Raw genomic sequence first — 54,575 nt, 5'->3', positions numbered from 1 at the left:
AAATAAGAGTTTATTAGTATACTAATAAACTCTTATTTTAATGGCTTTTACGTTACTTATTTAATTTATAATTTAAACTGTCTTTTGAATATTACACTTTATGCTAAAAAATTAATTTTTGTCCGAAAGTATAATATTCAATAGCTGAATAAAATGATAAATAGGCGCTTAAAAATCAATCAATTTCTGGTTTATACTAATACTAGTTTATATTTTAATAAGTCCAATTTTTCAGCATCCATACTAAGCCTATTTAAATCCAAAGCATTAATAATTGCTATTATCTCTTCATGAGAAAATCAAACTATTCTTGAGAGTTCTTTTGGAATATCAGAATTGATCATATCTTGATAAAGCTCATAGAATATTTTTGATAATGCTTTATTTTGTTTGATAATTTTTCAAAAAAATTAAACTCACCTTTTGGATATATTGTTAGAAATTTGACACTTTAGGTTTTCCTCTCAAGGGATGTTTAAATTCCTCTCTTGTTAAGCTTTAGCATCCACAAACTTTTCATTAATCCTTTTCGGATCCATGCTCATTATCCATTGCCTTGCAACAAATATTGGGGCTTTAATGTGAAACTACAAAAACTACCTGATCCAATAAATCTATGTGCTCATTGCTTATTAAATAAATTAATAAGTTTCTCATCTTTTCTTTTAACACTCTCTCCTCGATAAGAAATCCTTGCTATCTTAACCATATCTCCCACCATCTTCCCATAAAATCAATAAGCTTTAAAACTCGTTATCCAAAATTTATATTCTTTATTCAGAAATTAATTCTCTTTACTTAAGATAAATTTATTAGTTAAGAATGTAAATATTCAAAATGTAAAAATTCAAAACGAAAATATTATATCTAAGAGCAACCTTAATAGAGAGATTAATATTGGCCTTATCAAAATAAAAAAGGCAGAAACTAATATAATTAGCTTCAAACCTTTTTACTTTAACCTCTAATTATTTATAAATCTGTATATCTAACTATCTCATATATAAAGAAATAGTCATTACTTTTGTAAGATCTCTTGCACCTTGAGCTACCTTCACAACATTAGAAATAGCCTTTGCAACATCTTTTTTTGCTACTACTTGATCCTTATTTGATGGAGTTAAACCATTAACCATATTGAGAACTTTTTGAGCCTCTTGAACTGTTTCATCTAAAGCTCTTTCAGAAGCCATTAAAGTTTCTTTAACTTGCTCCACTTTAGCAAATTCTTCTTTTGTCAATTCCAATTCCTTATTATTTGGAGATTTATTTGACATTATTTGCTTCTCTATTAAAAATGTTGCTTCACCGGCAACAGAAACAGCTTTTTGGGTTTCTTGAACAGCCTTTTTAGACATTTCAACAACCTTGTTTGCATCCTCAGCAACCATTCCTGAACACTTTGCCACAACAGTTGCTTCTTGTGATGCAACAACGGTCTCTTTAGCAACATCTGATATTAAAGACATTGAACCTACAAACTTTTTAACTACCCCTGCATCATTTGATTCTACCAATTCAAGAGATGATTCTCTAACTTCCTCTAATTTACTAGAAACATCTGCTGTTACCTTGTTAATAGTATCTAAAGCTTGATTAACCTGATCTTTTTGGGCCAAGCTTTTGTCATCTTTTTGCTCTAATTTTTTGTCATCTTTTTGCTCTGGTTGTTCTAAAACATTGGATTGAGACTTGAGAATATTTACATTGTTAGAATCTGCAAACACATTTAAACTTACAAATCCGAACAATAATCCGTTAATTATTAAATTACTAAATATTTTAGTCATTGTTAATTCTCCTTATTTAAACATTTATTTTTAATATTTTAAAACATAACTAAATTAGAATCAATACAAATTTATATAAAAACAAATAATTAACTTTTTTAATTAAAAATAACCTTAAAAACAAAAGGCTTTTAATAAATATTAAATGCTTAGATTTTGCATTAAAATGGGGAGAACGGTGTTATTTCATAATAGTTAGATTTATTATTATAAAATAACACATGAAAAGTATAACTCAATTGAAAGCAAAAACAAGGCTACTGGCAAAAATTTTCAAAATTAATACTCTAATTACATTGCTAACAAATTCAAAAAACCAAACGAAATATTTTAAATAATTAACTTAAGCTTTTTTTAAAAAAGAAAATATTTTAAATAATTAATTTATTAATTTGTATTTTAAAAAGATAAAATAAACATTGAAAATTAAACAAATTGAAATACATTTATATTAGAAATCAAAAATATTGAGCTTGCCAAATAAAACTAATGATTAATTTTTTTAAAGGATTACGTTTTGAAGAAAAACAGAATTTGGAAAATATTGAGCCTGTTTCAAATAACTTTACTGTTCTCATGCTCTTTTTATTCTAAATCAAACAACACAGAATCAACAAGTGAATTACAACCAAACCATATTGAAGTTAAAAAATATGAAGTTAAAAAAAATATTCAAAACTTACAACAAAGCCAGTTCTTTACAAATGAAAAAGAAAAGATAATTCAAAAAATTGCACAAGAGTTTGATGAAAATGAAAAATTGATTAACAAAATAGGACCAAATATTGCAACGTTTACTCAAACAATAAACATAGATATTCAAAAAATCGAACCTACTGATCAATTTGGAATAAACAAAACCACATTCCCAGAAAAAAAAGACATGAATATTGATTTCATGTTAAAAGAAAATCGGATTAGAAGATTATTTTATTCATCTTTAAATTATGATGAAAATAAAATCAAAAAATTAGCCACAATACTTGCACAAACATCAAGCTCAACTGGCTACCATTACCAACTTATTGGTTCAATTTTTTGGACAGGATTTAAAATCCAAGAAGCATTTGAAAGTGCTGTTAATCTTTTAACTAAAGACGAGCAAAGACGCTTAATGTTTAATTTTAGAACAAAAACAGTAAAAGAGATTCAAGAAAATTTTGAAAAACTAATACAAGAGAGAAATTCATGGATAAAAACCGTAGACAACATTATTGACGAATATGACAAAAATACAGGAGGATGTAGAACTAATGGAAAAATTCTGGGAGAAGTAATAAGGATTGGATACGAATATAAATTAGATTCGGATAAAAGTATGCAAATTTTAAACAATATTAGAACACCGCTAAAAACCTGTTGTGATCACATACACTACTAATTGGTGGTGTATGTGTAGTGGTGGAGTCGTACTAAAGGAAGGTTGATATTGAAAAAAACTTTTAATATTAAATAATAATATTGTTATTCGGCAAATCTTGCAATGCAGTTTATTATTTTGTATTAAAATCAATAAAAATCAATTTTAACTTATGAATAATAGAGGGATTGTTTTGCCAAAAAATAAACTAAATAAAATTAAGCTTAACATAATTACAGCAATATTGACTTTATTTTTCATCTTATATGCTGTTAATCCACCTGATTCAAAAGTAAAAAGCTACACCGATCTAAAAGAAGGCTCTGAAAATTTTGAAAATGAATCTGGAGAATTAAGGTCTTTAAATCAAAAATCTCCAAAAGAAGCTATAAGTATAAAATTAAAAGCACTCGCCAAAAAACTGAAAGACCAAAAAAATGAAAAACTACAAATAGAAAAAATAATTCAAACATCTTTAAATTACGATACAGAAAAAATAAAGAAATTAAAAAAAATTCTCGAAACACCAAAAGAAGAGCTCAAAATGCTTAATTTAAACAAAACAATTTAAACAAATTAAACCAATAATATACGCAACAAATACTGTTGCACTTGATATTTTTTCTAAAAAGAGAAGTTTTAACTTCTCTTTTTTTTTAGACCTGCAATATAAATACAATTGTCAAATAAAAATAAAATTTAATCTTAAAATATTAAATAATAATATTACTATTTGACAATTGCTATAATATAGTTATAATATTATTTGATAATATAATTAATTAATATTTGTTTTAATTAATAAGGAGAACATTTTGAAAAAAGTCAAACTAAATATAACCAATATTAATATCATTACAATGATATTAACTTTCATTTGCATTTCATGTGCACCTGCACCTTTTAGCAAAATCGATCCCAAAGTAAGCGGAAAATTCAAGCTAAAAAAAAATTCTAAAACAAAAAAAAATAATAAGCTTAAAAAAAACACTAATTTGGAAGAAAACACTCAAAATTTTGAAGATGAATCTGGTGACCTTATACTTTATAATCAAAAATTTATTAAAACTACAGACTCAGAATTAAAAGAAATTGCTACGAAACTGGAAACTCAAAAAAAAGAAGAAAATACACAAATAGATAAAATTAATAAGGAAGAATATGGGCTCTTGGATGCTTATATTGATGCTTATCCTACAATGGCTAACGAAGATGAAAAAATGATTTTAAAAAGAATGCTTTATTCATCCTTAGATTATAAAAAAGAAAATATAGAGACTTTAAAAGAAATTCTTGAAAAACTTATGTATAATCTGGGCAACGACCCTAAAATTGCTGCAGTTTTCCTTTATCGAGTAGCACTAGGCATTCAATTACGACTAGAAAATCACTTAACATCAATAAATAAAATACTAAAAACTAAAAGCAAAGAAGATTCAAAAATGCTACTAGAACAGGCAAAATCTGCCTTACAGCTAAAAGAGATGTTTAAAAAAAGGTTAAAAGAAACTATTGAAGATTATCGTCAAAACACTAACAACATTAAAGAAAATAAAATACTAGTAGAACACTTTAATAAATATTACCAAGATCCCAATTCTTTCCAATATGTCTCTTAATAATCTTTAAGAAAAAAAATAATATATTGCACTTGATATTTTAAAAAGAGAAGTTAATTCTTCTCTTTTTTTTAGACTTGCAATCTAAATCCAAATAAATACAATTGTCAAATAAAAATACTATTTAATCTTAAAATATTAAATAGTAATATTGTTATTTGACAATTATTGCAATATAGTTATAATATTATTTTATAATAGTTTTAATTAAAATTAGTTTTAATTAATAAGGAGAACATTTTGAAAAAAGAAAAACTAAATAGAATCAAGCTTAATATTATTGGAATGACATTAACTTTAATTTGCATTTCATGTGCACCTGCACCTTTTAGCAAAATCGATCCCAAAGCAAATGAAAACACCAATCCAGAGAAAAATACCAATCCAGAGAAAAACACTAATTCAGAGAAAAACACCGAACCAGAGAAAAACACTCAAAATTATGAAGATGAATCTGATGACTTTAAGCCTTATGATCAAAAATTGATGGGAACTACAAGCTCAAAATTAAAAGAAATTGGCAAGGAACTGGAAGCTCAACAAAAAGAAGAAAATATACAAATAGATAAAATTGCCAAGGGACAATTTGATTTCCTAAGTACTTTTAAAATCGATACTTATGCTCCACCTAGCGAAGATGAAAGAATGCTTTTAAAAAGAATAATTTATTCATCTTTGGGTTATAGAAAAGAAAATATAGAGACATTTAAAAAAATTCTTGAAACACTTCAAAATAATCCCGAAAACAAAGAGATAATTGCAAGATCACTTTATTACATAGCAATGGGCATTCAATTACAACTAGAAAATCACTTAACATCAATAAATGAAAACTTAGACAATCAAAGCAAAGAAGATTTAGAAATGCTGCTAAAAATCGTAGAATTTGACTTAAATCTAAAAGCGAAGTTTAAGAAAACATTAAACGAAATCATTAAAGTTTACAATCAAAATACTCAAGATAATGAGGAAAGACTAGTAGAACACTTTAATAAATATTACAAAAGCTTTGATACTTTACAATCTGTCTCTTAATAATCTTTAAGAAAAGATAATATGTTGCACTTGATATTTTAAAAAGAGAAGTTTTAACTTCTCTTTTTTTTTAGATCTGCAATCTAAATCCAAATAAATACAATTGTCAAATAAAAATAAAATTTAATCTTAAAATATTAAACAATAATATTACTATTTGACAATTATTGCAATATAATTATAATATTATTTTATAATACAATTAATTAATAATATTTTAATTTATGGGGAGAGTATTTTGAAAAAAGAAAAACTAAATATAATCAAGCTTAATACCATTGTAATGATATTAACTTTAATTTGTATTTCGTGTGCACCTGCACCTTTTAGTAAAATCGATCCCAAAGTAAATGAAAACACCAATCCGAAGAAAAACACCAATCCAGAGAAAAACACCAATCCAGAGAAAAACACCAATCCAGAGAAAAACACCAATCCAGAGAAAAACACCAATCCAGAGAAAAACATCGATCCAGAGAAAAACATCGAGCCAGAGAAAAACATCGATCCAGAGAAAAACATCGATTCAGAGCAAAACACCGAACCAGAGAAAAATACTCAAAATTATGAAGATGAATCTGATAACTTTAAGCCTTATGATCAAAAATTGATGGAAACTATAAGATCAAAATTAAAAGAAATTGGCAAGGAACTGGAAGCTCAACAAAAAGAAGAAAATATACAAATAGATAAAATTGCCAAGGGACAATTTGATTTCCTAAGTACTTTTAAAATCGATACTTATGATCCACCTAGCGAAGATGAAAGAATGCTTTTAAAAAGAATAATTTATTCATCTTTAGATTATAAAAAAGAAAATATAGAGACATTTAAAAAAATTCTTGAAAAAATTAAAAATAATCTGGAAAACCATGATGATATACTTTCAATACCACTTTATTACAGGGCAATGTTCATTCAATCTAATCTAGAAGATCACTTAACATCAATAAATGAAAACCTGGACAATCAAAGCAAAGAAGATTTAGAAAAGCTGCTAAAAAAAGCAGAATTTGACTTAAATCTAAAAGCAAAGTTTAAGAAAACATTAAACGAAGTCATTAAACTTTACAATCAAAATGCTCTAGGCAATGAAATAATGCTGGTATGGCACTTAAATGAAAATTGCAAATTCGTTAATACTTAACAATATGTCTCTTAATAATCTTTAAGAAAAAAATAATATGTTGCACTTGATATTTTAAAAAGAGAAGTTAATTCTTCTCTTTTTTTTTTTAGACTTGCAATCTAAATCTAAATAAATACATTCCAAAAATAATAATAAAATTTAATCTTAAAATATTAAATAATAATATTGTTATTTGACAATTATTGCAATATAGTTATAATATTATTTTATATTAGTTTTAATTAAAATTAGTTTTAATTAATAAGGAGAACATTTTGAAAAAAGAAAAACTAAATATAATCAAGCTTAATATTATTGCAATGACATTAACTTTAATTTGCATTTCATGTGCACCTGCACCTTTTAGCAAAATCTATCCCAAAGCAAATGAAAACACCAATCCAGAGAAAAACACCAATCCAGAGAAAAACACTCAAAATTATGAAGATGGATCTGATAACTTTACGCCTTATGATCAAAAATTGATGGGAACTACGGACTTAAAATTAAAAAAAATTAGCGAGGAACTGGAAGCTCAAATAAAAGAAGAAAATATACAAATAGATAAAATTGCCAAGGAAAAATTTGATTTCCTAAGTACTTTTAAAATCGATTCTGATGATGACCTTGACGAAGATGAAAGAATGCTTTTAAAAAGAATACTTTATTCATCTTTAGATTATAAAAAAGAAAATATAGAGACATTAGAAAAAATTCTTGGAATACTTAAAAATAAGTCCGAAAACAAAGTGATAATTGCAAGATCAATTTATTACATAGCAATGGGCATTCAATTTCATCTAGAAAGGCAATTAATATTAATAAATGAAAAACTAAACAATCAAAGCAAAGAAGATTCAGAAAAGCTGCTAGAAAAAGCAAAATTTGAATTAGAGCTAAAAGCAAGATTTAAGAAAACATTAAACGAAACCATTAAAGTTTACAATCAAAATGCTCAAGACAATGAGGAAAGACTAGTAGAACACTTTAATAAATATTACAAAGACATTGATACTTTACAATCTGTCTCTTAATAAAGAAAAAAATAATATGTTGCACTTGATATTTTAAAAAGAGAAGTTAATTCTTCTCTTTTTTTTTTATACTTGCAATATAAATCCAAACTAAAACACAATAATGTCTTTCTATTTTTATAAGAGTTTAAATTTAAACTTTAAATAATTTGATATACATTAGCAATATGTAAAATAATAAGACCGGCAGTAGACAAACAAAAAAAGGGCAAAGACTTTATTCTTTTTTGTTTATCTTATTGATTATTTCTTAATTTGAACTAAGTTTTTATTAATTAATAATTAATTTTAAATTTTAATTAATTTTGATTATTAAAATTCATTAAAAAGAAATCGAGGAATAGTATTTTGAAAATCAAACCATTAATACACTTAAAGCTTTTGGGATTGTTTTTACTTTCTTGCACAATTGATGCCAAACTGGATGAAGACTATACAAACAAAGTAAAAGGAATGCTCGATAGCACAACAGATGATCAAGAAAAAACCAATGTTAATACAAGCTCAGATGATAAAAAAAATATATCGATCGCTGATAAAGTAGCAGCCAAGCTGCAAAAACAATCGCAAACACAACAAGCAGCAAAAACACAACAAGCAGCACAAGCAGCACAAGCAGTACAAAATAAAGGAGTGCAAAATCAATCACAATCAACACCAAATCTGAAATTGCAAACTTTAGGTTTTGGCGCAGATTTATCAAATCTAACAAAACCAACAATGCCAAAACAAAGAATACCTATTCAAGCGGTTACAGCCGTGCCTGGAAATACAAGAACTTTTAACAACAAAAGTAACATTATGCCAACATTTGCCTTAAGTTACAGCCAACCAACAAACCAGCCAACAAATTCAAGCTTTACTGTACAAACAACAACAACATCTTCTAGGAGCAAATTACAAACATTAAAAAATGAACTTATTAGAGCAATTTCTGAAGAAAAAAATAAAACACAAAACAACTTTGGATTTATAGAAACTTACGATCAATTTAAAATGAAAGATTCTGCATTTGATCTACTAGATGTTATTTCGGGTGCTAAAGTTTATGACAGAAGCTACGCACCACAGCTTAACTCCAACACACCAGAAGCAGAAAATGAAAGAAATAAATTCTATGCACTTATGGATTTTGATCAAAACAAAATCGAACAATTTGGATCAATAATGAAAACTCTTTACAATGAGAATCAAAATCACGAATTAATAAGAGAATTAATAATATCAGGAATTGGAATACAAATTTCTTTCGAACTTGCGCTAGAAGAAATAAATAAAAAAATTGAAATCTTTAACCAGGATTACTTAAACGCTAAAATCAACAGTTTTGATTTCACCAATAAGCTAAAAGAGCTTAAATCCAAGCTAAATCAAATATTAGAAGAAAGAAAAGAATGGTCAAGACAAGCTGATGCACTTATTGCCAATACTAGCTCTAATTCAAACTTAAGCGATTCTAAATCTTTAGCAGAGTACATTAAAAACAGATACTTAGATAACATGCAAAATGCTCGCCAGTCTGTTCTTGAGGCATACATTAGTATAACATAGCTCAAATAGTTTATTTAAAAAACGAAAATAAACTATTTTGCAACTATTTAATCAAAAGAAGAGCACTGGACTCTTCTTTTTTTATATTGTTCTATTTCAAATTTGCACTAAATTTAAGTCATTAAGTATTAATTTTAAATAATTAAAATTACTTAAAACTTTTATTAAAGGAGTGAATTTTGAATAAAAGAAAATTATCTATATTTATAACATTGGGAATAATGACATTTTTCTCTTGCGATCTAAACAACAAAGACAATAAAAACAAAGTAGCAAGTTTTACAGAAACAAAATACAATGAATTAAATCCTCAAAAAGACACAAAAAAAGATACACAAACAGACACAAAAACACAAGAACATCAAAGATCAACAAAAAACTTAAAAGTTTCAAACAAAAAGGAAGAGGATCTAATTGACAAACTCTTTGGGATTTTAGCAAGAGAAATGACAATAATAAAAAAAGAAAAACTTCAAACAGAAATACCCAGCCAATTTGGACTAAAAAATAGCATGTTTGAACTACTTAATGTTTACAAAATTGACTCCAAAAATGGCACAAGGCTTCAAGAAAAAATGAACTCAGGCCTTGCAGAATCTCAAAAAATGAGAAGACAATTTTATTCATCACTAAGCTACAACACCACTGACATTTTCAATTTAGCAGAGATTGTAAACAAGCTTTACAAAGACCCAAAAGCTCACGATACAATAAAAAAAATATCAGGGGGCATACGAATCCAACAAGTATTTGAAGTTGCACTTGAAGATTTAGCAATCAACATGGACAAGCTAAAAGAAAATGGCTTTAACAAAAATACTTTAGAAGAAATTTATAATGCAATTGTTGATTTAACCTTAATAAAAAAAGAATGGCTTAGCACAATAGAAACATTAATTAAAAGCTCAAATGCTAACTTGGAGCTACAATACAATACAGAAAAACTAAAAGACCACATTGATCAAGTATATAAAGATACTATGATTTCTCTTTGCCTTAAAGCCGAGCAAACATTACTTCACTTAGACACATTATTTAAACTTAATAATAATTAAAAAATTATTAAAATTTAGAACCTTTTACCCAAAGAGAGCTTGAGCTCTCTTTTTTTTTAAATTCTTCTTGTACAATAACAATTTTGAATTAAAGTTATTAATTGAGTAATTAAAATTATTAATTAATATTAATTACTTAAAATTTTTATTGAAGGATAACATTTTGAAAAATAATAAATTAATTGCAATATTTTTATTGCATGTATTAACTGTGCTAATTTTGCTTTCTTGCTCTCTGGAGGTCAAAGACAGTCATGAAAATAAAAAGCATAAAAAAGGAAAAGAAAAAATAACAAAAAACGAAAATAATTCATTAAACAAGACAAAGGTATCTAAAAACGGTAAATCAAAAATAGACAATCTACTTGTTGCTATTAATAATTTAAAAAATCCACAAAAACCTGCAGCTGGCAAGAAAAACAAACCAAATTCAGCAGCCTTAAATCAACAAAACAATCCCACCAATGCCAATTCTAATGCTAATGTTAATGCCAATGCTAATACTAATACTGCCCCAAAACAAATATTAGATCCTGAAGCTGCAAAGCTAATACAAAAAATATTAGACAGATCTGAGAACATTATTCAAATAAGCGAAATGGATTCTTACAAGGGCGAGCCCGATGACCAATTTGGAATGAAAGCAGAAATATTTAGTAAAATATTTTTCAATGCAAACTCAACAGTACATTTTGACGAAAACGAATATACAGAAGAAAGAAGAATGCTTTACACATCTTTGAATTTCAACGAAGGAAAAATTTTGGATCTTGGGAAAATTTTATCAAAACTCAGCCAAGACTCAAACTACAGAAGCTTAGTTAAAGAAACTCTTATAAACAGAGGCTTTAGCATTCAATTAGCAATGGAAGAAATCAGCGCAAAAATACTAAATGTAAAAGACAAACTACAACAGCTAAACAAACCTAATTTGCAAAAACTCTACCATGATTTTGAGAAACTTACAAAACTTAAAGAAAAATGGCTAAAAGACACAGATGACTTTATTAATGAGTACAATGCTGACCCTGGCCTGCAAACTGACGTTTCAAAATTAAATGATGCTTTAAGATTAAAAAATTCAAGAGCGCAATTTGCAGACATTCACGATATAATTTTGGATTTAGTAAACACAACTACCAATATTCTTGCTCCAATTCAGTAATACTCGTTTTGTATTCAAAAAGGGAAAGGGGTTTACAACCTCTCTCCCTTTTTTTATATTTAATTTAATATTAATTAAATTTGTCTAAATCAGAATAATAAATAAAAATAATAAATCAAAATGTTTAATATTGTTAAAATCAAAAACCAAAAACTTCTTTAATAAATTTTATCAAAAAAGTTTTTTTAAATATTTATTAGTGTTGTATTTAAATTAATTTAAAAGCAAATATTTATTACTTTTTCATTGGTTTTTTCATAGGTTGCTTCATGGACTTCATCATATTTTTGTCTGGCATGGACTTCATCATATTTTTGTCTGGCATTGACTTCATCATATTTTTGTCTGACATCGGAGTTGTAACTTTTGAATCTTCATCACTAGTATTTTCCATCTCATCTGAAATTTTTGTAGTTTCACAAGCAACAAATAATACCGCACTTAAAAATATCGCGTACATTAATTTTGTCATTGTTTATCCTCCTTCTTTAAAACTAATCTTATATTAAAATATAATCTTGAAATAATCAATATCAATTGGTTTTTTATTCTAAATAAAAAAAGTATTAAATAATTTACAAACTATTGATAAAATATGTATAAAATGATATCTTATATAAATAAATTTGGAATGAAAAAGAATTTAATATTTATATGTATATAAATTTGAATATTTTAAAAAATAATTTAAATAAATTTCATATTACAAGAGATAAATATGAATGTAGTTAAAAACAACCTAATTTATAAAAATGAACATACAAAACCTTTAAACCCTATTCTTTGTACACAGTTTTACATTAGAACTTACAGCGTAGATTCAAATGCAGCAATTGAAATAAAATCAGAAGCACAATATTTAGACCAATACGATCAAATCACACTAACAAAAGGTAAGCTAAAATCAATTAGCATATTAGCTCACAAAACTAGTATGGATAAAAAAGGTTTAAAAAACCTGCTTCAATTGAAAAATCACAAAGATTTTTATCATTTTTATGAAAATAATTACATAAGATGTTGTTTAAATTTCGAAGATAGACAAAAAAAAGAACTAAATTTAATGCCCTTATTTCATTATCACAGCTTGTTAAGCATTAACAATGCAATTCTAAGCAAAAATAAAAATGGCAATTTGCAATTTGGAAGCTCATTTTACGTATCAACCAATCACAGCTGGAAATATCTAAGCTTTGCCAAATTTCAAAAAAGTTTAAACAAAATTAAACTTATCTATTCTGCTTATTCTAATAAAAAATATTACATTAAAATAAGTCAAAGCATTTACGATACACTAAAAATATTAATTAATGCTTCAAGACTAAAAGAATTCATCAAATAATTTTATTTATTAAAAATAATAATAAACACTTCCCACACACGTTTCAAAGAGGCTCTCAATATGGGTCCTCTTTGTATAAATTTCAAAAACAAGTAAAATCTATATTTTAAAATCTGAGCTATAATTTAAGAATGTCTACATACTTCATCAAAGCCAGTAGACTATTAATCAATAATAAAAAATAACACTATTTTTTAACTACCTCCAAAAGAAGTTCTTGTTGCATTAAAGAACTTCTTTTTGCAAAAATTAATTTCTAATATTTTTTAAATATTTTAATCAAATTAACTTTAAAATAAGTTATTAATAATTGATATTAATTATATAATGAAAAAACAAAAGGATAAGGAGAAATAAATGAGCAAAAGAGTAATTTTAATATTACTAGAAATTCTGATCTTGTCTTGTGATTTATTTACAAATAAAGAGAAACCGCCCGAAAAGCAAACTTCTAAAGAGCAAACTTCTAAAGAGCAAACTTCTAAAGAGCAAACTTCTAAAGAGCAAACTTCTAAAGAGCAAACTTCTGAAAAGCAAATGTCTGAAAAGCAAATGTCTGACAAACAAAATCCCGACAAACAAAACTCTGACAAACAAGCCCTTAAAAAACAAGCTCGTGAAATAAATATACAACCTGAAGCAAAAATAATCCCTGCGGTATCCATTCAAACGATAGAAATAAGACAATCAAATCAAGTTCCAAAAAGTATTGAGAAGTACTACAAACAAGCTTATCCGATTCAAACATTTACACTTGATTTTAGCATCAAAAGAGAAAATGAATTTCAACAAACAGAAGATAAAATCTTGTTTGCACAGGGAAAAGTGGAGTCATTGAGCATTTTAATCAATAAAAAATTGTTAGACTTTAAAAACCCAAAAAATTCAAAAACATCAACTTTAAAAAATTTCAAAAATATTGAAAATATTGATAATTTCTTCCAGAGTCAAGACTTATTATTTGCTTTAAACCTTAAAAATGGAAATGATGAAAGCATTATTAGCGTCATGCTCAATCCCCCAAACGACAGCCAAAAACCCAAAGATTATGTTTTAAAAGACCTTAAAGAAACAATTAAAAAGGGTATTAGCGAGAAATACTTAAATCCTATCTATAGATTTCAAATAAAAAACAAAAAAGATTACCATTCAATAGATTACAACAAATTATCTATTAGTGAAAAAACAATAGCATTAGACCTACTACCTCACAATCAAGTCTTTCAAATGAATAAAAATTTCATTCAAATTTTAAACATAATAACAGACTTAAACAGTCTAAAATCAATAATTCAAAAAGAATATGTATAAAATTAAATCGGACTTTCAAAATAACATACATCTAATTGATTAATATAATTTTATGATATATAATTACATCTAAATTGCTTAGGTTAAAGGAATGATTAAATGGTTAAAAAAATAATATTTATTTCATTTTCAATATTTATTGTGTCTTGCAGCGCAATTGGTCGTGGAATTTTAATAGATTCTATTCTTCATAATGTTCACAAAGAATTCGAGCAAGAAAAAAAAGATGAAAAAAAGAAAAATTCACAATCAAAAGCCGAAATAGAAGAAAATGCCGACAACAGCTTTGAAGAAGATGATGAAGAAGAAAGTGAATAGAATGAATAGGACAATAAAATCATTTTAATATTTTTAAAACATTTTATTAACTAACAGTTAAAATTTTAAGCCTAAATTTAAATATATTAATATATTCAAAGGAACATCGAATTTCACCCGATGTTCTCCTTTATTGATAAATCTGAAAAATCCCAAGTATGCTGTACACTTAGTACAAAGTAAATTCTTTGTATCAATAGAAAATAAAGAAGAAAGGAATGGTGCTGAAAATTTTAGAAAATTTAAAAACAGCACCACCACTTCAACGCCAAATTACAAAAGGACCAAAGGTAACGATTATAAATTATTAAATTTTAATTTCTATAAAACAGTAAAAATAGAGATTTAAAAATAATAATACAAAATCTATGATACCCCCTTAAATCCCCTTTAAGGGGATTTTTATATTTTAAAATAAAATCAAAATACAAAAAATGTGGTATAATGTTTCTCAATATTCTTTTTTAAAGGAGTGCAAGGCTTTGAAAGGCAAGCTTAGAAAAGCTTTAAAAATCTCAATATTTGCAACATTGCTGCTAGTTATTAGCTGTAATGCGAATATGGATACAAATGATCAAAACAAAGCCTTAAACGAATATAAATTAAAAAATATTTCAGAAGCCATTAAAAAGGGCTTACAGTTTGAATCAGACTCTAAATTAAAAAAAGAAAATGATGCAAACATAAATCAAAGTACACCTCCTATTTTGGAAATTGAAAAAATTGAACCTGGAACACAAGAGATGTCTTTAAAATCTGAATTTGATGGCGAAAGCCTAATGCCACTGGAAAAGCCAGAAGAAGAAAATATGGCAAAATCAGAAGAAGAAATTGCAAAAATACAAGAAAAATTATTGTTAATAGGCGCTTCTGATGAAACCACAGATCAAAAATTAGGCGAAAATATGCAAAAAAAACCTTTAAATCCAAATACAATAGAGTTTAAAATTTCAACAAACACCAACGAAACAATACTTACCGAGATTGAAAAAGAAGAAATTAATAATGACAAAGACAAAATTTTTGATCAAAAAAAAGAAAATGACGCAACAAAAGAATACGCACAGCAAGTTAGAGATTCTCTGGATAAAGCACTAAATGCAATCCAAGCTCTAGAAACATCTAAAGCATTTAAAGAACTTGAAAATTTATCCAAGGATCAAGAAAACTCTCTAAACACAGCAAAAGACTCAATTGAGAGCAATATTAACAACATTAATACCAATAACATAGAAATAATAAAAAACAAATTACTCGAAGAACTAAACAAAAGTGAGCTTATTTTTGAAGATACTAAAGATCCCCTGGGAACAAGCACAATAAAAAAGGTCATAGATGCTGCTAAAAAATGGCAGGAAAAAGAAAATTTAAGTCAAATAGACTGGGACTTGGGCTTTAAGTTTCATCCAAACCCAAAACTTTACAATAAATTCAAAGCTCAAAAATATAAAATTTTGGCTGAAAAATTTACTAAAGTGAAAAATGAATACAAAAACACAAAAGAACAACTAAAAGCGGAGTCTAAATTAACAACCAACAATATTAACAAAATAATTAACGCAACAAAAGAGTTTGCAAACCAAGTAATAAACCTAATCTTGTTGGCAGAAAACAATCATCAATAAACCCTTGGCAGCAAGGTTACTTTAAAAAAAGAAAAAGTAAATGCAAAAACCACTTCAAGCAATAGGGCCTGTTTTTCCGGTTGTAGTTGTTGGCGCGCCACTACTATTAACATAAGTTAGAGTACCAGAACTGTGCATATGATTTTCAAACTTGGTTCCATTAATCTTTAAATTGCCTTTAATTTCAATATTATCCACATCAATGATCAATTTTTTAGCTTTAAATTTTATATTTTCACTTTGTGAATCAAGCTCTTGCGCGCTCAATTTAAACTGATCAAGCTTAATGCCAATTTTTTTAGGATTAAGAGCACTTAGAATGTAATAATAATTTTTATCAAAATGATTATTATCACTTTCTTGGAAAATATTAACATTACTTTGAAGTAAAATCACCTCATCTTCTGCTGATAAATCAAGATTAAAATTAGATATACTGCAAGTATTAATTTCTAGCCCTTCGTACTCTTTAATAGTAACAACACCCGTTTGAGATTTAAAATCAAAGCTTTTAATAACACCTATTCTGCAAATAAAAACATTTTCAAAAAGAAACTGCTTTGACACACTAGCAGAAGAGCCTTTAAGGCTGCCTGAGGCCACGCCAAAATCATTATTTTGCATAATAAATTTCCTTTTTACTTTCTGAGTAAAGCTCTAAATTTAAAACACACTCTCTGGTGCTGCTTAATCTAGCACTGGTGTTTTTAAGCCGGCAGTTGATCGTATTTCCATGCCGGTCTTTAAAGCTTAGATTATCTGCAATCTTAATGTTGTGAGTAAAAAGCACTTGCGCTTGATACAAACTTAACCCAGATTTAAACCCTAAAGCATCCTTTTGGGGTACAAACAAAAGCCCATAATCTTCAAGTCTTTTGTGCTGGCCAGAAACAAACTGTTTGAAATTCATGAAAATAAATTTCAAATCAACATCTTGCTCACAATTCCCAATATCAACAATAACAGCATCAACGTATCCTTGTCGCCTTAGGAATTCTATTAATCCTTTTGGCGAGTTGCAAGCAAAGCTCTCTTTGATAACTTTTATTTTTTCAAGCTCATTCATAAAAAAGATTGCTTTGTCCTTAAAAACATAATTTATTGCATCAGCAATAGTGCTGCCTTTGAAATTTTTATACTCAAATTTTTTCTCTAAAAAGGTCGCTTTGGACAAAAGATACAATTCACACTCAAAACTAAAATTCTCAGCAGACCTACCAATTCTCTCAACAGGTGCTCCCAAATACCCAGCCATAATAAACTGGTAATCTTGCTGATCTGAAAACTTTTTATAATAAATTTTTACAATGTCTGCGGTCTTAAAATCAGAAAAATTTAAAGGCACATTAAAAATTTGAAGTTTGGCCTTTTTGCTAATTATTAAATTATTCTCAGAATATGTATTTTGAATAAAAATATTCAAATCGGGAGCACCATTTTTAGTGGTAATAACAACTCTAGGCCTTAGCCCCGCAAGCCTGCCACCAACGCTATTATTCTTAGAATCAACTGTATTGTAAAATTCAATCTTAAAATCATACTGAAATATTAACATCTTTTTTAAATAAAACTCCTTTTTAAATTAACAACAAATCAGGCTAAAAGTAAAAACAAAATTCAACTTTCTACTCCTTATTTGATTTGTAAATCACCATTACTGCAACATCCACCCCAGTGAACAAAACCTTATGATTAATGTCTAACACATTTTTTGAACCTATTTTTTGAATAAAAAGTCTTAAATTTTCTTCTAATTCCTCAAAAGATCTCTGCTGATTTAGTTTAAAATTAAAAATTTTAACCTTAATAACTACACCATTCTCAACAGAATAGGAATGCAAATTAAAAGATAAACAAAAAAATAAAATAAAAATTGTAAAAACCTTTCTCACAAATGCTACCAACTTACCTTAAACTTGCAAATACATTGCTACCCTTGCTTTTTAAGCTTATAGATCACCATTACAGACAAACCATTAAAAGTTATATTATGCTCAATGTTTAAAATATTCTCAGGTCCTATTTTATTAATTGCATTTTGTATTAACCTTTCAACAGAAGAAACAGACTGGTCTTCGGTTAAATTGCCACCAATTTTTACTTCTTCGTATAAGAACTTGACTGCAATCTCTTCGTCATCTTGAAGATCATAAGAATACAGATTAAAACTTAAAAATAAAAAAGAAATTAAAATAAATTGTCTCATTAATATTCTCCAAATAAAAATTGTTCTAAATTACAAAATTAAAAACCTAAATATTAAAAACTTTCAAAGTAAATCAAAAAAACATTCAAATTTAAAAATTTAAATAAACTGATCTTCAGGAGAATCAAAAAACTCATCTTCACTTTGAGACTCACTAAGCGCATAGTCTTCGCTTTCTAGCTCATCTTGATACTCTCCTTCACTCTCATCTGGATCTTCGCTTTCTAGATCATCTTGGTGCTCTATTTCTAGTTCGTCTGAGTCTTGGTCTGGATCAGCTAAAAACTTGCCTTCTGAGCATTTAAGATCATAATTATCCAAGGTTCGTCTTTTGTTACATTTTTTTACACTTTGTGGTCTTTTGGAAGGTCTAGAGTTTGAAAACTTCTGGCCAACAGATTTGTTAGTTCTGCTTAAAGGCTTTAGACTGCTGCGATTATTAGCTATTCTTTTTTTAATATTTTCACTAAATTTTATATTCTTAAGCCTGGATTGAAAATAGTTTTCTAGAAAAAGAGCTTTTTTAATAATTCTCTCTGCAATAAGTTTTGTATATTCTGGATTTTCAATAAGGCTTTTATTTTTGTAATTTCTTGTTAAATATTCATATTTTCTAATAATCTTAAGTAGTGGTAATTTAACTTCTTTTTGAAATCTACCCCTAACAAGTTTTGTTTTTATTATTCCCTGCAAATTATTGCAATAGACACTAAGTGCATTAAGTTTAGCAAGTATTTCTTGACTTTTGATGTTGCCGGCTTTATCTTGAGATTTAATTAAAATCCCATTGTCAACGTCGTACATTAATACATACGCCAAATCTATGTCTTTTTTGAAATTCCATTTTTTAAAATCAAATGGTCTTGCCACACTTGCATATGTAGTTGAAACAATATATAAAAAAAATATTAAAATAAGTTTAAATTTTATCATTAATATTCTCCTAATATTTAGATGTTTTTAATTAATATTTTAACCTTTATAAGTCAAAATATTAAACATTTTGCAAATTTTTACTTGCAAACTAATTTCAACCTCCTCCAAATAAACCGTGTCTTTAAGCTTTAATGAACTAATGCTTACCACCTCGTGAAATCCTACCGAAGGGCTGTACATACTATAATAAACCCCCAAGTTAAACCTTTGCCTGAATTGCATTTTTATAAAATTGCTATTAAATTCTAAAACGCTGTTCATAAAAGGAGTTTCTCTTAAAGCTCTTAGTAAAGTTTGATCATAAATAGATGACAAAATCCCTTTATTAATTATTACAATCTCAGGCTTTGGAGTAATGTTAAAGTTCACATATTCACTTTTTGTATTTGTAAAATCAATTACCGCTCGGTCTGAGCTTACGCTTGAGAGATTTTCTTCTATTAGGTCATGCTTTGTAAAAATAAAAAATAACTGGGGAATGTACCCAAGGCCTTTAAAATCAAGCCTTGGAAAAAGTAAAACAAAATTAGAACTGCTTACTAAACTTGAGATTTGATTTACAATCTCTTTTATTAACCTACTGGCTTGCTCTTTAATCATTTGAAACCTCTTTTACAATTAAGGCATTCTAGAATCATCATCAATTCCTCTTGAATTAAATTCACTAGCACTATTTAGCACATTTGTCATATACTCAACCAAAGGTACGCTTTCAAAAGCTTGTGCCAAAAGAATGCCAAGATTTGAAAAAGTATTTTTTAAAGGGTCTAGTATACTGCTTGTAAAATCGTAATTTTTAGCCCACTCTAAAAGTTCTAAAGTTTTTTCCAAGAGTGGGTATAATCCAGGCTCAAAGGCAGTGTTTATTATTTTGCTATTTAAAACTTCAGGTGCATCTTTTAGATTTTTTAAAGAACATGTTGGCATCCTAAAACTTAAAACTTTTTCTAAATTATTCCCATCCTTTAGAAAATCGCTTACTAGGTTAATTGCTTTTGAATCATTTTTTGCATGTCCTTTGTTTTTTAATTGCTGTGCAAGCTCAACCATAACAGAGAAATCATTCGAATTTGAATTTGAATTTGAACTTGGGTTTTGTGAACTTTGAAGAATATAAAGTTTTCTTAAAAAATCATTTCTCTCAAGCTCTGTTTCAAAAGATCTTTTTCTTTTTAGTATTTTATTTGCACTTTCTTTTTGAGAATCTTTGAAAATAAAATTTTCAAGACTTAGCTGAGCCTTTTTGTCTTTTAAATTTTTAAATTCTTCTAAAGGCGAATTTAAATCATTAAAACCATTTTTTATATTTAAAAAATTAACAAGGCTTGAGTCTTTAAAAAGATTTCTAAAAGACATTAAATTTTCCCATGCAATCTGCCTGTTTTCGTTTTTAACGCTTAATGGTTCTTTCAAATCCTTAAAAGGGGAAATATTGTTAAAATTGGAATTTAATCTAAAGTTTTCTGACAGCTTAGTCTGACCTTGACCAGAATTATTAATAAAATTCTGCTTAAAAATGTTTTTAATATTTTCAGTTTTAAAATATGAATGCTCGTTAAAGCCAAGATTTGATTTATCTATTTCTGGCTTTAAATAAGAGCTCAGACTGCTTTTTTTCTCATTTGAGTGCCAGCCGGATAAGCCGATTTTGTCTTTTAAATCAAAATCAAAATCTTTTAAAACATTCTTTGGGGGTTTTTTCTGATAATCATCAGAGCCTAGAAAATCCTTAAAAGAATCATTTGTGCCTAAAACATTTAAAGATTTAAAACCCGATGATTTTTGAGAATTATCAATTCTGGGGGTTTTAAAACTTTTAAGCCTTTTAAGACTTAAGGAGAAAAAATCCTTACTACTTTTATAACTCAAACCACCAAAAACCTGACTGAAAAAATTTTCCCTTTTTAGACTTAAAAACTCTTTTTTTAAATTACTCTTAGTGGCATTTCTGTCAAGAACGCCTTCTAATGAAATTGTGAATTTATTATTATTGTTTTCTTCGTACATAAGAACCTTTAAAACACGCTACTAAAAGACAAAAACCTTTCGTATATTTCCTTGTTAAGCTTTAAATTGGCTACTCGGTTAACCTCTAAAAGCTCCTTGTAGCTCATTTTTTTAACTTCCTTGTATGTACAAATACCCATTACAACAGGAAAATAATACTTATTGGTTTCTTTTGTCAAATAGTCTATGTATTTAAAATAATTAGTCGCAATCTCTTGCTTATTCATTGCTACCTTCTTGCAATAAAGACTCAAAACCAGTTTCTAAAGAATCTTCTGAGTTTAAGTCTGACGGTTTATTGTTTGTAATTAAAAAATCATAACTCCAGCGCTCGTCAATGTAGTCATACTTAATGTAGTCGCCGTTTTTGTCTTGAAAACTTTCAATGTAAACCAAACCAGGCTTTTTAAAACCTTCTATTGTTTCAAAAAGTGAATACTGAACTGAAAAAAGAATTGTGGGAAGAGCGTACTTGTAAAGCTCAGAATATTTTCTCTCTTTGTTTAAAATTTCGTAAAATTCATCTAAAAAACCTCTTGAGATCATTAGTGTGGTTATTTCTTTTAATGTTCGCAGATCATTAAGTTTGCCAATAAGTTCATCTCGATCAACATCAAATCCCAAAACGCTGTCCCACTCGTACATGGGAATATCTTTTAAAACATACGTATGTGTTTTAGTTCTAGTTAATATTTTTAACTTGTATCTCATTTTAAATTCTTATCCTTTAATTAAAACATTTTTAAAACATTTTTATTGTTCATTTAACTTGCTTTTAACTTGCATTTAACTTGCTTTCTCAACATCACAATTGATTGCATGAATTGTAAACTTAACAGTATCATTCTCAGATGAATACTTTCTAGTTGGAATTTCTGCAAAAAAGGCACTATTTGAAATAATTTTAAGTCCCATTTGATCGTTAAACACCAATCTTTTTAACTTTTTAGATTTTGGTACATTCTCGTAAAATTGCTCGTTGCTTAGCTTTGTTAAGAGTTTGTAATCAAGAGATCCTTTGCTTACTTCTAAATCAAAAATATGAACAACAGTTCTTGGATCTCTAAAGCTTGGAATTGGGAAATTTCTGTCTTCTGTGCTTGCTTTAGCCATTACATTAGGCTCTGTGCTGTACTCAAGAGTACCTGTGTCTATTAAATTGTCATTAAAGCTAAAAAATATTAAATCAAGTGAATAATATTCTCTCATTATGATGCTCTCCTTAAATATTCGTTTATCTCTTGTGTTGTTATTACCAAATTAACGCTATTAAAGCTGTCATTGTATTTGAGTGCAACTTCTAAGCTTAAGCTTAAGCCCTCAGAAGAATTAATTTTAAGCTTAATCTCTTTATAAGAGACAATAAGCCCTTTTTGTTTAAGTTCATGGAAAAAACATTCAAGCCCTGCTGTGTATTCGTTTGGCAAATTACTGTCCAAATTTAAAGCACCAAGCTTACTGTTAGCTCTATTGTTTTTATTCCAAATCCTAATAAGTTCTTTTATTGATTCATTTTTAATGTAAAAAAGCGTGAAAGATTCATCAATTGGATCACCCGAGAGACTAACCCCTTCCTTGAAAGCTAAAATGCCGTCATTGCCAGTTTCATTAAGAAGTGAGTAAAAATTAATATTGGATTTTCTAAGAGAATCAATTAAAGAATCGTCATAAACAGGCGCAGAATTTAAAATCATACCATAAGGATTAACAGCATGAAAAATGCTTGCTTGATGCAAATACGCTGCTGTAAACTTAAGGTGCAAATTTTGATCCCCAGCGTAAACAGCAATAACATTTTTAAGCTCGCTTTTGTTTTTGCCTTTTAAAAAATTTGGCAAGTTGCCATCTTTAGTAGAAATTACAATAAAAATACAAGCTTTTCTAATCTCTTCAAAATCGCTACTAAGGGTATCTTCTGCGTGATTTACAAAAACTACAAACGAATGTAAGTTGGATTTTAAAAAATCTTTAATCTCTTTAATCTGGTTGTAAACATAAAAATCAACAGACCTAAGCCCTTCTTGTCCAAAAAAATCACTGAGTGATTTTTTCAAAGCGCTAAGCTGATCTTCTGCTATTTTTTTCTTGGAAGAATCAGACTCTTGGGCCTTTTGCATCTCAAGTTTTTCAAGAAGATCTTGAAAATTTGTAACACTTAATGCCAAGTGTTTGCTTGCTAAAACATTGCTTTTGTAGATTACAAGCGGATTGTAATAATTAACATTATTGAAAGCTAGTTTGTTTTGCACCAAACTAATGCTTATTGTATCTTTTGGCATTTATACTCCTTTTAAATTTCTTTTTTTAAATTTATTTTTATTTATTTTTATTTATTTTCTATTTTTTCAAAAAAAATTTATCTCTCTTGTTTTAAAACCTGTATATTTGCAACAAAAATTTGATTAAAACTAAAACACATATTAGAATGCATATTGGAAACACCAAGAAGCCCATCATTATTTAAATTGCTAACCGAACACAGATAATAAGTTAAAAGCAAATAAGAACCGCTCTCAAGCTCTTTTGTAAACTCAAACCTAAATCTATTTTCGTGTAAAAATTCTAAAAAGTGTTCATACACTTTGCAAATGCTCTTATAAGAATCTCTGTAAGCTTTAAATAAAACAAAACTTAAAAAATAAAGCGAAAACCTTAATCTAAACTCATTAGACTCTTGATAAGAATTTCTACCTCTTAGATTTCTGGGAGTAAGCCCCTCGAAAGACTCGCTTTTTAATACAAGTAAATTACTAGTATTTGTAGCAAACTTTTCTAAATACGGGTGGTTATAGGTATTTAAAATTTCTAACTCTATTTCTTTAAGATATAAATATTTTTTAAAATTTGTAAGTATTTTTATTAAAAATTGTACAGATTCATCTAGTCCTATAATCATGACTTTCCCTTTCTTTTGCTTTCAAGAGGCTCGTTGGGTTTTGAATGTTTTTGGGAAAACTTCTAAATCCTTTAGATTTTTTGTCCTCTTTAGCCTCTTTAGTATTTAAAGCTCTTTTTGGTCTTAAGTCTTTTTGCCTGATAAGTGAATAATTTTTACAAAAAACTATAAACTGATCTTTTATTTCAACAAGTCCTTTTTGAATAGACTTTCTAAAAGCTGTTTTTATTCCCTTGTTTGAAAAAATATTAGAATAAAACTCTTTGTAAAAAGCCTTTGCTAGTTTGAAATTAAGCTCTCTTGTAATTTCTTCAGATTTAATATTAATGCTGTTTTCTGCATTAAAAGAATTGTCTTCAAACTTAATCTTTACACTCAACAAGAGCTCCTTAAAACTAGAGTATTGTAATTTAGACCTTCGTTGTAGCTTTTTTGAACCCCTAAGATTGAATAAAAATCATCAAAAACCTTAATCAAATCTCCGTACTCAAATTCCAAATTCTCAAGTGTATACACCTTAGCATAACTATTGCTGTCAAAGATATTTACACCCTCAATCTCAACTACTTCTTCTGGACTAATTAACAAAAACATTCCTTTAAAAACAACAGTATCAGAACTTTTAAATCTAGTTTCATAAGACGCACTGATTGGATCTTTGACTGCTCTAAATTTACAGAAAAAAAGTTCTTGCGAATATGTACTAATAATATTACTTAAACCAATATTAATCATCTCTAAAGACTTCATTTAACTACTCCTATTAGAGAGCCTTTTGCTCTTAAATCTTCTATTAAACCATCCAAACATTTACAAAAATCACCCCCACAGCCGCTAGAGCTAAGATTTGTGGGGAAATATTCTAATGATATTTCTTTAAATTTTTCAAACTTAATGTTATTTAAATTAAAACCTTTTAATCTGTTTCGTCTTTTTAACTCGCAACCAATAAAATAATAAATTAAAACAAATATTGTAGAATCATTTAAACTTTTAATTCTTATTCTCTTAAGAATTAAAATATTCTCAAGTAAATTTAAATATAAAGAAAATTCTTTAATGCTTAGATCTTTAAAATCAAGCATTAAAAGACTAAGTATTTGCTCATACACTGTTTGTAGTGATTCTAAATTCTCACTCTCTAGAGTTTTTAAATTTTCACTTAAAGCCTGATTGGTATCTACTTTGCTGTCATTCATTTTTTAGCTCAATTTTATCCTAAGGATTGAATTTTTTGTTGCCAAAATTGTTCCAATAGAAAAGTCAAGAAAACTTGTTCTAAAATTGCTACTTGAAACTTCTGTGTATGAATTTAATATCGGCTGATGCCCGTCTTTTAAAAGTAGAAGTTTGCTACTTCTTGGGTATATTAAAATTTCATCGTCTAGTAAATTTGTAGTCTCAAGCTCAATATCTGCATCATTATTAATTGCGCTTATAAAATCAAAAAGCATGTCTTTGTATGAATAATTGTTGTTTGGAAGTCTTTCAAGCAAACGACCTTTGATTTTGCTGGTTGTAAGTATTTTAAAGGGCACCCTTCTCTCATCTTCTAAATTAATCTTTGAAAGATCTTCATTTATTGATTTTACTTGATCTAATATGTTTGTCTGTTTAACCGTTTTGTCTATTTGGTTTGGGAGATTCAAAAGTCCATACATAGTTTCATTGTTAGACTCATCAACAAGAAGGGTTCTTTTACTACCTTTTGCAATCGTAAGTCCACCCCTTAAATAGTGCGCGCTCATTAACTTTTGTATCTCAATTATTGCTCCTAAGAGCCCTTCTTTCATGTTAATATTTGTGTTTGCCTCTACGCTAACTTTTCCATCTGGTGCATAGTAAGTAAATGCATACTGAAAAGGTAAATAATTGATTTTTACCATTTGTCTTTGGAACTTTATTGTTGAGACTGTGTTAAAATCATTAACCTTTAATGTAGGAATATCTGTTAAATTAGAATACCACTTAATAATTCTGTCACTTCCAAGAGAAATATTGCTACTTTGTATTTGCTGTGAATCTAGAAAATGATAATATTCAGGGGTTGGACATTCTCTAACTAAAACATCCCTTACTGTGTTTATATATTCCTCGTTACTTAATATACTCTCATCCATTTCAAATTCTCCTATTTTAAATTGAATTTTTTATTTGCTTGACTAAAAAAAGAACTCTAACTCCATAAACATCTCTTCTGTCTTTAAATTCTTCAGCTGGTCCTAATGCTAAAGCGTGAATAACAGATGCATTCTTGCTAGATTTTTCTAAAACCCCTTCGCTGTTTATTATTAATTTGTCTTCTGCTTTGATGGTTTTGTCTTTAGTAATCAAAACGCATTCAAAACTACAAGTGATTGGAACAACCGTACCGGTTCTTGAAAAATCGTCAAAGTCTACACAAACCCCGTAAAGGTCGCTACCACCGCCTTTTGCTATTTGTAAACTTGAACCATTAACAATAAGCTTAACCCCACATTTGTAGCAAAAGTCTAAAGCTTGATAATTTTCAAACTTATCAGCAGAAGAGCTTTTAAGACCACCTTTTTGAGCAAAATAAAGCCCTGAGTCCTGAAATTTGTTACTGCTCTCAAACACCGGGTAACTGCTAGCATTAACGCTTTGCAGTTTATCTAAAACAATTTTTTGAGCTTGATTTTTCTTTAAACTTTCAAGCTGGCTCTCAAGTTCTACTTTTGATGCTTTTAGTTTTTCTATCTCTTTTTGAAAATCAATTGAATCGCTCATTAATAATCTCCTTTTTTAAATTGATTTCTTATTTAATTTTTTCATTAAAATTTTTTATTAAAAGCTTAAATTACAAAAATTTAAGCTAATTTAAGCCAATGCCTTTTTATTACAATAAAATTCATTCTTGATCTCTTCCCACTGATTAAGCATTGCTTTTCTTAAATCATGATACGTGTCAAAAAAAGCATTACTGTCTCTTAAATTATTTTTTTGATCTACTTTTATTCTTTGAAAATTAATCACTTTGTATGAATTTTCTGAATTCTTATTTTGATCAATATTGGTCTTTGCAAGCCTTATTAGTATTGCACGGGAACGCGGGTCAATCTCTTCAAGGTTGCAAGTTCCAGCTACAGCAAATATTTGCGCTGATTTTACATACTTTCTAATAAGCTCTTCGGCTTGTCCTTTGACAACCTCTTTAAAAGAATACCCTTTTGCTAAAAGATTTTCTGTATTATACTCAAAACTTAAATTATCATTTGCAAGTTTATTTATCTCAACAGATTCTCTTAAGTCATTGTGAGAATAATTACCAGTTAAATTATCATTTTCACTTTTGAGATTTTTATATTCCAAAAACTCACGAATCAAAGCGTCGCTTAAAACTTCATTGTTTTTAGCTTTGGTGTCTTTTAAATCTTCTTGGCTGTTTTTGTCTGCACTTGTTGCCATTTTTTCCATAATTACTCCTTTTAAATAACCAAACTTAATTGTTCTTTTAGATTTTCTTTTGCCTTGTCACTTAGATTTTCATTTTTAATTAGCTCTAAATATTTAAAATAAACATCAAGAAGCAAATTGTCTTTTTGAAGTCTTTGCTCATAGCTTAAAGCTTCAAGCTCATTAAACTTCATATTTAATCTGTAATATTTGTTAAGCTTGAGATTGCACGCATTGGCAACAGATTCTTGAACGCCTTTTAAATAATCATAATAATTGCTTTTGTCTCCCTTGCCACCGCTACCAAGCCCTTTAACTTGTTCGTTAAAACTTCTGGTTAAAGGCTCTTTAGTATCAGCGCCAATTTTTGCTTTAACAAGTTCAAATGCGTCTTTTAAAAATTCTAAATCATATTTTATTACCTCTAGACGTGCATTCTCTGATGCTGTATAAAAAATTCCATCATTGTTTAGCGCGCTTTTAATCTTGCCAAGCTCTCGGCTAAGCTCGTCAGAGACGCTACTTAATGCTTGAAAATTTTTGTTTGGCTCTTGAGCTTTAAAAAAAGTAGAAAATATTTTGCCTTTGCTGTTTACTAAGGCATTAATTTCTTCTTTTGCAATCTCTAAAGATTCAACAAGTTCTACCAAATGTTCGTCTTTGTAAAACAAAAAATTATAATTTCTTATTCTTTTTTCTATTTCTAAATAAATTTGTTCTAAAAGACAAATGTTAAGCAGTAAACTTTGCGTGTAAGCAGGTTCTTGCACGCCCAAAACATAATCATAATTTTCATAAATTATTACTCTGCTTTTATCTATTTTCACAACCCTTGCTTTCTCAAAACCATCTGAGTCTTTTGAATTTGAAAGGTACTCTATGTAGTTAGAATCTCTTTTGTTAATAATTTTTTGAAAATCTAGATATTTAAACCCTGTTGGTAACTCGCTGTTAACCTTTTTGCTTAAATCTTCATCTTCACTTTTGGGTTTTACTAAAATATAGCCTGCTCCATTAAATCTATAGCTTATCATTGCTTCAAGAAGAGCTTCTTTTAACTCTACCTTTAAGCTTACAAGAGATTTACTGCCTTCTTTTAAACAAGACGTTTCAAGCAAGCTTAAACTAATTCCATTCTTAAGCGCATCTTCTGCTGTACTTTCTATGTAGTTTCTAAAAAAAATTGAATATCTGTAAACATCAATAGGGTTTATTTGGGATTTATTGTTTTTTATTTCCATTTTAAATTCGTTAATCATTTTTTTAAATATCATTATATACATTATTATATCAAAAACAGTTTTTTATGCAAATAAGTATTATTTAATATTAATTATTAAGTAATATTGATACATAAAATGTCAATATTAAAATTGATTCAAAATTTTATAAAAAAATTAATATGTTTTAAGGTATTTATGCTAATATTAATTAAAGAATATAAGTAAAGCTTACAAAATATTCTACTTACTTTTGCTCGCATTGTTACAAAATAAACATTGTAAAATGATATTATAAAGAAAATTAAATTAATACTTTATCCAATCCCAATAAATATTAAAAAGGTAGAGAGCTATTTCTCTACCTTTTAATATTGAAAAATACAGAAAACCCAATTAACTTAATCTAAACATAAGAAAATAAAATCTTTTTGCCTTCTATTCCCTGTTGAGCAATAAAAGATGATGCTAAAAGAGAGGCTCTTATTGCTTTTATTAAAGCTTTGTCTGCTTGAAATGTAGATTTAATAACCAATAGTAGGTCGCAGAGAAATTCTCTTGCCTTTAAATTTTCAATGCCACTAATCTCTTCTTCGGCTGATTTTATTCCTTCTTCATCTTCATGTAAAAAATCAATCTCTTTTAACACTACTGAGTCAATCTCACTTACTGTGTGAAAATCAAAATTGACTATTGTCCAATAAAATACTTTTAAAATCTGGTCAACAATCCTAAATGTTATGGGAATATCAAAATCAGAAATTTTATCAAATTCTAAAAGTAGATGATTGTTTAGCTTTTTGGCTAGATCGATCACAGAAATAAGTTTTGATTTTGACTTTTGGACCTTTAAATGAGCATCATGTAAATTCTTTGTATTTAAAATTTTATTTAAATTAGTCTCTACTTCTAAAGCAGAATTAATCACCTGTTTTGATAATTCTTTGGCAAATTCAATATTATTAACATTATTAATACTATTAAATTCAAAATCTCGAAAATCGCTATTTACGTTACTTTTATCACTCATACCCTAATAAAGATATATCCTTAAAAAGATACTTAAAGGTCTTTTTTAAAAAATAAAGACAAGTTAAGTCTAGAACCTGTCTTTATAAAAATCATATTTCAAATGCGCTCACTATTGCTCTCACAATTTTTCAAATTTTTCAATTCGTTGTTATTCTCGCTTTCGGTAAACGCCATTTTAATTACTTTAAAAATCTCTTCATTGCATTTTACGGGCTTTTCGCTGTGCTCGTCATTCTCTTTTTTGTAAGCATCACCGCCAAATGCATCAGCTACCTTTTGGAAAAATAAGCTTAAATATCCACCAGTGCTGTTTTTAATTTTATGACAAACATAATCCTTAAAGTCTAAACCTAAAGATTGCGGATCAGGTCTTTGCTTTTTGCTTAAATCTACTGCTTTAGATAAAATGCTAAAAATATTGTCAAAAAAGCTTACAAACTCTTTTTGTCTCTCAATATTCTTAGAAAGCCAATCAAAAAATTCTTTATAAGATTTCTCGTACTCAACTTTTAGCTTTTCATCTCTGCCATTAATGGCTATTGCATCTTTTAAAAAGATTTTTAAAGTCTCTAACTTTTGAACTTCTTCGGGAGTTAAAGAAATCTCTTTAGGAATTTGATCTTTAACTACTACATCGTCAGTAATAAGAAAAATGCTATTCCTAGAATCAATTTCTGTGAGCGCCTTAACATCACCAAAATTTTGTCTACAAGAAAACAAAGCTGGTAGTAGCATGAATACCACGTTTATTTTCTGCATTATAAACCTCCACTGGAAAAATAAATCCCCATTATAGTTCATTTTCTAACATTCTCAAGGCATACAAAAAATCAATCGATTTTCTTTATTTTATTTTATTCTTTAAAAATAAAAAAGAAATTAAAACTTAAATTTTCATTTCACCAAAAGTCATAACATACAATAAAGGTTCAAATTTTATTTGAAAAAAAACAAAGAGAGATATATACTTGTCTATTGTTATAAATCAACAATTCATTGAAAACTTCTTTAAAACTACAAATAGGGCCTCAAGGCCCTATTTGTAGTTTTAAAGACACATTGTTTACACATTGTTTCTTTTTTAGTCTTTTGCTTTAAATTTTCTTTAAACAAAAACAATAAGCCCCGTGAGCACTTAGAAGTAGAACAAAATCTTTTAAAAAAATATTGCAATATAATTTGCTATTAACTATTACAAAAACAAAGGAGGCAATAATAAAATGATAATCAAAAAAAAGTTGCTTTTAACACTTAGCATTGCTGTTGTAATCTCGTGCACAACGTCTAAACCAAAAGATGACATTATCTTTGGCATTGGCATTGGAAACGAACCAACATCGCTTGATCCACAATTTTGCAGCGATAGGCTGGGTAATTTAATTATAAACGAACTATTTGTCGGGCTTTTAAGGGGTGATCCTAAAACAGGTGGATACAGGCCGGGACTTGCAAAAAATTGGGACATTTCCTATGACAACACCTGTTATACATTCTATTTAAGAGACGACATTTATTGGAGTGACGGCGTTAAAATAACAGCAAACACCATTAGAGATTCCTACATAATGGCCTTAGAAAATGATCTTGATGTGCCAAATATTAGCCTATTAACATCAAAGATAAAAAATGCACAAGAATTTCACAAAACAAAATTACATGCAGATGAGGTTGGAATAAAGGTAATCAATGGACAAACTTTAGAAATAACTCTCTCTCGCCCAACAACATATTTTCTTGACATGCTTACAAACCCAATATTTATACCTATTCCCATTCACGTTGTTAAAAAGTTTGGAAATAAATGGACAAACCCAGAAAACATGGTTACAAGCGGTCCTTTTAAGCTAAAAAGAAGAGCTTTAAACGAAGAAATAACTCTTGAAAAGAATAAAAAATTTTATGATGCTAAAAACGTTGCTATTAATGAACTTATATTTGTTACTATAAACGACACCCGCAGAATTTACAGCATGTATGAGCACAATGAAATAGATGCCATTTTTAACAACATACCCTTAACTCTTGTTAATGAGCTTATCTTAAGAGAAGATTTTTATACAGCTGACATTAATCAAATTGGGTTTTTGTCATTAAACACAAATGGCAAACCTCTTGACAATGTAAAAGTAAGAGAAGCATTGGCTCTTGCGATTGACAGAGAAACTCTGGTCTACAGAGCGCTTGATAATAACTTTAAAGCAACAAGAAAAATAAGTCCTAATATTAACAACTATAATTACGGTAAAAAGCTTAAGCCATACAACCCACGAAAAGCAGAAAAACTTTTAGCCGAAGCTGGATATCCGGATGGGAAAAATTTTCCAACTCTTACAATAAAATACAATAACGATGATCTTGAAAAAGAAGTTGCCAATTTTATTCAAAGCCAGTGGAAAAAAGTTTTAAATATTAATGTAGAAATTGCACCTGAAACATGGACCAACCACATATCAAACGTTCTAAAGGGTCAATATGAGATCTCAGTAAGGTCCTGGCAAGGAGATTATTTAGATCCCATGGCATTTTTTAATATATTTGAAACTAAAAGCTCGCATTTTGTATCTTACGGATATTCAAATCCCGAACTTGATGAGCTTATAATAAAATCTGATCTTGAAGAGGATGAAAAACTAAGATTAGAAACATTAAAAAAGATAGAAGAAATAATTATTGAAAATGATTATCCAATAATTCCAATATACAGTGTTGCGGGAAACTATCTTTTTAAAAACGATAAATGGCTAGGGTGGAATACAAATAATTCAGAAAGATTTGCCCTATCAGAAATAAAACCTTTAGAAGAATAAATGATTTTTTATAAATAGAGTCATTAATTTTTGACTCTATTTATAAAAAACTTATTACAAAAGCTTACCTTTTTATTAGCGTCAAGGCGCTCTCTTTTAAATAAATCAAATCCTTTAAAACCTTATTAAAATCAATGCTGTTGCTAAGAATGTAACTACATATTTCTCTTAATTTTTCATCTATATCTGAATATTTTTGATTTAAAAGTTTTAATTCTGGCTGTGGATCAAGAACATCGTAATTGCTTCCGCTTAATATGTTAATCTTGCTTAAGCTATTGCTACTTTTTTCTATTAATCCGTGCTGTACTTTTAAAATCTCTAATATTTTGCTTAAAAGATTAATCTTTTCTTCACTAGATTCGCTAAAAAAATTGCTAACTTTAATCTCACTATAATTAGATATCCTAGAGCTTATTTTATTAGTTATGCTTTCAAATTTTCTTTGAATTTTTAAAATAGCATTTTCTCTCTCGGGTAAAGAAAGCTCAGAAAAATTTAAATCATATTTATTAAAGTTGCTTTTTTTCATACCAGAAAAATCATTAAAATAACAAGAAATTACCGCTACTGAAATGATATATACATAAATATATCTCTTCATACATATTCTCCTAATTAAAATTTAATTTATTTCAAAAGCACAAAATTATTCAAATAACCAAAAAACATGCATCTTTGACATAAATCTGCCATTTAATCTAAATATATTATTTAACAATAAACGTGCTTTAAAATTTTTAATAAGTTTAATAAACTTAATTATTTCTATTTGTTTTTATTTATTTTTTTTGTTTCTACGATATCGCTCTCTGGCTCTTAATTTAAGTTTTTCTCTGTTTTTCTGATAATACTCTCTGTTATAATCTGAGGCTTTCTTCTTATTTTTGGCTAATAAATTTTTATTGTTTAACTTTTTAAAATAACTACAACCCAAAAGACGTATTAAAAAAAAAAAGAAGACCGGCAATTCTCATATTTCTCTCTCCTTGAAATATATTTGAATAGATTGAATAGATAAATCTTAAAAATGTTTGCACTAGGCAAATTTGGCAAACCTCGCAAATTCTTCTAATGCTATTTTTTAGCTAATCCAATAAAATCTAATCAAAATTGATGCAAAATAAACTCTCTTTTTGAAAAAAAATAGCTTAAATATTTCAAACTTAGCTTTTTTAAAAATTAACATTGTGCTTAAAAAGCATTAAAACTAAAAAAATTAAAGTTTGAGAACAAAAATAAAAAAATCTGCTTTTCGTGGTAACTCCTTTAAAATAAAAAATAATAAAATTAAATTATAAATCACATCAATAATATTTCACAAAAAAATTAAACTTTAAAAATAATTTTTCAAAACTTTTAAAAGATTGAATATTTAGTTTATTTTTTTTACAAAACATTGTATTTTTTAATATAATGGTTTAATTATTTTAAAAATTTATTTAATATTGTTTTAGCCTAGATTTAAGGCAAACAGAAATTTTTTGCAAAATCAGCATAAAAGACAAAAACTTTTTAAATCATTATTCATTACAAAAAACTTAAATCAATAACTAAAATTTAGATCAAATTATAAATATTTAAACCTGCCGAAATGAAATAATTTTTCTTTATAATTTAGCGTTAAAAGAAGATACGCATTTGCAAGAGAATCAAGTGCATCATCTTTTGTTTTTCCGTCTCCCTTGTAGCTGTAAATATCAGATACTACATTTTTACTTACTATTTTTAAAAATTCTATTTTGCGGCTTTCAAACAAAGGAATAAGCGCACATATTCTTTTAAATTTATTGCTCAAAGGTTTTATTGGTGCAACTTTAAAATAGTGAGTGCTTTTGTTTCTCAAGAAAAGAATTGTTTTGGTTAAGATTCCATCCCCTTTGGTGCTATCTCTCTCCTCAATGTAAACGGTATTTACATTAAAATTTTCTATTAAAACTTGAATGGAAGCAAGCATTAAGCTGTCGCTTACTGGTTTTTGATCTTGATAAATATATGCATAAAACTTCTCAAAGGTGCGTTCTAAAACACAAATAGCTGTATTGTCTCCGCCTACTGAGAATGCGGGATCAATGTACATTATTGGGCTTTTAAATTCATAATCTTGATTGAAAATCATCTCATTAAATAGTGTAGATTCATTTGAAATCCACTCTCCGCAAAGCACACGAGCTTTATAGGCGGGAAAACGTTTGTAAAGTTTCTCCTGGGTTTGAATAAAATCTGCTGAATTTAAAGGGTTGTCGTACGTTGTAAAATTATATGTCTTAAAAACATCTGTATTTTCAATATAGTCTGTTTTAAAATAGTGTGCGGGGCTTTCCGGATTTGTATCAAAAATAATAATTTCTTTACCCTTTCTAAGCCTTTTTACCACTTCAAGCAAAGTTTCTCTGTGAATTACTGTTGCTTCATTTACATAAATTATTGCACTATTGCCCCCACGAATCTTAGAAAAAGCATCTCTGTTTTTGCCTCCGTAAATATTAAGCTTAAGGCCTGCTATCTTACAAAAAGACTGCCCGCTTTTCTTTTTCTGGTAATCAATTCCTAGCAAGCTGCAAATTTTCTCTATTTGCTTTATAGTATTTGTCATTAATAAGCCAATAGAATTGCCTATAATAAAATTATTGGTATCTTTTTCATAAAAAGATTTGTTTTCAATAAGCTTTTTAACAAGCAAATATGAGGCTAAAAACGTCTTACCACTTGCAATCCCGCCGCTAAATATTACTTTTGAATAATTGTTACTTTCTATGTCAAAAAGAACTTCCTTTTGCTTGGTAGTTAAATGTTTGTTTTCAAAATCTTTAAAACAAATGCTGATTGGTTTGGGCTTAATATAATCCAAAATGTTAATATTAAACTTATTTTTAAACTTTTTCTGAAGATTGAGAAACTTAAAAGATCTAAAAAATTTCAAATTTTACTCCAATTTTAAATTCTTGCTACTTAAAACAGATTTAAGCTTAACAAGAACATCAAAATCCTCTCTCAGGCAAATAGTAATAAGCTTTTTTTCAATCTCTTCTCTTTCTTTAATCCTATCAGCAAGCTTTCTCTCAAGGCTTTCTTGGTTCTTGGGGCCTTTTTTTTTATCAGCACTAATCTCGATTTGCAGTTTGCTAATCTTTAAATCCAAGATTAATGCCTCCTTTTTTATTGACTCTAAGCTGAGATTTTTATATCTGTGATGGGAATCAATAAAAGAACAAACTATCTCGTAAAACAACCTTTCGACCTCGTTTTTAGCATTTTCAAGCTCACAGGCCTTTTTTGTAGCAAGCAGTACTAAATTGTTAAAATTTTCCTCATCAAAAGACACTTTGGCAATACTTTCTCCTACTAAGTCGCTAGAAAAAGAGCTCTTTTTACAAACAGAATCACCGGATTTAAAATATTTGTTTCGGGCTTTTGCTACAAAAGATTCGCTAACACCTAAAATTTGAGCGATATCTAAATCTTTTAAACCTTTTTTAAATAAAAAAATATATTCTTCTTTTCTATTTTTAAATATCATTATTTTATTTTAATTAAGTTCTTTTAAAAACTCAAGAAAAATTATTGTTTTTTTATTGTGAATAATTTAATTAAAGAGATATATTATTTTGAATAAAATAAAATTAATAAAATAAATAAATAAATGGTAAAAGGAGAAGGGAATATTTAAAATAAAATATATTCTGTTGCCAGCAATAATATTGTTGTGTAATCTGAATGGCGGGGTATTTACTCGGGAGCAAGAAACAAAAATCAAAGAAATTGTTGCTAACAAACAAAATGAAAAATCAAAGCGCTTAATATAAGCTACTGGAAACAATGCATCTAATGAAAGTTTGCTGGGCATGATAATTAAAAGTAAAAAATAAAATAGCCCTAAAGCAAACAAAAAAGAACAATTCTTTAAGGGCGTAAAGGGTATTGTTATACCTTTTAAGCCTGCCAATCCCGCTTATACTCCTAATTAAAAAATAAAGCAATGTCAAAATAGTCAAAATACTTGAAAGAGAAGCCAATAAATTGCGGGAGCATGACTTCTCTTTTATTTTCAAGACCTAAATTCTTTTAGATCTTTGATTTAATTTAAAACTGACCAATTTGTAATATTTTGGCAAACTGGAAATAAATCTTCAAATTACAAGCCAGATTGCATAGCAAGCTTGTAATTCCAAACAATGTTACTGCTATATTTACATAAAACAAATTCATACCCCCAATAAAAATAAAAATAAAATTCAAACTAATGCGAGTTTACAATAAAAGCTTTGCAATTCAGTACAAATCTAAAAATTATATTAACTTTTTATGTCGCCCTTATTGGCTAATTTATTTTATTTTCAATAAAATGGGCTAAAATTTAGATTTAAATAAATCTAATATAAAGGTAAAGGAGGTAACAAATGAAAATTGGAAAATTGAATTCAATAGTTATGGTCTTGTTTTTTGATCTATTAGTCGCATGTAATATTGGATTCGTAAAAAAAAACAAACGTGGCTCTTAAATCATCCTTTAGGGATTTAAAAACAAAATTGAAATTAAAAAAGAAGCCGCTAAGAAAGGTGTACTTTTTGCAGCTTTTAAAGACCATAAAACCAGCTCTAAGGTGATGGGTGGCTAAATGGCCTTAAGAAAAGCAAAAGTACAAGCCGCTGGTAAAAAAATAGGAAAAAGTTCCTTAAGATAGTAGAGGAAGAAGCCTTGGGCCTTAAAGAGACTCGAAACAGTGGTAAGTTCTTGGCTATGTTTTACTTATGCTTGAAGTTGTAAAATTACTAGAAAACGTTGGAACAATTGGCCTAAACCCCGTATTTTAGGGAAAACTAAAAGTAATCCTATATCACAGCCGAAAGATTAAAGATTGCTTGTGGTTAATTAAAGCCCAAATAGAAAATCAACTAAAAGCAGTTAAAGTAAAACAAAATATTGAAAATAGTGGGGAGGAAAAAATAACAAAAGCAAAAAAAGAAAATAAATATTAAAAATATTGTCATTAGAATGAACTAAAAGTAAAATTTTTAGCTCGTCCTAATATTTACAATTTAATAATATTAATATTAGCTTATTGCTTTTATTAAAATTCAAAAAAAAGGATAAATTTTATGAAATATACTAAAACTAGTAAAACAACTTTTAAAAATTTACTTAAACTAACTATACTTGTTAACCTGCTCATATCATGCGGCCTAACAGGAGAAACAAAAATTAGATTAGAAACATCGGCAAAAGACATTGCAGATGAAATAGATAAAATTAAAAAAGAGGCTGCTGCTAACGGCGTAAAATTTGAAAACTTCAAAGATACAAAAACAGGCAGTATGGTATCAGGGAAACCTGAATTCATATTAAAAGCGAAACTGAGAGCTATTGAAGCAGCAGAAAAGTTTGTAACAGCAATAGAAGAGGAAGCCACCAAGCTTAAAGGGACTGGCGGTAGTGGTGCATTCTCAGCAATGTATGATTTAATGATTGAAGTCTCAAAGCCACTAGAAGAAATTGGAATACAAAACATGACCGGAACGGTCTCAAAAGCAGCCGAAACTCATCCTGCAACTACAGCTGAAGGAGTAATTGGGATTGCAAAAGATATGAAGGTGAAATTGGCAAATGTTAAGAAAAAACAAGAAGCCGGCCTCGAGAACCTAAAGAAGAAGAAAGAGGCTACTTCTAATAGTAGCAGTTAAGCAGCATTTTTAATCTAACAATTGTAAAATAGGCCAAGGCCTTCCCCTTATAAAAATTGCCTTGGGGATTGGCTTGGCCTTGAAGTTCATACAATTTAAAAGTGCCATTAATATTTTCAAATAAAATAATTAAATATCCTTTTTGATGTTATTTGAAATTTCTTTCCCTTAGACTTTAAATCAAGACTGTCGTAAAGTACCTTATTATTGTCCATTACAAGAAAGTGCACAAACTTTTGATCTTTAACCTTAATCTCTGTTATTTCAAACTCTATGCCAGCTTTAGGCAAATAAAGCGGACCCTCATATCTGACCTTTGAAAATATTCTATAATAATTAAGAATTTTACATGGATTTAAAATATAACAATCATTTCTTATAAAGCCCAATTCCAAAAACCGCTGGTAATTTAAATTAACGTCTTTTATTGTAAAATCGACCCCTGTTAAAACAAATATCCAATAGTGCAAAGATAAAAAATAACATCCGGACTTTTGAACGTCTTCAAACAATTCTGAATTACTTTGTAATATTTTCTCAACAAACATTTTTAAATACACAATTTTTAAATATATTTTTTAAACAATTAAACATTCCTAACCAATTTTTATTTAAACTTTAGAATCTAAAAGCTTAATAAGAAAACATTCGGTTTTAAGAATCTTTAATATTGTTAGAACCAAGCCACTCAAACCCATTGTTTTTAATAGTGGCAAAAGTTTCAATTAAAAGCTTGTGGCATTCTTTCCTTTTGATCTTATTAAGCCTTTTCATCTTAACCCCTAATATAAGTTTTTTACTAATACTATAGTATAAAAAAATTCATGTTTTGTAAATACTTTTCTAAATTTTTCCAAAAATTAACGTTAAAAAATAAAAACTTTAAATCAAAAGTTAAAGGGTTTATTGGAATTTCTTTTTAAAGACTCCCCAATAAACCCTTTAAGGTAACAGGTCCTTATATTAAGAGCGACACATTGCGTGTCAGTCTGTACCTATAAAGTATACACTAACTTTTCAAGTTTTGCAAATAAATATTTCATTTTTGTTTATTTCTTAAAGCTTCAAATTCTTTAATTATTTTTGATAAAAAATCTTTTTCCTCAAAAAAAATTTTCTCCAAAAGAAAGCTTGTAAGCTTTGCGTTTTTTTTATAAAAAGAATAAGATTCTTCCTTTTTAAGCTGAAATCTTAGTGGTTTTATTGGGTTTTGGTTAGATTTTTTTAAACTTGGACTTTCTTTTGTTTTAAGAAGATAAATTGTATCATTGATTCCGTTTTTAACCACATACTTTTCTTCAATAAGACCTTCTTCTATTGCTGTTGCAATTTTAAGATACTTATACGTTTGAGTTCTAGCAAGTCTATAGTCTTTTGCAAAATCATCAAAACTGGAATAATTGTCAAGTTTATAATATTCTTTATCTTTAATTTCTTTTAAAACCTTCATTGCTTCTATTTTGCAATAAATTTCTTTTTGGAAGTTAATGTTTAATTTTTCTTTAAGCTTATTATAATGAATAAGAGCTTGTTCTTCTTCTGTAGCGCTCTCAGATAAATTTCTTTTATTTATCTTTATATCCATTATGCTCCTCCTTTACAATTTGAGTACACTTAGTGTACGTAACTTGATTTACTTAAAAACGCAGCAAGCGTATTTTGGTACTCTATTATGTAATCCTTCGTCAAATCAAATTTATCATTTTTTGCTATTCTTTTATTTAAATCCTCTCTTTCAGATATTGTTCCTAAAAAATTACTGTTTTTTTCTAAAACCTTTAAGAGTTCTCTGTGGGTGTTGTTTTTTTTAAATTTAGTATTAATTAAATACGTTGGCAAAGTTAATAATAGCTTGTTCATAAAAAAAGTAAACAAATCTAAACTTTCAACTGCCCATTTCTCTGCTGTTATTGGTATTATTATGTCATTGCTACACACAAGAGCATTTGTTAGGGTGAAATCTAAGCTGGGATTTGTATCAAGTATTATATAATCGTAATGATTGCTTAGCAACTTTAGCTGTTCTTTTAATTTAAATTCTTTATATGGAATAGATTCTGAATTAAATTTATGTAATGTTAAATAACTTGGAATTAAATCTAGATTTTTGTTAATTGTTATTAATGCATTATCTATGTGTAAATTTGATATTAATACTTCATATATATTTCTATTTATTAAATCTATATTCTTGTCCTTAATCCTATTAAAAAAATAACTTGTTGTTGAGGCTTGAGTATCAATATCTATTAAAAGAACCTTACATTTAATTGATAGCAATGTGGCAAAAATTAAACTTGTTGTGCTCTTGCCAACACCACCTTTTATACTTGCAATTGTTATTACTTTTGTCTCTTTTTTATCCATTCAGGAATAATTCCCCCTTTTGACAATTTTTTGCTATAAAAAGCGTAGAGTTCGGTTTCTAGTTCTAAAATAATATTTAACAGCGTGTTGTAATAGGGGCTGTTTACCCTGTCCTTTTTAAGTAAAATATGAAGACCGTTTAAATAACAAAAAACAGAACCTTTTTTAAACTTGAATTCAATGTATTCACATTTTCTAAGAGTGTAAGTTTCTTTCTTGTTGAAGTTCTTTACAATAAATGCTTTATCAAGTTTTCTTATTCCATAATGAATTCCCATAAATTCATCATCTTCTCTTACAGAGAATAAATGAAACATGCTTATGTCCTCTATGTTAAAAATTCCTCTTAAAGAAATGAAAAATTTCGTAGGTTCATTCTTGCTTATTCCAAATGTATAAAAGTCATTAAAGATTTTAGTATGGTATATCTTTCTACCTTTAACCTCCTCAATCTTAGAAAAGACGTTAGCCTTTTTTTCTTTTTTTGTCTTTGGTTTGTTGTCTGCGTTCAATTTTAATTCTTTTTGCTTTTGCTTTAATCGTTCAAGTAAAGCCGTCATTTTTTTCCTTTTTCCTTAATAGTAAAGCTAAACTGTACATTTTCTCTTTAGCCCACTATTTCAATCAAATTATTATAGTAGGAATTGTCAAATACCTTGCTATATTTAAGGTCAGGCTCATTTTCAATGAATTTTTTTAAAGCAGGAACTAGCTTATCATCATCTACTTTATGCCTTAACTGTTCTAATAATATACTAAAAATGTTGTTTTTTATACTTTTTAATTTTATCATTTTATCTTGGATTTTAGAGGATTCTGTTTTTGCTCTTTTTACTAGCTTATCTAAATCTGGATATTTTTTGTGCTCTATTATGAAATGTGGTTTTATTTTGTAAATTTCGTATGTTTTTCTAAAAAACTTTTCAAGATCTTCTTTTTTATATTGTTCATTTTCTAATTCTTTTATTTTTTCTTCAAGTATTTTTTTTAGAATTTCTTTTTTGTTTATATATTTTTTCTCTGTTTTTTTTATTTTATCTATTATTCTTTTATATCCACTATTTTTGAAAAATTTGCAAAGATACCCTGGATTGTTTACATTTTCTTTTATTGTGTTTGATATGTGCTTTTCAATGCTTTTGGGGTCTATTTCCTTAAGTTCATTTTCAATGTGTTTTAGGTTTCTTAAATGATAGATTTTGGTTCTGTTTGGTGTTTTTAGGTTCATTATTAACGCTGGAATTTCTGTTTTAAAGTTACATTTGCTTAAATATTTTTTTATTATTTCATTATTTATTGTTTTTTTAGAATTTTTGTGTATATTTCTATATTCTTTATATTTATATATATTATTATTATTATTAAAACACTCCCATTTAACACTACTATTTATTTGATTGAATTTTTTTATTCTTTGCGTAAATTCGTTAATTTTATTTATTGTTTTTTCTTTAAAGTATGTGTTAATTATTAAATAGCATTTTTCTTTTTCGTATTTAAGTTTATAATAAGTTTCACTTCCAGAATTTTTTCCCAAATGTTTACAGTAGTTTCGCGTGACTTTAAATTTTTTCTCTAGTGAGTATAAATAGTTTTGTAGAGTTTTGAGTTTTATGGGTTTTTGTTTATTCCTTTCAAGGTTTTTATTTAGGAAATAAAGTATGTTGTTTTGTGTGTATTTTTTAAAGTTTAAGTTGATAAAGTTAAGAGTAGAGATTAATACAATCAAATTGTGTTGGAAGTTGATTGTAGTTTTTTTTACTTTTTTTGTAGTGCTTGGTGATTTTTGTTTTAATGTTTTCAATTTTATACTCCTAATATAAGTAGTTTCTTTAATTATAACTTAATTAATAGTACAGTTTCTTAAAAAAGTAAAGTATTTTTATATAAAAAATAAAAAAAAAGTATATTTAATAAATATTTGTTAAATATACTTTACAAAAGTAAGTTTTTGTAATAAACTATAAAATATAATAAATAATAAACTTATATTAAGAGTAAATTATTTTTACGCTTTAATTTTTATTTAAAATAGTAAGCTTATTGGCGATGGGTTTAATCTTATTAAGAATTTAGATTATTTTATTTATTTATCCTTCATTCAAGAATTGGGCTTGGGTGAAGGAATTAGCCCCATTAATTTTTTTAAGTTTTGTGCATGCAGTTTATTTGTGCTTTTTATTTTGATTTTAAAGATTAAAGACCGAAATAGCCAAATAATCGAAATAGTTTAGCTTGTTTGTTGTTGTGTTTTCTCTTTTTTAAAAGAGAAAAAGTCTCTTAGGAGACTTTTTCTAGAAGTAACAAATTGAAAAATATATAAATTCAATTTTTAGGTTGTAATAAACCCTTCCTACGCTAGCTAATGCCTTGTAGGGGGTTTTATTTATATATTATTTTAAAGCATTTTTAAGGTCTGAAAGATTTTTAATTTCAGTTGCTTTGCCTTCTAAGTTGGTACCTGTAGATGTGTCATATTTTTGTACTGTAATTGTACCATCTGTTAAGAACACAAGATCTTTAGTTTTTTTGCTGTCAGCAGAAATTGTTAAGGTACTATTAGTTTCGCTCCATGTCGCTGTTTTTTTGGTAGAACCAGAAGTAGTGTCATTCAAAAAGACTTTTACTTTTCCATCTTTATCAATTTCTCTTGTAAGAGTAACAGTTCCTTCTGTTATTTTCAATGTTGTTTTTCCACCTACAAGACTTCCCTCAAACTTAATGCCATTTTTAAGAGTTTCTACTGCTTTTGTAGCATTTTCCTCATTTGTAATCTCTGAATATTCAAGTGTAGTATCATTTGATCTTGTTAACTTTTTGGAATCTAATTTTTTAGCTTTGTAAGTTTCCTCTGTTATTGACCCATGTTTTTTAGTAACCTTGCTTGAAATTTTTTGGTTGCTAGCATCAAATGTTTCCAATTTTACTGTGTTTAGATCATCAGAAACTGTTAATTTTACTTTACTCTTGTCAGTTTTTACACCTTCAAGGGTTCCAGAACCATTATTTTTAGTGGAAGTTCCTTTAAGCTCAACCCGATCAATTATTGCTCTTAAATCATAGTTGCCGGAGTCATTTTTTTCTTTGCTTACGAAAATTTCATTACCATTAAACAAAGTTACTGAATCTTCTTTTAATTTAGTAGGATTTTGTTTATTACCTTGTTGTTCTTGTTTGTTTGAGTTTGCAGGTTTTTCATCATTGTCTTTAGTCTCAGCACCTTTTTGTGCACATCCTATTAAAGCCAATGCCAAAGCAAATCCTAGTAAATATTGCTTCATAAATTAAATTCTCCTTATTTTAAAGCTGCTTTAATTTCATCAAGTGTTTTAAGTTCAACTGCTGACCCCTCTAATTTGGTGCCATTTGAGTCGTATTTTTGTACTGTAATTGTGTTTTCTTTTGTAAACACAAGGTCTTTAGTTTTTTTGCTGTTTACAGTAATTGTTAAAGTTGAAGTGCCTGAATTCCAAGCCCCAGTTTTTTTAGTACCAGCAGTGCTGTCAGTGTCATTAAGTTCAACTGAAACTTCTCCAGATTTTGAAATATTTTTGCTTAAAGTAACAGTTCCTTCTTTAATCATAAATGTTGTTTTTTCAGCAGTTGAAGTTCCTTCAAGAGTATAGCCTTTTAAAACCTCTTTAGCTTTTCCGGATCCATCGCTTTTAATTTCTGTGTATTCAAGTCTGGTTCCGTCTGCTCTTGTTATTGTTTTTTCAGATACTTCACCTTTTTCATTGAATTTTTCTTCTGTTGATGACTTGTCTTTGGAAGTTACTTTTTTTGATACTAGTGTTTTGCCATCTTCTTTGAAAACTTCAAGTGTGGTTTGACTTAAATCATCAGAAATTGTTAATTTTACTTTACTTTTGTCAGCTTTTACGCCTTCAAGTACTCCAGATCCATTGCTTTTCTCAGAAGTTCCTTTAAGCTCAAGCTTGTCTACTGTTGCCATTAGCTCGTACTTGCCGTCCTTGTCTTTTTCCTTGCTTACAAGAACTTTCATTTCACCAGGCAAATCTACTGAAACGCTGTTTTTTTCGTCAAGGCTGCTAACATTTTGCTTACATGCTATTAAGGCTAATATTAGACCTATTCCCAATAAATATTTTTTCATAATATATTCTCCTTTTATATTAATATAACTTAATACAAGTATAATTATATTATAAGATTAAAAAATAACAAATAGAAAATTAAAAAAAAATAAAATGATAATAACATTAATTAATTTTAATTTTAATTTTAATTAGGTTTGATTTTAATTAAGCTTGGATTTAATCTAGACTTTTTATTAAAAAAAGTCCCATAACTGGGACTTTCAGGAAAAAGAAAAGTTAAATGTCTTTTAAGGTATATTTTTTGAGTATTTTTTGTAAATCTGCATTGCAATTGGTTTTATTTTGTCAATGTGCTTTTTTAAAGCATCAATGTTTGTTTTGATTGATTTTAGAGTCTGATCTTTTTCTAATTTGCTTGTATCAAAAAGCGTAAACTCAGGATAATTTTTATTATTTACTTTTTGTTTAGTTTTTACAAGAAATGTTTGTAAGTACATAATATAGCTTGAAAGATGCGCTTCATATAAGCTTAAAGCCTTTAATGTTGACTCTTTTGGGGATGATGGTTCTTCTGGAAGGCTTGCTATTGTAGAGCACGAAAAGATTATAAGAATGTTTAATAAAAACAAAAAAGGAAAATTTTTAATTTGCAATTTTATCTCCTTTATTTTCTTTTAAGTTTTGGGTTTTGTTGTTAGTGGTGCTTGGACCTTCTACGAGCTCTTTTATTTCTTCTTGGAGTGCTTGAGTTTTGATTGCCATTAGTTCATTTCTCTCTTCTCTTAAATGCTCAATAATGCTTACATCTCTCTCATCATTAATGCTTGATATAAGTTGAGTAATTTTATTATTGACATTTTCAATTTCATTTAATAGTTTTAATGATTCTTCCTTCTCAAGGGCTGTAATTTTGTCCTTATATATGCTTATTATTAGATTGTAAAGATTAAGCCCCAAATATATTCCTTTTTCCACTTTGACTTCTGTTGGAGAATCGCTGCTTTTTAGAAAATCATATAAATTATTTAAAGCCTCAATGCCAGAGTTGATATTCGTTTTACTGTTCATTTTGTTTCCTTTTTATTTGTATTTTTTAAGAGTTTTTTGATAAGCAAAATTAAATTTTCTCTAAACTGTGGTTTTATTGCTAAAATCATTGGCGTTATTGCCAGCACAATAAATCCCCCTAGTATAATTAGTTTTGTATTGTCAATTGTTGACAAAAAAATAAGTATTGTATCCATAAATATCTCCTTTTATTTATTTTTTATGCTTTGTTTAGTATTGGCATTTCTTCTCCCGTGCTTAGTTTGCCCGATCCAACGTAGTACCAACCATTATAAATTGGTGTTTTAAGTGTGGGCATGTTTTGAGAAGAAAATGAAGCTATTAGAATTTTTGCAGAGCTTTTTTCAAATTGAAGGTAAAATTGTTTATTGTGATTTTCTGTTGAGCTTGAATATCTGATTTCTGCAGTTATTTGTAAGTAAATGTAATTGTCCTTTTGTGATTCGTTTATTACAATTGATGTGCTACTTCTGTTTTTAAGCACAACGGTTGTAGCTTTATTTTTATATTGGAATTCCATTATTCTAACATCATCAATTATTGTGTGTAGTCCTCCAAAGTCGTTTGGTTTTCCTTGCCACCAAATAGGAACGTTTACAATTTGTGGAATTCCTTGTTCATAACAGCTTACAAGCTGTTCATTTTTTGTATCAAAACTATGTTTGGGTATTAATTGAAAAGAGTTTCGAAATTTATCTGTAAAATCTTTTGTTTGTACGCACCCCGTTAGGTTGCTTTTAAGCTCATTTATTTCAGATTTTTCCGCAAGAAATTCTTTTAAACTTTCAATCAAGATTTCAAATTGAATAAATTCAATATCTTTTGTTTCTGAGTTATAAATTGAAATTTTGCTTGAAGATGGTTTTGTGTTTGTATGCTTTAGACTCTCAATAAGTGTAGATTTAACTTTTCTAAAAACAGTATCAAAATCTATGTTTTCAAGTGGCGTTTTTAGATTTAAAAGCTTTGAGATTACTTTAATGTAAATGTTTTTTATATATTCTGTGTTTTCTAAAAGTTCCTTGCTAATTATCTCTTTTATTGCTTTTTTAAAGCATCCAAATTCGTTGTTATAAAATGTGTCTTTTTGTATTTGTTCTAGGAGATGTTTGTATGTGATTGCACAAGTATCTTCTACTATGTCATCAATAGGAATAAGGTCGCTTTGATTAACTTTTGTTTTTCTGTTTAAGTCTTTTATTTGTACGCTTTCTTGTGGTTCGTTGGTATTCATAAATTCTCCTTTTAAATTTCTTTAAGTTTTAAATTTTATTGATAAGCTATTTAAGCAGAAGGTTAAAAAAAATGATCTGCTGTGCTAAATTTTTTTGTTCTTGTGCCTTTTATTTCTATTTGTTTTTTGTCTATGATTTTAACTATTCTTCCTATGGGAATTAATATTTTAATAAATTCATATACTGAATTTTTGTAATCTTTGGGCATATAGTTAGAAGTTAGAGTTTTTTTAAGCCCGGCGTGCTTTGCGGCTATTTTTTTTAGCTTGTTTTGATTTTTTGCTGCAACATTAAATTCAATAGGAGACTTAATGTTTCCAAGCAATTTTATTATTATTTCGCCTGGGACCTTTTCGTTTGAGCTGACTTCTACATTTGCGTGTAAAAAGGCTTTAAAGAGCACGATAAAGCTCTCATCAGTGCCAATGGACTTTATTGCAAAAATAATGGCATCTAAAGAGTTGACAAGATTTTTGTCAAGCTCTTTTTTAAAGTGAAATGCGTTAAATATTGAAAGCATTAGCAATGCAATGTATTTGGAGTTAATGCTCTTTTTAACGTCAATTGTGTTAAAGTTTGCAAGCAGGTCTTTTAGTTCTCTTAGTATTTCTTTTTTGTAATCAAGCTCATTGCAAATGAATTTTTCAATTTGGGTATTTTCTAAAAATTTTGGGATCTCTTTATTCATTTTTATTCTCTGTTAATAAGCAGTCTTTTGTTTGTATCAAAAATAATAATTTCATCCTCTTTGGTGTTTTCGTCTTTATTGAATGTAAAATCACCATCATTAAGTTGTGTGATTTTTTTTGTCTCATCATTTTTAATACAAATTCCTATTTTAAGCTCTTTTATTCCCCGGATAATGCTAACTGGTGCAAGAAAGTCTTGATATCTAAAAGATGTTCCCATTTCAATGTATTTGTCGGTTAATATTTTGTTGTAAATGTCTCTAATTTGAGTGTCTATTTCTTTGTAGATTGCGTCTTTTGCTTCTGTTTTGTAGACTGCTTTAAGATATGCGTATTTCTTCTTGCCCAAGCTGAATTTGTATGTTTTTTTTTGGTTGTGTTTGTTTAAAAACTCAATCTCAATGTCACCTTTAAAAACTGTTCCACTTGGTGCTGTATAGTAGATTGCTTGCCAAATATTTTCTTTAGTTTCAATTTTGATTTGCTTTTTCTCCTGGTCTTTAAAGCAATCGTCTTTTAGTATTAAATAAAGGTTAATTGTTCCAGGCCCACTTAAAATATTTATGTGCTTAACCCCTTCAACATTTAGCAGGGCTTTTCTTATTGCTTCGTAAGTTGAGCTTTTGGGTGTGCTTAAGTCTTCTTTGAGTGCATTAAAGTAGCTTCCATTTTCTTTTATTTTGGAAAAAAGTTCTTTTAAGGCCTCTGATATTTGTTTATCAATACTTGAACTTGGAAAGTTTATTATGTCGTAAATTGAATTTTCTTTAATGTTTATGCCGTATTTTGTTCTAAGCATATGTTTTTTTTCATTTTGAATTTCTTCTATTGTTTTTTCCAATATTCCCAAGTTTTTGTCAAAAATTATACTCATATTTTAAAATCCATTTTTAAATTGTCTTTTCCTAAAAAGAAAAAATTTATTGTTATTGTTTTGTTTTTAATACTTGGCCTTACGTTAATAAGGTCTATTTTGAGTTCTTTTGAAAGGTTTAAAAAAAAATTTTTAATAGATTCTAGTTTATTAGCTTTGCAAAGTTTAAAGTAAAAGCTGTAGTCAAGCCCATAATTTGGATTTTCCTTTAAACTACCTTTTGGTGTCTTAAGATAAAAAAATAAACGCTGTTTTTGTTCTTCAATGTTTTCTATTAATTTAAGATCGTTGTTAAATACTATATTAAATTTTTCATCAATTTTAATTTCCATTTTTAAATACCAAAGTCATTTTAACATATTTTATTCGATATTGCTATAAAGTTTTACAAAATGTTTATTATTTTAAATGTTGAGATATATTATAATTTATATTTTTTTTAAAAAAGTTTATTTAATTTTTAAAATTTAAATATTTACATAATAGTAATGTGTGTGGGAGACGTATGAAAAATATTTTATTATTTGTTATTTTATTATTTTTTTCTTGTAAAGAATTTAATTATTCTGATCTTAGGAGAAGGCCTTCAAAGGTTTTAAATGCTTCTAATGGTGCATCAAATAAAGAACTTAAAATTTCTTTTGTAGACTCTTTAAATGATGACCAAAAAGAAGCTTTGTTTTTTCTTGAACAGGTAGTTCTTGATAGCAATCCCGACAAGTTTAATCAAATTTTTAATTTAAATGAAGAGAAAATAAAAGAAATGCTTGCTACTGTTGTTAAGTGTTTAAAGGCCAAAAGAAAGGCCAAAATGGCTCTTGAGAGCTCAAATGCTGTAGATGTTGCCAATGCCAAACAGCAATTGCTACAGATTGAAAAAACCTACATAGATAATTTGCGACAATCTTTTATGACTACCAAAAACATTGAAGAGGCTTGTAATCTTGTAAAAAATTATGATGCATCTGCTTCGTTTTAGCTTTTTTCTTTTAATCAACTCCTAGATTAACTCTTATCTTAAGAGTTAATCTTTCTGTTTATGGTTGTTTATTTTGTGTCAACTATGTCTAGATTTGAAAATTTTAATTTCTATGATTTAGGTTGATGTTAATAATTTTAATTTATCTGTGCAATTTTTAGATTATTAAATAACACAGATTATTAATATTTTTTTGCTTTAAAAGGCATTATTGGATTAATTTAGTATTAAAACTTTATTTAAGTTGTTTTAAATAGTTTTTTTATTTTAAAAAACTATTTATTAAAATAATGTCGATCCTAATTCCTTTTATAGTAATGAATAATATGATGTATACATTTAGTGTATGTAAAGTGAGCTATATTTTTATTTAAACCGATAATTAAATAGAGGTAATTAAATTTATGAATAAAATAGGAATTGCAGTTATTATTAGTTTCCCGTTGTTTGTTAATTGTAAGGGCAAATCTTTAGAAGAAGATTTAAAAAACACCACTTCTAGCAATAAGCAAAATTTAATAAGCAACGAAAACAAATCTTTAGATTCTAAGAACAATGGGCTTAAAGATTTTGGGCTAAGTAATTTTGAAAGCAAAAAGAATGGCTATGCATTAAGAAAATCTAAAGACTTTAAAAAGGGTTTGCAAACTTTAAGAAATTCTAAAAATTTAATACCTAAAGACCGGGATCAATTGAGCAATGATTTTGACAATTTAGATAATTCTGAGTTTTTGCAAGAAACTTTTTCAAAGCACAACATTGGTAAGTCAAGATATGGTAAAGCTTTGCCGAAAAATGCTCATGATGAGATTTGGATTCCCCATTTAAACTTGGAAGAAGACAAAAATTTTGAGTTTTTTAAGAAATCTTTGCAAAATGATGAGAATAGATATGCTCTTGGTGGGTGGCTTTTAAACAATGATGAGGTGTTAGCAAAATATAAATACAGCGAAAAAGATGTTAATCAGTTTTTGATTGATATAGGAAAAAAGCGTTGGGGAGATTTGTCTTCTAAAATGAGCACTTTAGTGCGATTGATTGGAAATTATTCCGATAAAAGTGATAGAGAAGATGAAATTTCTCTTCTAGATATGAATTTGTGTCAACAATTTTATCTAACCAAGATTAATGCGGGTGGTTCAAGCGCAGACATTCTTGTTGCTCTTGAAAAAACAGTAGATCAACAAATTAGTAGCGTTAGCAAAGAACTTCTTGAATTAAAAAATTTTTCTCTTACCACAAAATCAGAGCTTGATTGGCATTTAAATTGGAAGCGTAATTTAACAGATGAAGAAGAAGAGACTTTGCAATTTTGCAGGGTTTTGCTAGACGGAGAATTGGATTTTGAAAATCTTGACGATTTGTTTAAAAGGCTTGGAAAGGAATATACTAGGTTGATATTAAGAAAGTTAGAGGAAATAACATTAAATTACGATGTTAATAGGTTTTTAAAAGAAATGGAAAAATCACGCAAATCTTTCAAGCAAGCATTAGGCTCTATTAGAAATAAAAACAAAAGAGTATTGATTTTTAAAGTTAGAAATTCTCTTTTAGAAATTTTTAAACTTTATTACAACAATATTGGCAAGAATAAAAAACTTTATGATTATATAAATAGCATGTTAAACGGCCTAATAAAAGAAATTAGCAGACGCTAAAGTTTTTATTTTGATTTTTTTGTTAATTGATCTACATTTGCTTCTAATAATCTAATTTAAAAATTTTAAATATTAGATAAAATTTTAAAATTTTAAAAGTTTAAAGGGGGAGCATTTTGAAAAGAGTCATTGTATCCTTTGTGGTTTTAGTTCTAGGGTGTAATTTAGATGATAATTCAAAAATGGAGGGAAATGGAAGCAATAAGCCTATTGGGGAGCGTGGATCAAGCAAGACGGGCCAGGAAAAAAGAGCTTTAGAAGCAATGAATTTTGGGCTTTTTTCTGAAGGTTCTGGAGCCGGTTATGATTTGCAAAATTATGAAACCCACAGGGCCTTTGAGAATAAAAATAAATTTATTGATTACTCTAAAATAGATTTTTTAGAAGGAACAAAATCAATAAATGCTTTTATTTGGGCAGTTTCTGTTCGTTGGATAAAAATTAAAGCCAGAGATTTGTTTGATGAGCGTGGAGATTTTATTAAAGAGCTTAGGGGCATTAAGTATTCTTATCTTGTTTCTCCTGTTGATGGAAGTTATATTTCTTATGCCATGCCTATAATAGTTTTTGAAACTACTAGTGAGAGTGATCCGGTTTATTCTGTTTCTGGGTTTAAATTAATAAGCAAAGGAAATGATATAAATTTTAATGAAAATAAAGGCGGATTTTGGGGAAGACTTCCAATGTCTGAAAAATCAATTGAATCTGGTCTTGTAACCGCATATCCTTTTGGTTCTAGTGATGCTAAAAAATTGATTGAGGCTTTTGTTTCTCTTTATAATAATGGAACTTGGAGCGATATGATTGCTGAGATTACCATTAAATACAAGCAGTATCCAAAAAACGAAAAAGTTTACAGAATTTCGCTTGATTCTAAGCTTTTTAATGTTACTATGAAAAAAATAATTGAAAAATATCCCAAGATAAAAAGCGCAAGTTTTGCATTTAATTCGTTGATTGACTAAAAAGTTATTTTAAAAGCTAGCAGTTTAAAACCACTAGCTTTTTAAAATTAATTATAAATTTTAAACTTTAGCTTGCTATATAGTCTCTTTCAGAGTATTAAGTATGGTTTTGGAATCTGCTTGATTAAAAATTCCATCAAATCCGCTAGCAAGTATGCTTTTATAAGTATTTAGCTCTTCTAGATCTTTTTCTTTTTTATCTTTATTTTCTTTAATTTTTGCAAGCAGATCTTTTATTTCATCTTCTTTTAGATCTGATATAAATTTTTGTACAGACTCTTCTATTTTGCTTTCATCTCCACCGATATTTTTAAAATGTAAGCCAATATTTGGGTCTACTAGTTTTTCTTTTAATAAGTTTGTTAAAAATGTTAGTGTTTCTTTTTCCGTGTTATTTAAGTTTAATCTGCTTACTAATTTTTCTAAAGGCGTTGCTTTGCTAAATTCAATTCTATCTTCATCAACTAGATTTGATTTAGCTTGCGATTTTTGAGATTTTTCATCTAGATCGTTGTTTGGCTCAGTATCATTATTTTTGTTTTTGCAATTAAGCATTAGTGCTAATATTATAAATACAATAATCGTTTTTTTCAAAATAGTCTCCTTAAAAAGTATTTTAATTATTATTAATAATAATTAGTAATTATAGCATTTTAATAATATGTTTAGAACATTTTAATTAATTAATTATTATTAATAATTGTTAAAAATATTGTACCAATTTGGCATTAAGAATAATTTTTAATTGGGCTGAGTTTTCGGCAAGATTGCAAGAATTTTAGTATTTAAGGATAAGGATATTTTAAGTGCAATTTATAAGCGAACAAAAGCGTTGGTGTGAATACTTTCTTTGTTGGCAAATTAATTTTTAAAATTAACATTAGATAATAAAATTATTTTATTATCTAATGTTAATTTAATAATTTTTTTTAAACGACAATTGGAATCCGTTTATTCCAAGATCAAAATTGGGTTCAAACCCCGCAAGCTCAGCGCTTAGTTTCTTTTTAAGATTTTCATTGTGCCGATTTGCAAATGTAAATGGAATAATAAGTGAAGCTATATAGGATGTTAAAACCATGCTTGCTCCCACCCCTATTAGTATGTATCCGTTTAATTGTGTTTCACGGTGATTAAGAATAATTCCAGTTCCCCAAAGGATTGCTCCCAATAAATTAAATCCAAGCACCGAGCCTCCACCAATATAATCTCCTTGGACAAAGGATCCTATCCCAAAAGGCAAAAATAAATTTAAAAGGAATGGCCCCATTGGATTTTTTTTCTCTTTATCATATTTATTAAAACTTTCAATACCTTTTTCAATTCGATCTTGTATGTCTTTTTTTGTGGCAAAGATTTGAATTGTTAACCCAAAAATTAATATTAATGTGAAAATTTTTTTCATATTTTTATTATCTCCTAATAGTAAGTTTTGACAAGTAACATATTAGCGCAATTTATAATAAATTAATATCAATTTAAATATCAATTTATTGCAAGCACATAAAGTTTAGATTGATTTTGTTTGTTTCTATAGTAATAGATTTTTTAAAATTTCTAAGATTAAAGAAGATAAATTAAAAGTAAAAGAAGACTTTTAAAAAGTTTAATTAAGTTTGAAAAGCAAGCTTTTAAAGTGAACCATATATTCATTCAAAGCTCTTTTGCAAGAATAATACTATCTGATAGTTATCCATGTTATTTGAGATTCTTTTGACCAATATATTGTCTTAAAACTTTAAATTTTATTATATTTATTTCTTGTTGGGCCTAGATTAATCTTCAATTTATCTCTTTTTGAAATCTTTTAGGACCACTTATTAATGACATTAAGTAAGTTTTTATAATGTTTTTATGTTTTAACTTTCTAAGCCGTTTATATAATTTTTAATTCTTAATTCAAATTAATGTTTATAATGAATTTTTTTAAAAAATTTTTTGATTAATGTAGTTTTTTTATTTAAAATAAAAGTTTTTGATAGATGTATTCGTATTAAAAAGCAAAATTGTGTTAGGATTGGCTTGAATCGCTACATCTTATATAGGTTAACATACTTTGGGTTTTTATATCAATTTAATACAATGTGTATTATAATTCTTTAATCCTAGAAGATAATTTATTAGTATACTAATAAATTATCTTTA

Annotated in this window: 63 protein-coding genes; 21 read left to right on the top strand and 42 right to left on the bottom strand. The window is 27.7% G+C overall.

The features are described 5' to 3' along the window. Positions 1 to 992: 992 nt before the first annotated feature. The gene (locus QIA00_RS04780) at positions 993 to 1,790 is read right to left on the bottom strand and encodes an OMS28 family porin (protein ID WP_316257795.1); all 798 of its coding nucleotides are present in this window, start codon (positions 1,788 to 1,790) and stop codon (positions 993 to 995) included. Between the two features lie 517 nt (positions 1,791 to 2,307). Here QIA00_RS04780 and QIA00_RS04775 point away from each other — a divergent pair. The 9 genes from QIA00_RS04775 (at position 2,308) to QIA00_RS04735 (ending at position 11,738) form a co-directional block, all read left to right on the top strand. Further along, positions 2,308 to 3,171 carry a complement regulator-acquiring protein gene (locus tag QIA00_RS04775; RefSeq protein ID WP_316257794.1) on the top strand — a complete coding sequence of 288 codons (864 nt, stop codon included), beginning with the start codon at positions 2,308 to 2,310 and terminating at the stop codon, positions 3,169 to 3,171. Between the two features lie 151 nt (positions 3,172 to 3,322). Next, positions 3,323 to 3,721: a complement regulator-acquiring protein gene (locus QIA00_RS04770; protein ID WP_316257793.1), complete on the top strand. Its 399-nt coding sequence runs from the start codon at positions 3,323 to 3,325 to the stop codon at positions 3,719 to 3,721. A 244-nt stretch (positions 3,722 to 3,965) separates the two neighbouring features. Beyond that, positions 3,966 to 4,769, top strand: a complete 804-nt coding sequence (locus QIA00_RS04765) for a complement regulator-acquiring protein (protein ID WP_316257791.1) — start codon at positions 3,966 to 3,968, stop codon at positions 4,767 to 4,769. A 240-nt stretch (positions 4,770 to 5,009) separates the two neighbouring features. Continuing rightward, the gene (locus QIA00_RS04760) at positions 5,010 to 5,804 is read left to right on the top strand and encodes a complement regulator-acquiring protein (RefSeq protein ID WP_316257790.1); all 795 of its coding nucleotides are present in this window, start codon (positions 5,010 to 5,012) and stop codon (positions 5,802 to 5,804) included. A gap of 238 nt (positions 5,805 to 6,042) precedes the next feature. After that, positions 6,043 to 6,951: a complement regulator-acquiring protein gene (locus tag QIA00_RS04755; RefSeq protein ID WP_316257789.1), complete on the top strand. Its 909-nt coding sequence runs from the start codon at positions 6,043 to 6,045 to the stop codon at positions 6,949 to 6,951. A 257-nt stretch (positions 6,952 to 7,208) separates the two neighbouring features. After that, entirely contained in the window at positions 7,209 to 7,967 is a 759-nt protein-coding gene (locus tag QIA00_RS04750) for a complement regulator-acquiring protein (RefSeq protein WP_316257788.1), read from the top strand. 348 nt (positions 7,968 to 8,315) lie between these two features. After that, positions 8,316 to 9,518, top strand: a complete 1,203-nt coding sequence (locus QIA00_RS04745; RefSeq protein ID WP_316257787.1) for a complement regulator-acquiring protein — start codon at positions 8,316 to 8,318, stop codon at positions 9,516 to 9,518. A 179-nt stretch (positions 9,519 to 9,697) separates the two neighbouring features. After that, positions 9,698 to 10,573 (top strand): complement regulator-acquiring protein, encoded by an 876-nt coding sequence (locus QIA00_RS04740; protein ID WP_316257785.1) that lies wholly within the window; start codon positions 9,698 to 9,700, stop codon positions 10,571 to 10,573. 163 nt (positions 10,574 to 10,736) lie between these two features. Then, positions 10,737 to 11,738 (top strand): complement regulator-acquiring protein, encoded by a 1,002-nt coding sequence (locus QIA00_RS04735; RefSeq protein WP_316257784.1) that lies wholly within the window; start codon positions 10,737 to 10,739, stop codon positions 11,736 to 11,738. A 235-nt stretch (positions 11,739 to 11,973) separates the two neighbouring features. Here QIA00_RS04735 and QIA00_RS04730 read toward each other — a convergent pair whose 3' ends face one another. Further along, a complete protein-coding gene (locus tag QIA00_RS04730) occupies positions 11,974 to 12,198 on the bottom strand; it encodes an Lp6.6 family lipoprotein (RefSeq protein ID WP_421114412.1) in 225 nt (74 codons plus the stop codon). 258 nt (positions 12,199 to 12,456) lie between these two features. Between QIA00_RS04730 and QIA00_RS04725 the strand changes: the two genes are divergently transcribed. The 5 genes from QIA00_RS04725 to QIA00_RS04705 all read left to right on the top strand — a co-directional run bounded on the left by QIA00_RS04725 (position 12,457) and on the right by QIA00_RS04705 (position 16,334). Continuing rightward, entirely contained in the window at positions 12,457 to 13,080 is a 624-nt protein-coding gene (locus QIA00_RS04725) for a hypothetical protein (RefSeq protein WP_301427677.1), read from the top strand. 357 nt (positions 13,081 to 13,437) lie between these two features. Next, positions 13,438 to 14,391, top strand: coding sequence for a hypothetical protein (locus QIA00_RS04720; RefSeq protein WP_316257780.1), 954 nt, complete (start codon positions 13,438 to 13,440; stop codon positions 14,389 to 14,391). Between the two features lie 99 nt (positions 14,392 to 14,490). Continuing rightward, positions 14,491 to 14,709 (top strand): hypothetical protein, encoded by a 219-nt coding sequence (locus tag QIA00_RS04715; RefSeq protein ID WP_316257779.1) that lies wholly within the window; start codon positions 14,491 to 14,493, stop codon positions 14,707 to 14,709. Positions 14,710 to 14,842: 133 nt separating this feature from the next. Further along, complete coding sequence (locus QIA00_RS04710; RefSeq protein WP_301427674.1) at positions 14,843 to 15,058, top strand: hypothetical protein; 216 nt, start codon at positions 14,843 to 14,845, stop codon at positions 15,056 to 15,058. 133 nt (positions 15,059 to 15,191) lie between these two features. After that, positions 15,192 to 16,334 carry a hypothetical protein gene (locus QIA00_RS04705; protein WP_316257778.1) on the top strand — a complete coding sequence of 381 codons (1,143 nt, stop codon included), beginning with the start codon at positions 15,192 to 15,194 and terminating at the stop codon, positions 16,332 to 16,334. Positions 16,335 to 16,388: 54 nt separating this feature from the next. Here the strand turns inward: QIA00_RS04705 and QIA00_RS04700 are convergent, their stop codons facing one another. From QIA00_RS04700 to QIA00_RS04600, 21 genes are all read right to left on the bottom strand, one after another. Continuing rightward, complete coding sequence (locus tag QIA00_RS04700; RefSeq protein ID WP_316257776.1) at positions 16,389 to 16,958, bottom strand: DUF777 family protein; 570 nt, start codon at positions 16,956 to 16,958, stop codon at positions 16,389 to 16,391. Continuing rightward, entirely contained in the window at positions 16,948 to 17,889 is a 942-nt protein-coding gene (locus tag QIA00_RS04695; RefSeq protein WP_316257775.1) for a DUF693 family protein, read from the bottom strand. The genes QIA00_RS04700 and QIA00_RS04695 overlap by 11 nt, the downstream gene beginning before the upstream one ends. 70 nt (positions 17,890 to 17,959) lie before the next feature. Then, positions 17,960 to 18,226, bottom strand: a complete 267-nt coding sequence (locus QIA00_RS04690) for a hypothetical protein (RefSeq protein WP_316257774.1) — start codon at positions 18,224 to 18,226, stop codon at positions 17,960 to 17,962. 38 nt (positions 18,227 to 18,264) lie between these two features. Beyond that, positions 18,265 to 18,540, bottom strand: coding sequence for a hypothetical protein (locus tag QIA00_RS04685; protein ID WP_231013776.1), 276 nt, complete (start codon positions 18,538 to 18,540; stop codon positions 18,265 to 18,267). A 99-nt stretch (positions 18,541 to 18,639) separates the two neighbouring features. After that, entirely contained in the window at positions 18,640 to 19,473 is an 834-nt protein-coding gene (locus QIA00_RS04680; protein WP_316257773.1) for a hypothetical protein, read from the bottom strand. Positions 19,474 to 19,512: 39 nt separating this feature from the next. After that, positions 19,513 to 20,076: a DUF792 family protein gene (locus QIA00_RS04675; RefSeq protein WP_316257772.1), complete on the bottom strand. Its 564-nt coding sequence runs from the start codon at positions 20,074 to 20,076 to the stop codon at positions 19,513 to 19,515. Positions 20,077 to 20,094: 18 nt separating this feature from the next. Further along, a complete protein-coding gene (locus tag QIA00_RS04670) occupies positions 20,095 to 21,483 on the bottom strand; it encodes a hypothetical protein (protein ID WP_316257770.1) in 1,389 nt (462 codons plus the stop codon). A gap of 8 nt (positions 21,484 to 21,491) precedes the next feature. Then, positions 21,492 to 21,710 carry a DUF1322 family protein gene (locus QIA00_RS04665; protein ID WP_231013780.1) on the bottom strand — a complete coding sequence of 73 codons (219 nt, stop codon included), beginning with the start codon at positions 21,708 to 21,710 and terminating at the stop codon, positions 21,492 to 21,494. Next, a complete protein-coding gene (locus tag QIA00_RS04660) occupies positions 21,703 to 22,194 on the bottom strand; it encodes a DUF1473 family protein (protein WP_316257768.1) in 492 nt (163 codons plus the stop codon). Before QIA00_RS04660 ends, QIA00_RS04665 begins: the two co-directional genes overlap by 8 nt. 75 nt (positions 22,195 to 22,269) lie before the next feature. Then, positions 22,270 to 22,692, bottom strand: a complete 423-nt coding sequence (locus tag QIA00_RS04655; protein WP_231013782.1) for a DUF1463 family protein — start codon at positions 22,690 to 22,692, stop codon at positions 22,270 to 22,272. Continuing rightward, complete coding sequence (locus QIA00_RS04650; protein WP_316257764.1) at positions 22,692 to 23,762, bottom strand: DUF787 family protein; 1,071 nt, start codon at positions 23,760 to 23,762, stop codon at positions 22,692 to 22,694. Before QIA00_RS04650 ends, QIA00_RS04655 begins: the two co-directional genes overlap by 1 nt. Before the next feature lie 77 nt (positions 23,763 to 23,839). Continuing rightward, positions 23,840 to 24,379, bottom strand: a complete 540-nt coding sequence (locus tag QIA00_RS04645) for a DUF764 family protein (protein WP_316257762.1) — start codon at positions 24,377 to 24,379, stop codon at positions 23,840 to 23,842. Further along, positions 24,360 to 24,758 (bottom strand): hypothetical protein, encoded by a 399-nt coding sequence (locus QIA00_RS04640; RefSeq protein ID WP_316257760.1) that lies wholly within the window; start codon positions 24,756 to 24,758, stop codon positions 24,360 to 24,362. Before QIA00_RS04640 ends, QIA00_RS04645 begins: the two co-directional genes overlap by 20 nt. Then, positions 24,755 to 25,129: a DUF1506 family protein gene (locus QIA00_RS04635; protein WP_301427661.1), complete on the bottom strand. Its 375-nt coding sequence runs from the start codon at positions 25,127 to 25,129 to the stop codon at positions 24,755 to 24,757. The genes QIA00_RS04640 and QIA00_RS04635 overlap by 4 nt, the downstream gene beginning before the upstream one ends. Continuing rightward, positions 25,126 to 25,578, bottom strand: coding sequence for a DUF3890 domain-containing protein (locus QIA00_RS04630; RefSeq protein WP_316257757.1), 453 nt, complete (start codon positions 25,576 to 25,578; stop codon positions 25,126 to 25,128). Before QIA00_RS04630 ends, QIA00_RS04635 begins: the two co-directional genes overlap by 4 nt. A 3-nt stretch (positions 25,579 to 25,581) precedes the next feature. Continuing rightward, complete coding sequence (locus QIA00_RS04625) at positions 25,582 to 26,499, bottom strand: hypothetical protein (RefSeq protein ID WP_316257755.1); 918 nt, start codon at positions 26,497 to 26,499, stop codon at positions 25,582 to 25,584. A 16-nt stretch (positions 26,500 to 26,515) separates the two neighbouring features. Then, on the bottom strand, positions 26,516 to 27,127 hold the full coding sequence (locus tag QIA00_RS04620; RefSeq protein ID WP_316257753.1) for a DUF228 domain-containing protein: 612 nt from the start codon (positions 27,125 to 27,127) through the stop codon (positions 26,516 to 26,518). A 90-nt stretch (positions 27,128 to 27,217) separates the two neighbouring features. Beyond that, a complete protein-coding gene (locus tag QIA00_RS04615; RefSeq protein WP_316257751.1) occupies positions 27,218 to 27,814 on the bottom strand; it encodes a DUF1357 family protein in 597 nt (198 codons plus the stop codon). 11 nt (positions 27,815 to 27,825) lie between these two features. Further along, a complete protein-coding gene (locus QIA00_RS04610) occupies positions 27,826 to 29,067 on the bottom strand; it encodes an anti-CBASS protein Acb1 family protein (RefSeq protein ID WP_316257749.1) in 1,242 nt (413 codons plus the stop codon). Between the two features lie 352 nt (positions 29,068 to 29,419). Then, positions 29,420 to 30,043: a hypothetical protein gene (locus QIA00_RS04605; RefSeq protein WP_316257747.1), complete on the bottom strand. Its 624-nt coding sequence runs from the start codon at positions 30,041 to 30,043 to the stop codon at positions 29,420 to 29,422. A gap of 98 nt (positions 30,044 to 30,141) precedes the next feature. Then, positions 30,142 to 30,804, bottom strand: coding sequence for a hypothetical protein (locus QIA00_RS04600; RefSeq protein ID WP_316257745.1), 663 nt, complete (start codon positions 30,802 to 30,804; stop codon positions 30,142 to 30,144). Between the two features lie 461 nt (positions 30,805 to 31,265). Between QIA00_RS04600 and QIA00_RS04595 the strand changes: the two genes are divergently transcribed. Further along, positions 31,266 to 32,852 (top strand): peptide ABC transporter substrate-binding protein, encoded by a 1,587-nt coding sequence (locus tag QIA00_RS04595; protein ID WP_316257744.1) that lies wholly within the window; start codon positions 31,266 to 31,268, stop codon positions 32,850 to 32,852. 64 nt (positions 32,853 to 32,916) lie between these two features. Here the strand turns inward: QIA00_RS04595 and QIA00_RS04590 are convergent, their stop codons facing one another. The 3 genes from QIA00_RS04590 to QIA00_RS04580 all read right to left on the bottom strand — a co-directional run bounded on the left by QIA00_RS04590 (position 32,917) and on the right by QIA00_RS04580 (position 36,372). Beyond that, positions 32,917 to 33,456 (bottom strand): hypothetical protein, encoded by a 540-nt coding sequence (locus QIA00_RS04590; protein ID WP_316257743.1) that lies wholly within the window; start codon positions 33,454 to 33,456, stop codon positions 32,917 to 32,919. A 966-nt stretch (positions 33,457 to 34,422) separates the two neighbouring features. Further along, the gene (locus tag QIA00_RS04585) at positions 34,423 to 35,775 is read right to left on the bottom strand and encodes a PBSX family phage terminase large subunit (RefSeq protein ID WP_316257742.1); all 1,353 of its coding nucleotides are present in this window, start codon (positions 35,773 to 35,775) and stop codon (positions 34,423 to 34,425) included. A 3-nt stretch (positions 35,776 to 35,778) separates the two neighbouring features. Further along, the gene (locus QIA00_RS04580) at positions 35,779 to 36,372 is read right to left on the bottom strand and encodes a helix-turn-helix domain-containing protein (protein WP_316257741.1); all 594 of its coding nucleotides are present in this window, start codon (positions 36,370 to 36,372) and stop codon (positions 35,779 to 35,781) included. A gap of 1,009 nt (positions 36,373 to 37,381) precedes the next feature. On the opposite strand from QIA00_RS04580, the gene QIA00_RS04575 reads away from it, so the two are divergent. The 3 genes from QIA00_RS04575 (at position 37,382) to dbpA (ending at position 38,534) form a co-directional block, all read left to right on the top strand. Next, a complete protein-coding gene (locus tag QIA00_RS04575; RefSeq protein WP_316257796.1) occupies positions 37,382 to 37,471 on the top strand; it encodes a DbpA/DbpB family decorin-binding adhesin in 90 nt (29 codons plus the stop codon). A gap of 80 nt (positions 37,472 to 37,551) precedes the next feature. Next, positions 37,552 to 37,620, top strand: coding sequence for a hypothetical protein (locus QIA00_RS04570; protein WP_301427687.1), 69 nt, complete (start codon positions 37,552 to 37,554; stop codon positions 37,618 to 37,620). Positions 37,621 to 37,952: 332 nt separating this feature from the next. Beyond that, positions 37,953 to 38,534 (top strand): decorin-binding protein DbpA, encoded by a 582-nt coding sequence (gene dbpA, locus QIA00_RS04565; RefSeq protein ID WP_316257739.1) that lies wholly within the window; start codon positions 37,953 to 37,955, stop codon positions 38,532 to 38,534. 116 nt (positions 38,535 to 38,650) lie between these two features. Here dbpA and QIA00_RS04560 read toward each other — a convergent pair whose 3' ends face one another. From QIA00_RS04560 to QIA00_RS04495, 14 genes are all read right to left on the bottom strand, one after another. Next, the gene (locus QIA00_RS04560; RefSeq protein WP_421114411.1) at positions 38,651 to 39,094 is read right to left on the bottom strand and encodes a DUF261 domain-containing protein; all 444 of its coding nucleotides are present in this window, start codon (positions 39,092 to 39,094) and stop codon (positions 38,651 to 38,653) included. A gap of 479 nt (positions 39,095 to 39,573) precedes the next feature. Beyond that, positions 39,574 to 40,119: a chromosome replication/partitioning protein gene (locus tag QIA00_RS04555; RefSeq protein WP_316257736.1), complete on the bottom strand. Its 546-nt coding sequence runs from the start codon at positions 40,117 to 40,119 to the stop codon at positions 39,574 to 39,576. A 29-nt stretch (positions 40,120 to 40,148) separates the two neighbouring features. Then, a complete protein-coding gene (locus QIA00_RS04550) occupies positions 40,149 to 40,901 on the bottom strand; it encodes a ParA family protein (protein WP_316257735.1) in 753 nt (250 codons plus the stop codon). After that, a complete protein-coding gene (locus tag QIA00_RS04545; RefSeq protein WP_301427645.1) occupies positions 40,877 to 41,461 on the bottom strand; it encodes a DUF226 domain-containing protein in 585 nt (194 codons plus the stop codon). Before QIA00_RS04545 ends, QIA00_RS04550 begins: the two co-directional genes overlap by 25 nt. Before the next feature lie 47 nt (positions 41,462 to 41,508). Continuing rightward, positions 41,509 to 42,705: a plasmid maintenance protein gene (locus QIA00_RS04540; protein ID WP_316257734.1), complete on the bottom strand. Its 1,197-nt coding sequence runs from the start codon at positions 42,703 to 42,705 to the stop codon at positions 41,509 to 41,511. Positions 42,706 to 43,294: 589 nt separating this feature from the next. Further along, positions 43,295 to 44,182 (bottom strand): outer surface lipoprotein OspB, encoded by an 888-nt coding sequence (ospB, locus tag QIA00_RS04535; protein ID WP_316257733.1) that lies wholly within the window; start codon positions 44,180 to 44,182, stop codon positions 43,295 to 43,297. Positions 44,183 to 44,196: 14 nt separating this feature from the next. Continuing rightward, positions 44,197 to 45,018: an outer surface lipoprotein OspA gene (ospA, locus tag QIA00_RS04530; protein ID WP_316257732.1), complete on the bottom strand. Its 822-nt coding sequence runs from the start codon at positions 45,016 to 45,018 to the stop codon at positions 44,197 to 44,199. 231 nt (positions 45,019 to 45,249) lie between these two features. Continuing rightward, positions 45,250 to 45,615, bottom strand: a complete 366-nt coding sequence (locus QIA00_RS04525) for a BBA14 family lipoprotein (protein ID WP_231014043.1) — start codon at positions 45,613 to 45,615, stop codon at positions 45,250 to 45,252. Beyond that, a complete protein-coding gene (locus QIA00_RS04520; RefSeq protein ID WP_316257731.1) occupies positions 45,605 to 46,030 on the bottom strand; it encodes a BlyB family putative holin accessory protein in 426 nt (141 codons plus the stop codon). Before QIA00_RS04520 ends, QIA00_RS04525 begins: the two co-directional genes overlap by 11 nt. After that, positions 46,027 to 46,206, bottom strand: a complete 180-nt coding sequence (locus tag QIA00_RS04515; protein WP_316257730.1) for a BlyA family holin — start codon at positions 46,204 to 46,206, stop codon at positions 46,027 to 46,029. Before QIA00_RS04515 ends, QIA00_RS04520 begins: the two co-directional genes overlap by 4 nt. 23 nt (positions 46,207 to 46,229) lie before the next feature. Next, positions 46,230 to 47,264 (bottom strand): DUF685 domain-containing protein, encoded by a 1,035-nt coding sequence (locus tag QIA00_RS04510; protein WP_316257728.1) that lies wholly within the window; start codon positions 47,262 to 47,264, stop codon positions 46,230 to 46,232. Positions 47,265 to 47,326: 62 nt separating this feature from the next. Continuing rightward, entirely contained in the window at positions 47,327 to 47,953 is a 627-nt protein-coding gene (locus tag QIA00_RS04505; RefSeq protein WP_301427637.1) for a DUF735 family protein, read from the bottom strand. A 2-nt stretch (positions 47,954 to 47,955) separates the two neighbouring features. Further along, on the bottom strand, positions 47,956 to 48,828 hold the full coding sequence (locus tag QIA00_RS04500) for a DUF276 domain-containing protein (protein ID WP_301427636.1): 873 nt from the start codon (positions 48,826 to 48,828) through the stop codon (positions 47,956 to 47,958). Then, entirely contained in the window at positions 48,825 to 49,160 is a 336-nt protein-coding gene (locus tag QIA00_RS04495) for a contractile injection system sheath initiator (protein ID WP_010890377.1), read from the bottom strand. The genes QIA00_RS04500 and QIA00_RS04495 overlap by 4 nt, the downstream gene beginning before the upstream one ends. 173 nt (positions 49,161 to 49,333) lie before the next feature. Between QIA00_RS04495 and QIA00_RS04490 the strand changes: the two genes are divergently transcribed. The 3 genes from QIA00_RS04490 (at position 49,334) to QIA00_RS04480 (ending at position 52,430) form a co-directional block, all read left to right on the top strand. Further along, complete coding sequence (locus QIA00_RS04490) at positions 49,334 to 49,807, top strand: BBA07 family lipoprotein (RefSeq protein WP_316257726.1); 474 nt, start codon at positions 49,334 to 49,336, stop codon at positions 49,805 to 49,807. Between the two features lie 404 nt (positions 49,808 to 50,211). Then, entirely contained in the window at positions 50,212 to 51,465 is a 1,254-nt protein-coding gene (locus QIA00_RS04485; protein WP_316257725.1) for a hypothetical protein, read from the top strand. A 116-nt stretch (positions 51,466 to 51,581) separates the two neighbouring features. Then, positions 51,582 to 52,430: a S2/P23 family protein gene (locus QIA00_RS04480; protein ID WP_316257724.1), complete on the top strand. Its 849-nt coding sequence runs from the start codon at positions 51,582 to 51,584 to the stop codon at positions 52,428 to 52,430. 75 nt (positions 52,431 to 52,505) lie between these two features. Here the strand turns inward: QIA00_RS04480 and QIA00_RS04475 are convergent, their stop codons facing one another. Both QIA00_RS04475 and QIA00_RS04470 read right to left on the bottom strand, forming a co-directional pair. Beyond that, the gene (locus QIA00_RS04475; RefSeq protein ID WP_316257723.1) at positions 52,506 to 53,024 is read right to left on the bottom strand and encodes a BBA03 family outer surface lipoprotein; all 519 of its coding nucleotides are present in this window, start codon (positions 53,022 to 53,024) and stop codon (positions 52,506 to 52,508) included. A gap of 322 nt (positions 53,025 to 53,346) precedes the next feature. Then, positions 53,347 to 53,835 carry a P13 family porin gene (locus QIA00_RS04470; protein ID WP_316257721.1) on the bottom strand — a complete coding sequence of 163 codons (489 nt, stop codon included), beginning with the start codon at positions 53,833 to 53,835 and terminating at the stop codon, positions 53,347 to 53,349. Positions 53,836 to 54,575 lie beyond the last annotated feature (740 nt).

Source organism: Borreliella americana (assembly GCF_032595795.2).
Taxonomy (GTDB): Bacteria; Spirochaetota; Spirochaetia; order Borreliales; family Borreliaceae; genus Borreliella; species Borreliella americana.
The sequence above is the reverse complement of the archived record's forward strand: the minus strand, read 5'-3'. Positions and strand labels throughout refer to the sequence as shown.

What these genes read in the sequence shown, in the direction of transcription:
- QIA00_RS04730 (WP_421114412.1), bottom strand. Translation starts at nt 12,198, where the DNA reads ATGTACGCGATATTTTTAAGTGCGGTATTATTTGTTGCTTGTGAAACT.
- QIA00_RS04545 (WP_301427645.1), bottom strand. Translation starts at nt 41,461, where the DNA reads ATGACGGCTTTACTTGAACGATTAAAGCAAAAGCAAAAAGAATTAAAA.
- QIA00_RS04470 (WP_316257721.1), bottom strand. Translation starts at nt 53,835, where the DNA reads ATGAAAAAAATTTTCACATTAATATTAATTTTTGGGTTAACAATTCAA.
- QIA00_RS04655 (WP_231013782.1), bottom strand. Translation starts at nt 22,692, where the DNA reads ATGAGAGAATATTATTCACTTGATTTAATATTTTTTAGCTTTAATGAC.
- ospB (WP_316257733.1), bottom strand. Translation starts at nt 44,182, where the DNA reads ATGAAGCAATATTTACTAGGATTTGCTTTGGCATTGGCTTTAATAGGA.
- QIA00_RS04675 (WP_316257772.1), bottom strand. Translation starts at nt 20,076, where the DNA reads ATGATTAAAGAGCAAGCCAGTAGGTTAATAAAAGAGATTGTAAATCAA.
- QIA00_RS04590 (WP_316257743.1), bottom strand. Translation starts at nt 33,456, where the DNA reads ATGAAGAGATATATTTATGTATATATCATTTCAGTAGCGGTAATTTCT.
- QIA00_RS04650 (WP_316257764.1), bottom strand. Translation starts at nt 23,762, where the DNA reads ATGCCAAAAGATACAATAAGCATTAGTTTGGTGCAAAACAAACTAGCT.
- QIA00_RS04635 (WP_301427661.1), bottom strand. Translation starts at nt 25,129, where the DNA reads ATGAAGTCTTTAGAGATGATTAATATTGGTTTAAGTAATATTATTAGT.
- QIA00_RS04500 (WP_301427636.1), bottom strand. Translation starts at nt 48,828, where the DNA reads ATGAGTATAATTTTTGACAAAAACTTGGGAATATTGGAAAAAACAATA.
- QIA00_RS04485 (WP_316257725.1), top strand. Translation starts at nt 50,212, where the DNA reads ATGAATAAAATAGGAATTGCAGTTATTATTAGTTTCCCGTTGTTTGTT.
- QIA00_RS04660 (WP_316257768.1), bottom strand. Translation starts at nt 22,194, where the DNA reads ATGAGATACAAGTTAAAAATATTAACTAGAACTAAAACACATACGTAT.
- QIA00_RS04555 (WP_316257736.1), bottom strand. Translation starts at nt 40,119, where the DNA reads ATGGATATAAAGATAAATAAAAGAAATTTATCTGAGAGCGCTACAGAA.
- QIA00_RS04770 (WP_316257793.1), top strand. Translation starts at nt 3,323, where the DNA reads ATGAATAATAGAGGGATTGTTTTGCCAAAAAATAAACTAAATAAAATT.
- QIA00_RS04700 (WP_316257776.1), bottom strand. Translation starts at nt 16,958, where the DNA reads ATGCAAAATAATGATTTTGGCGTGGCCTCAGGCAGCCTTAAAGGCTCT.
- QIA00_RS04520 (WP_316257731.1), bottom strand. Translation starts at nt 46,030, where the DNA reads ATGAACAGTAAAACGAATATCAACTCTGGCATTGAGGCTTTAAATAAT.
- QIA00_RS04615 (WP_316257751.1), bottom strand. Translation starts at nt 27,814, where the DNA reads ATGGAAAAAATGGCAACAAGTGCAGACAAAAACAGCCAAGAAGATTTA.
- QIA00_RS04505 (WP_301427637.1), bottom strand. Translation starts at nt 47,953, where the DNA reads ATGAATAAAGAGATCCCAAAATTTTTAGAAAATACCCAAATTGAAAAA.
- QIA00_RS04665 (WP_231013780.1), bottom strand. Translation starts at nt 21,710, where the DNA reads ATGAATAAGCAAGAGATTGCGACTAATTATTTTAAATACATAGACTAT.
- QIA00_RS04510 (WP_316257728.1), bottom strand. Translation starts at nt 47,264, where the DNA reads ATGAATACCAACGAACCACAAGAAAGCGTACAAATAAAAGACTTAAAC.
- QIA00_RS04645 (WP_316257762.1), bottom strand. Translation starts at nt 24,379, where the DNA reads ATGATTATAGGACTAGATGAATCTGTACAATTTTTAATAAAAATACTT.
- QIA00_RS04670 (WP_316257770.1), bottom strand. Translation starts at nt 21,483, where the DNA reads ATGTACGAAGAAAACAATAATAATAAATTCACAATTTCATTAGAAGGC.
- QIA00_RS04715 (WP_316257779.1), top strand. Translation starts at nt 14,491, where the DNA reads ATGGTTAAAAAAATAATATTTATTTCATTTTCAATATTTATTGTGTCT.
- QIA00_RS04600 (WP_316257745.1), bottom strand. Translation starts at nt 30,804, where the DNA reads ATGCAGAAAATAAACGTGGTATTCATGCTACTACCAGCTTTGTTTTCT.
- QIA00_RS04595 (WP_316257744.1), top strand. Translation starts at nt 31,266, where the DNA reads ATGATAATCAAAAAAAAGTTGCTTTTAACACTTAGCATTGCTGTTGTA.
- QIA00_RS04495 (WP_010890377.1), bottom strand. Translation starts at nt 49,160, where the DNA reads ATGGAAATTAAAATTGATGAAAAATTTAATATAGTATTTAACAACGAT.
- QIA00_RS04780 (WP_316257795.1), bottom strand. Translation starts at nt 1,790, where the DNA reads ATGACTAAAATATTTAGTAATTTAATAATTAACGGATTATTGTTCGGA.
- QIA00_RS04625 (WP_316257755.1), bottom strand. Translation starts at nt 26,499, where the DNA reads ATGGATGAGAGTATATTAAGTAACGAGGAATATATAAACACAGTAAGG.
- QIA00_RS04630 (WP_316257757.1), bottom strand. Translation starts at nt 25,578, where the DNA reads ATGAATGACAGCAAAGTAGATACCAATCAGGCTTTAAGTGAAAATTTA.
- QIA00_RS04605 (WP_316257747.1), bottom strand. Translation starts at nt 30,043, where the DNA reads ATGAGTGATAAAAGTAACGTAAATAGCGATTTTCGAGATTTTGAATTT.
- QIA00_RS04720 (WP_316257780.1), top strand. Translation starts at nt 13,438, where the DNA reads ATGAGCAAAAGAGTAATTTTAATATTACTAGAAATTCTGATCTTGTCT.
- QIA00_RS04725 (WP_301427677.1), top strand. Translation starts at nt 12,457, where the DNA reads ATGAATGTAGTTAAAAACAACCTAATTTATAAAAATGAACATACAAAA.
- QIA00_RS04580 (WP_316257741.1), bottom strand. Translation starts at nt 36,372, where the DNA reads ATGATATTTAAAAATAGAAAAGAAGAATATATTTTTTTATTTAAAAAA.
- QIA00_RS04550 (WP_316257735.1), bottom strand. Translation starts at nt 40,901, where the DNA reads ATGGATAAAAAAGAGACAAAAGTAATAACAATTGCAAGTATAAAAGGT.
- QIA00_RS04620 (WP_316257753.1), bottom strand. Translation starts at nt 27,127, where the DNA reads ATGAGCGATTCAATTGATTTTCAAAAAGAGATAGAAAAACTAAAAGCA.
- QIA00_RS04695 (WP_316257775.1), bottom strand. Translation starts at nt 17,889, where the DNA reads ATGTTAATATTTCAGTATGATTTTAAGATTGAATTTTACAATACAGTT.
- QIA00_RS04680 (WP_316257773.1), bottom strand. Translation starts at nt 19,473, where the DNA reads ATGATAAAATTTAAACTTATTTTAATATTTTTTTTATATATTGTTTCA.
- ospA (WP_316257732.1), bottom strand. Translation starts at nt 45,018, where the DNA reads ATGAAAAAATATTTATTGGGAATAGGTCTAATATTAGCCTTAATAGCA.
- dbpA (WP_316257739.1), top strand. Translation starts at nt 37,953, where the DNA reads ATGAAATATACTAAAACTAGTAAAACAACTTTTAAAAATTTACTTAAA.
- QIA00_RS04490 (WP_316257726.1), top strand. Translation starts at nt 49,334, where the DNA reads ATGAAAAATATTTTATTATTTGTTATTTTATTATTTTTTTCTTGTAAA.
- QIA00_RS04515 (WP_316257730.1), bottom strand. Translation starts at nt 46,206, where the DNA reads ATGGATACAATACTTATTTTTTTGTCAACAATTGACAATACAAAACTA.
- QIA00_RS04610 (WP_316257749.1), bottom strand. Translation starts at nt 29,067, where the DNA reads ATGATATTTAAAAAAATGATTAACGAATTTAAAATGGAAATAAAAAAC.
- QIA00_RS04685 (WP_231013776.1), bottom strand. Translation starts at nt 18,540, where the DNA reads ATGAGACAATTTATTTTAATTTCTTTTTTATTTTTAAGTTTTAATCTG.